This window comes from Hyphobacterium sp. CCMP332 (assembly GCA_014323545.1).
GTDB lineage: Bacteria > Bacteroidota > Bacteroidia > Cytophagales > CCMP332 > CCMP332.
In genome coordinates this window covers 1,799,044-1,856,714 of sequence record CP058647.1, presented here as the reverse complement: position 1 = coordinate 1,856,714, position 57,671 = coordinate 1,799,044, and the positions used below count along the sequence as shown (strand labels likewise).

The following is a 57,671-nucleotide window of genomic DNA, read 5'->3' as shown; positions in this document are numbered from 1 at the left end:
GAAATTCAAATACCGCAAAATTATCATTAATGCCACCTCCAAATTGAAGATTTACTGTAGCAGGGAAAAACCATTCATATGTAGTTCCCGCAACAAAAGGAACGGTGTAAACCAGATTATTATCATTTAAACAAACTGTGGAATCACCGGCTACTCCGGTATTTGTATTTGATGCTGCAAAAATAATAGTAACCTGATCTGAAGAATCGGCACAAGCACCGTTTGAAATAGTCCATTCTAAAGTATATGATCCAACAATATCAACAGTGATTGAATCATCAAAAGTAGTTTGAGTAACATCGTTAAATGTTACATTAGATCCTCCTGGTTGAGCAACCACAGACCAAATACCATTTCCTACCAATGGATTATTCGCATCCAATTTAGTAGTCAATGCGCAAACAGTATCATCCGCTCCGGCATCTGCCGATGAAGGAAATTCATCAAATCTTATGGCAACCGTATCTCTGGTTGTTTGGCAAACGCCATTGCTAATTGCCCATTCAAATGTATAGGTTTCATAAGCAGGAACGGTTACATCTGTATTGAAGTCAGAATCGTCTACAAAAGATACAGGTCCGGTACCGGTAATCCTTCTCCAGGTTCCTTTACCTATTGCATCAAAATTTCCTCCTAAAGTATAAGTCAATGCACAAATTGAATCTGCCGTACCTGCATCAGCAACCGTTGGATTCTTATAAAAGACCACCTGTACATTATCATCTGAAGGTGTACAATTTCCATTGCTAATCCTCCATGTAAGAACTACAATTGAGGAATCTCCTCCAAATGGATTCGCTCTTACAATTGTATTTGGATCAGTATTATTATCAAGTGTCGCGGAACCCGAAGATATTATCCATTGACCGGAACCAATTGCTGGAGAGTTTGCCCCCAATTGAGCTGTGTCAGCACAAATATTGATTGGTGCTCCGGCATTTGAGGTAGTCGGATCATCGTGGAATATTACTCTTACAGTATCTCTTAATGTCACACAATTCCCATTAACCGAAGACCATTCCACGAAGAAGGTATCTGAATCATTTACAAAACCCGGAATATCAATACTGGTTGTTGGCGAAGCCGCTGTGCTAATGTTTAATGGACCCGGGCCACTAACAAAATTCCATTGGCCTGTCCCAATTGTAATAGTATTTCCCGATAGATTTGTAATTGTATTACAAACTTCAAAATCAGATCCTGCAGCCGGTGTCGTGGAAATTTCAAAGAATGTTACTTCCAGCGTATCCTTGGTATCTAAACATACGCCATTTGAAGTGGTCCACTCAAATTCATAAACTTCAAAATCCGAAATTGGCGGAACGCTTACAATTGCGTTTGGATCGTTAGCATTAGGATTATAGCTAACAGGTCCTGTTCCGGTAATCAATTGCCATTGTCCTGTACCTACTGTTGGTGTAACTGCTCCCAATTGGGCAGTATCGGCACAAATTTGAAAATCCGCAATTACACTTGCAGGCGTTGGATTATCAAAAAATGTAATCATTACATCTGATGTTTCATCCGTACAACCAGCATTAGATATTGTCCATCTTAATGTATAGGTTCCAAATACACCATTTGTTAAATCAAATCGCGCATTGGGTTTGTTTGGGTCATCAAAAGTAAATGTTCCTCCTCCCGGTTGGCCAACAACAGACCAGGTTCCGGTTCCGACACTAGGTGTGTTTGCATTTAATGTGTCAAATGAAGCACATACAGAAGTATCATTGCCGGCCACAGAAGGTGTCGGTGATTCTAATATCAATGTTAAGGTGTCGCGTTGTGGAGGAGAACAATTTCCGTTAGTCACCTCCCAAAGGATTTCATAAGTACCTGAAACCGGAGCATCTACTGTAGTATTGTTATTTACCGAATCAGCAATTGTAAGTGTTCCGGGCCCTGTGAGTTGGTACCATTGCCCGAATCCAATAGCAGGAGCTACTGCAGAAATTGGTATGCCGGTTAAATTACAAGTTGAAGTCGGATCTGCCGTGACAATTGATGCAGGTGAAGGAAATTGGAAAACTCTTATAACGACAGTATCATAAAGTGTAACGCATGCAGGAGGCAGGAAAGAAGCCCATACAAATTCATAAGTTCCATCTGATGGAAAAGTGACAGTAGCATTTCTATCAGTGGTATCCGGCGCAAAAATTACCGCAGGTCCACCACTTTGAATCCAACCACCATCGCCATTGGTTATATTATTACCCTGAAGCATGTAAGTCAATACATTACAAATAGAGTCATCCGGCCCAGCCATAGGGGTAGTCGGTGGTGGATCAAACTGCACATCAACAATGGCAAATGTTGGAGCACAATTTCCGTTCTCAATCGTCCATCTAAATCTGTAAAATCCGGATGTAGTTACTGTAACACTTGTTGTCGGGTCATTTTCATCGACAAAACTCGCTGTACCGGGACCAAACTGTCTGGTCCAAGTACCCTCACCAACCAAAGCTGTGTTTCCATTTAGATTGGTTGTGAGGCCACAAAGTGTAAAATTGGGGCCAACGCTCGCAACGGTTGGTGTTTCAAAAACACGAATTCTGACATCATCCGTTTCATCCGGGCAGATTCCCGTTCCGGTAGATATTGTCCAACGCAAAACATAACTCTGACTCCCGGTAGTATACTGAGGAAATGTTGCTGTTGCATTAAAAGTATTTGCATTAGGTGCAAATGTAACAGCCCCTCCGGGACCAGAAACTTTTGTCCAGGTACCTGTACCAACTGCAGGGTTGTTTCCCTGCATGACATAGGTCAAATCATTACATACGGTCGTGTCATCCAATCCTGCGGCAGAGGCAGTCGGCGCTTCTTCAAAGGTTATTTGTACTTGAGATACTTCATCTGGACAGGATCCATTATCTATTCTCCATTCGAGTGTATGTGTTCCAAAATTCCCGGAAAAAGTAGAATTACGACTTAATGTATTTGAAAATGATGTGCCGCCCGGACCTCCTACTACAAACCATTCACCTATTCCTACTGCCGGGTTATTGGCTGCAAGAGTTGTGCTATTTCCACATACATCCTGATCAGGTCCTGCGTTTGAACTAGAAGGTGGTTCAAAAAAGGTTATTTCTACAGTATCACGACCTGATGCACAAGTACCTAATGTAGAACTCCATTCCAAAAGGTAAGTACCATAATTTGAACCCGTTATATTAACACTTGTAGTTGGGTTATTTGCATTAGTAATATTTAATAAGGGACCACCAGAAATTTGATTCCAGGTACCGATTCCATTAACAATAGCATTTCCAGCAAGATTTGTTGAATTTCCACAAACTCCCTGATCAGGGCCTGCCATTGCGGGGGTTGGTCCTATTATTTCAAGTTCGGCTGTTGTCGTTATAGAAGGGAAATCACCATTGACAGGATCAGTTGGCGGCATTCCATCAAATTGCAAGGTATCGTATGGATTACAAATATTCCAGTTTCGTAAAGTCACTTCAAATACATCACCCACGTTTGCCGCTCCAGCTGCCGGGTGACTTATAGGATAGGTCAATTCATTCAAATTAGCCTGTAATACTAAAGGAGGAATTTCAATTATGGGCCCGGCAAAAGGTGCTGCAGCGGTTAGATTGCCGGCTCCATCAGTTAAGACAACAGTTCCGCCTCCTGTGTCGATGGAAACATTTGGAATATGAGGCCCGGGGCCTGATCCATAAATAAACTGCACCCAACGAGTTAATTGATTTGGTCTGTCTGGTTCAACTGAAATATCACAATTAGGAAATGTAGCATCCTGAAATTGAAAGCCAGTAGTGGAATCTTCATAGCAAACTTGTTGCAAAACAGGATTAATTGCTAATATCCCAGTATTCGTATTATCATCTGACCAGGAAGTTAAGGTTTTTTGTACCACCGAAGAACCACAGGCATCCGGTGCAATATTTCCATCGCCATTTAGATCATAGTGTAATGCAACAAAAGGTTCATAGACGCAAACCGCACCGGCAGGATAAGGAAAAGTACCTGTAGCTTCATAAGTTAAAGGACCAGTTTGAGTAGCTAAAAATGTACTCCTATTAGTGCCAGGATCTTGCCAGTTAAATCTAATATATACTTTTGACGGATCCACTGGAGCACTAAAATCATATGCTATTCTCCAAGTTACCGTTGTGGGGCCGCAGGCACCTGATGTGGTGAATGTTTCATCCGTTCCTCCAGACAAAAGACCACACTGGCCAAAAAGAGAACTATTAAAGGATATAAATCCAATGAATAAAAATAGTAAGTAGAGCCTTTTTAACATATATTTCTTAAGTAATGAGATGTTTTATGAAGCCAACACACATCTGCACATTCCATACTTTAATACACCAAATATTCAAAAGGTAATTGTTCTAACTTAAAAATATTGATATTTGAAGTCCAAATATGTTTTTTTTATGCGAGTTTACGTAATAATAATGGCTTTTGTTGCCATTTTTTTTGTTTCAAAGGGGTCAAACAACCCGTCTGGTTATGATTTTGGTAAAGAGATTTCTTCACAAGAACTCAATAACCACCTTAAAGTAATTGCTTCCGATGAATTAAAAGGCAGAAATACAGGGTCCAGAGGACAACAATTAGCCGCGGAGTATATTACAAATCATTTTAGCGATCTGGGCTTGTCAAAAATTGTTGAAAGTCCCATCGGAAAAAGTTACTATCAAAATATTGATCTTCAAAAAGCTCGGTTAAATGATGTTCAAATATCATTTGATGATTTTAAATGCAATTTCATGAATAATTTTTACTGTTATTCTATCTACAGGGATAGCACAATCAATCTGGAAACCGAATTTATTGGATATGGAATCGAGAGTGAGAAAATCGCTGAACATTCAAATAAAAACCTTGATGGCAAGGTAGCAATAGCGCTTTGGGGCGAACCTCAATTTGATGACAGCACTTACTTTCTTTCAGGAAATGAAACTCCAAGCATTTGGAGCGGTAGGTACGGCTGGTTGAAAAAGGCAAGATTGGCAAAAAAGCTTGGTGCCGTTGAAATTATATTTCTATTACCCGATTCTTTATTTGCCGATTATCTTGTGGAAAAAAGAAATTATATATTTTCCGAAAAATTGCTTTTGCCCGAAAACAGAGATCTCAATATGAGTTCAAGATACGGTGGAATATTCATGCCCGAGTCTTTATTTGAGAACATCAGCACTTCAAAAAACGAAGACCTCAACAATTACAAAAACAAAATTTTATCGAATGAAATCCTTACAATTGAAACCGGTAAGCATGTGAAAATAAAGACCCAATATGAATTGGAAGATGTTATCGCTTCAAATGTCCTGGGTTTTTTAAAAGGTTCGGATTCTGCTGCGGGAACCGTGGTTTTAACTGCGCATTATGATCATATCGGCTACGATGAAGAAGGAATATTCAATGGTGCAGACGATGACGGCTCTGGAACTGTTACATTGATGGAAATAGCCGAATCCTTTGCACTTGCAAGAGACAATGGAATTTTGCCAAAAAAGAATGTCCTTTTTATGGCCGTCACAGGAGAGGAAAAAGGACTACTTGGTTCAAAATATTTTACTGACTATGATCCTGTAATTCCTTTAAAAGATATTATTTGCAATGTCAATATTGATATGGTCGGTCGTATTGATGATGACCACAAAGACAATGAGAATTATATTTATACCATTGGTTCGGGTCGATTGTCATCACAATTAAAAAAACTTCATGAGCGTGTTAATAAAAAAACAGAAAAGCTCGACTTGGATTTTGAATACGATAGACTGGATGACCCCAATAATTTCTATAAAAGATCAGATCATTACAATTTTGCTAAAAATAATATCCCAGTTATTTTTTATTTCAATGGCTCACACGATGACTATCATCAAAGAAGCGATACTGTTGAAAAAATTCGATTCGATGTCATGGAAAAACGAGCGCGTTTGATTTATTACACCAGCTGGGAAATCGCAAATATTGATGGGCGTTTTGAGCTGGATCAAAACGAATCAGAGGAAGAAACTGAATGATGTATCAATAAACTTATCGGTATCATTTTCATAGCTTCTTTCGGTGAATTCTATATTCCCAATTTCAGAAATACTAATGATAGTCGAACATCTGGTTCCATAACCTTCCATTTTAATAAAAGGAGAAGATAGTTTTTTCTCCAAATCTATATCGACACCGGTATCCGGTAATTTTTCAGTCGGTGCCTCCTTGGTATCATTTAATATACTAAATATTTTCTCGCTGGAAGTCTCATTGTAATCAGCCTTTACTTCAATTTCAAATCTTTCTTTTGTATTTTCCACTTTAGGCCATGGCGTATTCAAAAAGGCATTGCTTAGGCCGTGAATTCCAAATTTAATTTCAGCTAATTCTGCGCTGACATTCGAAAAGTATAATATTTTGTTTCGCGGGTTACCAAAGATCAAATTGTAACCATTGTAATGTTCTGAATTCTTCTTGAGATTATTTGAAAATGCATCTATAGCATTTGGGTTTTTAAAAAATTCAGTGATCAATTCCCCCCTCGATTTCTCTGCTTCCTTAAAATATTTTGGATGACGATAATTCGTTAAGACGGCAATATTCCCATATTGATCAAGACCTAACCAGGTGCCACCTGCTTTCAGGTCGCGGCCGGCAATTAAACCGGGAATATCATCCCAAAATTCCGCTTTTTTTGTCTCTCTGTTATAAAATTCATCCCTGTTCCCTGCTAAAAGGAATGAACCGTTTTCCCGATATGAAAATACAACCAGACACATAAATATCAGTTCAATTTTAATCCAATATCGTCCGCTTTTTCCAAAATTATTCGTTTTGCATAAGATTTGATGTTCACAACAGAGCCTTCTTTTAAAATATCATTGATAAGTGTTTGGCTTAGTATAAGTTTGGTGCATTGCTCCCCGTATTCTTCTTTAATCTTTTCCCGGATATTTTTTAAAGCTTTTTCCAGTTCAACGTTTTTATACCAGTGCTTATTTTCATTTCGAGGCATGGAATTATGCTTTTGTTCTATTTCAGAAAGATACTCTTTATATGCATTTTTATTTTTGAACTGTGGGTTCATGCCTTTCAAATCGAGCCATTCTTTTGAATCGGAGATTTTCGACTTACTGTATTTCACGAGGAGATCATTCGATAATACCTGAAAGGGCGGTTTATTCATTGATTCTGCCCATTTTTCTCTTAAAAAATAAAAGTTGCGAAGTCTGTTTTTCTGCTCCGAATCCAATTTATTGCTTTCCTTATATCTTAAATAAGGTAGCGGGTTATCCTTTTCTTCCAACGCTTCAAGTATTTTCCCTTCTTCTTTAATCCAGGTTTCCCGTTTCGCTCGTTTTACACTCAATTCCAATTCTTTTTTTAAGGGTAAAAGTAATTTGACATCTTCAAGTGCATATTGCAGTTGCTCAGAACTTAAGGGTCGTTTTCTCCAATTTGTTCTTTGAACTTTTTTATTGAGTTCGACCTGAAAATATTCTATTAATAAATTGCTCAAGCCAGTCTTGGAATGGTTTAATATCATTGCCGCTTTTTCGGTATCCCAGATATTCTTTGGTTTGCAGTCGTTTCTCTTTAAAAGTAAAATGTCTTCGGATGCATTATGAATTACCTTTTGAATATTGGGGTTTTCAAAAACCTGCCATAAAGGACTTAAATCATCAATCTCAAAGGGATCAATTAGTAATACTTCATCCGATGTCGCAATTTGAATTAGACATAATACAAAGCCATAGCCGTATGAATTTCTGTCAAATTCAAGGTCAAGCCCTAACTCGGAAGTTTTTGATAATTTCGGGAGTACATTGATTAATGATTCTTTTGAATCAATATATTGATAAGGCAAATCAAATTTTAATTAAGACTGTTAATTTAGCAAAGAATTGTACAAGCAAAACAAATTATAATATTAGCAAAAATGATTAGCGTTATTTCTCCGGCAAAAACCCTGGATTTTGAAAGCCAGACAAGTACTAAGGAATATACCAAGCCTGATTTCGTAGATGAGTCAGGTAAAATAATGGCCCGATTGAAAAAAACTTCAAAGAAGAAAATCGGACTTTTGATGGACATCAGCAAAAGTCTTGTTGAATTAAACTACGAACGCTATCAGGACTGGGAGCCTGAATTTGACACGGGTACTTCTAAACAAGCTTTAATGGCCTTTAAAGGTGATGTATATCTTGGCTTGGAAGCGGAAACTTTGAATCCCGAAGATTTGAGCTTTGCTCAAAATCATTTGAGAATTTTATCGGGTCTTCACGGATTACTTAAACCACTTGATTTAATCAGACCGTATCGACTGGAAATGGGTACAGATCTGAAAGTTGGTCGTAGAAATAATTTATATGAGTTCTGGAAAGACAAACTTTATAAAAAACTCAATGAGGCCATAGAAAATAGTGGCTCTTTGGAATTGTTAAATATTGCATCCAATGAATATTTTAATGCTGTAGACAGCAAGAAGATAAAGGCAAAAATCGTAAAAGCAGACTTTAAGGATTTTAAAAATGGAGAGTATAAGGTTTTAAGTTTCTTCGCAAAGAAAACCAGAGGCCAAATGGCCAGATATATCATAGATAATAAAATAAATACCATCGAAGATATCAAAAGCTTTGATAGAGATGGTTATTATTATTCTGAAAAAGAAAGCTCTGAAAATAAAATAGTGTTTTTAAGAGATTGATGGCTTGAAAGGCGATTTTCTAATTATTTATCAAGACAAAATCTTTGATCCCACTTTCAATCTGGCTACAGAGGAGTTTTTACTTGAGAATCAAAAAAAAGATTTCAAAAAGAATTTAATCTTTGTTTACAGAAATAAACCTTCGATTGTTTGTGGTAAAAATCAAAGCATTTGGGCTGAAGCCAATCTTAGATTTTGCAGAGAAAATGATATTTCAATAAATAAACGTGTTTCCGGTGGTGGTACTGTCTATCACGATCTCGGCAATATAAACTTCTCATATTTCACTCCACGAAAATCTGAATGGGTTTCAAACTTTGGCGTTTTCAATAAACCAATAATAGAATTTCTCAATGCCCTAAAGATTAAAGCGCACAGCAATGATCGCAACGATATTTTAATCGACAACTTAAAAATTTCCGGTAATGCCCAGCACCTTTCCGGTGATCAAATGATAAGCCACGCTACTTTGCTGTTTAATGCTGATTTACAAAAAGTGAGTGTAGCCTTAAATCACCCTTGGAACAAAGTGAGTTCATCTGCTATTCAATCTAAAAAGGTGCCGGTAACAAATATCAACCAACATGGATTGGATATTTCAGTGGATGAATTTATCCTTTTCTTTTTAGATCATTTGAAGTCGCATTTCAAGGCCCAGATGATCTTTGGTTTTGATAAGAAATCAATTTCAGAAATTAATAAAAAAGTAAAGTCTAAATATGACCAAGAAGATTGGGTCTTTGGAAACTCTCCAAAAACAAGCATAGACCTTTCCATTTCATTTGAAAACAAACCCTTTCTCGTGCATTTTGATTTGGAAAAGGGGAAAGTCAATAAAATCAATGTAGCTCCAGAAAATTCCCAACTTACTGAGATGTTCAATACGCTTTTACTCGACGAATATTTCAAGCACGATTCTCTGTTTCAAAAGATTGAAAAACAAAATAGCCATATAAAGGAAAAACTGCTGGATTTGCTTATGGAGCTTAAGCTCTAATGATAGCTTAAAGCGGATAAAAGCTCATCAAATGAATCCGCTTCTTTATAGTTTCTATCTGAATAGACATTGGCCAAAAGCTTTATATAATCAGGCTTATCGTTAATAAACAAGCATTCCAAATGTATATTTCCAAATTTTTGTTCTAGTGGTAAATCGTAATTACTGAATTTTGGCTTGAGGTAATAGGTAATCTTTGTTTTTAGATTATCGTTTTCCTCGAAGATATCTCTTGAACTGTGGTTTTGATAATAACCCAGCTCTAACAATTGATCCTTTAAAACTTCAAGTACAAACCTGGTGTTTTTGGAATCCAAAAAATTCTCACACAATACATAAAATCCATTGCTTTGCAGTGATTCATAGATCGAGTAGCGTTCATTCTGTTCGCTAAGACCGGCTTTTTTGTGCTTAATTCCGCTGTAAATTTTGTTGATCTGCGCTATTGTGCTTTCCTTTTTTAACCATAATTTGTATTCATTTTGCTCTTGTTCACCAAGGGAATACATTTCCTGAACCAGGAATTTTTTACCGTTGTATTCAGGATTGGTTTTTTTGTTAAATACCTGATTATAAATTTTATTGAAAAAGCTCATACCTTATTAACTGGAAGTATACATCTAAGTTCTGAATTAATTTACAATTGTCATTTTCTTGAATTTGTTTTCATTTTTCTAAATTTCCGCATTAAAAAAAATTAGTATGGCAGCTAGAGGAGGATTTAGTTCAAAAATTGGATTTATTGCAGCGGCTGCAGGATCTGCGGTAGGGCTCGGCAATATATGGAAATTCCCTTACGAAGCGGGTGAAAATGGGGGTGCGGCATTTTTGTTTGTCTACCTGGCCTGTATGCTGGTCATTGGATTTCCAATAATGGTCGGTGAAATAGCAATTGGTCGTGCTGCTCAGAAAGATCCATACGGTAGCTATAGACAACTCGGCAACCGAAAGTGGGGCATTGTTGGCCTGTTCGGAATTATAAGTGGTGTCATGATTCTGTCATTTTACAATGTGGTAGCAGGTTGGGCCTTTGGGTATTTCTATCAAATTATTTTCGGCAACCTCCTTGAAGTTGAAAATTTTGGGTCTTATTTCGGTGCATATGTATCTGATGTAAGCGACAACATGATTTACTCTTTTGTATTTATGATATTTACTGCAATTGTGGTAATACAGGGAGTGCAAAAAGGCATTGAAAAAGCTTCACAGATACTAATGCCCATTCTTTTAATATTGCTGGCCACTTTGATCATATATTCACTCACCTTGCCTGGTGCTTTACAAGGAGCAAAGTTTTATCTGGTTCCCAATTTCTCCGATATTAGTTTGCGAACAATATATACAGCTATGGGGCAATCCTTCTTTTCCCTCTCGCTGGGAATGGGAGCATTAATTACTTATGGATCCTATATCAGTAAAAAGGAAAATATTATCTCTTCAGCCATTACGGTTACCTTGGTAGATGGCTTGGTGGCTTTCATGGCTGGATTGCTCATTTTTCCTTTGGTATTTTCACAGGGCCAGGCTCCGAGTGCGGGTCCAGGTTTGGTATTTGTGGCATTGCCCGGAATTTTTCAGGAAATGGGGCCAATTATGGGAAGATTAATTGGCGGTGGATTTTTTCTTCTTCTATGTTTTGCGGCTTTAACCTCTACCATTTCTCTCTTGGAAGTTCCCGTAGCCTTTATTGTAGATGAAAAAAACTGGCCACGTAAAAAGGTTGTATTTGGATTGGCTTTTTTGATTTTTCTGATTGGAATACCCAGTATGCTTTCTGTTGGCGCAGTAAATGGCCTCACCAATTTTATGCATTACGAGGGTTCAAATAAATCTTTTCTTGATTTGATCGAGGATATTTTTAGCAATATAGGTCTTCCTTTAGGAGGATTTATGCTTTCTCTTTTTGTTGCCTTTAAATGGAAGACGAAAAGTCTTTCTGAAGAAATTGCGCAAGGCAATCCGGGCTATGAAGGATCACTTATTCAGAAATTAGTGAATTTTTCAATTACCGTAATTTGCCCGATAATTTTAGGAACAATTTTTCTGATAACCATGCTTACCAAATTCCTCGGGCTTGATTTAGCTTTTGTTTAAGACAAAACAAGAGCGGTTTTATTTAGAAAATGCGATATACTACACCTAAATTAATAATGAGCTGCTCGAGCGGAGTGTTATATACCATTTGTGCATTTCCCTGAATTTCATCAGTGACGGGAAGATTGGCACCAATTCCAAAATTTAGTCCTACTTCAGAATCAGAACTGGAACTAACCTGATTTACACCAAAAATGCTGACATTGCTTTCCGCTCTTGCACTTGCAATTGATATTCCTGCAATGCCGTAAAACTCTACCGGTGAATCCATGAGATAATATCGCCCGTCAATATTCAAAGTATTCAAACGCAATGAAAAGCGGTTGGGCAATGTTCCTACATTTGACTCAAAGAAGTATGTAAAACTCGGGGATGCAGAAATATTGTCTACAATGAAATATTCGCCACCAATATTAATTCCCAGACCCAGAGCCTTTCCTCCATTGTTATCCAGGCCGGCTTCTGTGCCTATGGCTAATCCAGCACTTACTCGCATTTCTCCTGCGCTTTGTGCTAATACTGCATTGGACATAAAAAAGAAAATTAAAGCTGATAGTAATAGTTTCATGATGAGTATTTGATTATCTAATAAATCAATACTATAATGATAAGTATTTTGTTTTGAGCTTCAAATTATTCAGAATATAATACTCAAGTCATTTATATATACATTAATAATTATATATTTAGGTATTGATCTACTAAAAAAACTATGAAAAGAATTATTCTAATTTCCGTGCTACCTGTTCTTCTATTGTTTTTAACTACCAACAATTCAAAGGCACAGGTAAAAGATAATGTCGTGAAACTTAACTTGTTTGGCTTAATTGTCGGACAGTATCAAATGTCATATGAACGTGCTTTAAATGAAAATTTATCTGTACAACTTGCAGCCGGGCTTATTTCCAGAGAATGGGATTTGAGTTTCGGAACTGCCACTAACACTCAAAAAGATAATGGGTTTATCATTATCCCGGAAGTGAGGTATTATTTTTCCGAAGCACCTAAAGGCGTTTATGGAGGTGCATTTATTCGATACAGATCCGTAACGAATTCTGTAGAATACACAACACTTGACCAAAACTTAAACACTATTAATGCCAAAGCAGAGTTAAGCAGAAATGCAATTGGTGGTGGTCTTTTAATCGGTTATCAGGTTTTAATATCCGATGCGGTTGCAATTGATATTCAACTGGGCCCTCAATATAAATCTGTTTCCACTGATTTCACTCCGGATGCTAATGATCCGAACACATCTATATCTTTTGAAGGGGAAGATTCCGGTGTTGGAGTTCGTTTCGCGGTAAACTTTGGAATAGCTTTCTAGAAAAATACATATCACAAAAAAAGCCTTGTCATAATCTGACAAGGCTTTTTTTATGTCTTTCTAATAAATGACTTAATTAATTTTTAATGAATTTACCTTTTTGAACACCTTCATCAGAGCTCAGTTGATATAAGTAAATTCCCGATTGATAATTTGCTATTTGTATCTGTGAATAGCTATTGTGAAGTTCTTCTATTAATATTTGCTTTCCCTGTGCATCGGTTATTTCCAATACCATATTTGATTTCACAATAGGTGTGTAAATATTGATTAGATCACTTGCCGGATTTGGATAAATTCGAATCTCCGATTTTGCATTTTTATCCGCAATAGAAGAAATAGTTTGTTGACTATAAAAATAAATCGTGGACTCATGCAAATTCCAACCATTATCAAATGAAGAATATGTGTCTCCAACCGGAAGATTTACAATCTCATTTTGAGTCATTTGATAAAATGGACTTTCCAGATTAGGATATAACGCATTGGAAAACAAAGCATTCAAATCGTATGCAAATTCCTCTCTGCTGTCATACACGTAATTAAGACCATCAAAATATGCAAAAATCTGGCGGCTGGGGTTACCATTCTGATCATGCTCAATTTCAATTTTACCATCAAGAATATCGGATCCCCCGAACATGTCTTTGTAATAACCAAGAATAGAATCCACTAAGTTTGTACTTCCATAATGGTATTGATTATAGAAATTGTTAGTCCAGTTCTGCCCGTCGTGAAATTCAAAAATCGTTTTTTCTAAATTCCCATTTAAAGCATAAATATAGCTTGTCCTATAATCCGGTACCCAGATATTGTTCCAGTAAAAATCCGTTTCCTTGTCAATTTGTCCATTACCAGTATAATCAAAAGCGCGTTTTGAATATTTAATCCATGTACTTCCACCTTGATCGGCATATTCATAAATTAAAGAATCCATTGATCCATTTGAATTAAAATAATATAAACTTCTGTCTGTAACCTGATAGGATATTCCATTGTACTCGTACTGGGTTGTGATAATCTCCTGGTCATTGTTTAAATAAGTAAAAGTAAGCCTATAAAAAGCAAATCCAGGTATTAGATTATCATCTGATAATTGAATTTCATCAGGTTTGTGATCAAAACTATAATTGATTCTTGCCAGTAGGCTACCTTCAATATTTCCCACACTATCGTAAATATAAATTCTTGCAGAATCCATACGATGCGCCATGAATGCCATTCTCTTTAAAATTACATTTTTAGATGACACCGGTTTAATTGAAGTCTTTGTCTTAAAACCCGAAATCCTTTCGGTTTTTTGACCTCTTATAAATTGGGAATTTACATTTAATGCAAATGCCAATATAAGGATTAATGAAAGTGTAAATGTTCTCATATTAATAAAATGAAATGCAAAATTATATACAAAAAAATTATTTTTATTAATAGCCACATGGCTATTAAAACAATATTTTTTACGGTTAAAAAAATAATTTAAGCGGTATTTAAAAATTTTAAAATATGACTAACTTGCGTTTTTCGAATCTGAATTTCACACACATTGAATTCTAATTCAAAGCATTTCCAGTTCAAAATAGCTTCCTACTTTGATTTTAGATTGGCTTCAATAAAAACACCATAATTTCAACACCCTTGTATAAAATTTTAAGGTCACCCCTGAGCAGATCAATAAGAGCAAATGTGTTTTAGTTAATTGGACAGTATGAATAGTTTACCCTTAGCAAATTGTAATTGCTCTTTACAAAATAATTGCAGCTTTTCATACAAAATGGCTTGAGATTATTTCATTAACTATTTCTTAGAATTTACATTTACACTTATGGAACAATTGCTCTTTCTCGACATAGAAACGGTTTCTGAATACAAAAACTTTGAAGATTTACCGGAGCGAATAAAACCGCTTTGGAACAAAAAGGCCCAGATATTAAGCAAAGGTGAAATTGCCGGAGAAGATCTCTATGAAGAAAAAGCGGGCATTTATTCTGAATTTGGAAAAATAGTAGTCATAGGACTTGGATTCCTAACCGGTGACTTAAATAAAAATCCAGGATTGCGCGTAAAGGCACTTGCATCGCACAGCGAGGAAGATATTCTAAAACAATTTTCCGACATTCTCGATCGCATGGATTCGAAAAATACAATCCTCGTGGCCCATAATGGAAAAGAATTTGATTTTCCCTATTTAAGCAGAAGAATGCTCGTTAAAAATATCCCACTGCCGGAAGCGTTGAACATTTCAGGTAAAAAACCTTGGGAAATTCAACATCTGGACACCATGGAAATGTGGAAATTTGGAGACTGGAAAAGCTATACTTCTTTGGATTTATTGGCAGCTATTTTTGATATCCCTTCGAGTAAATCAGATATTGATGGAAGCATGGTATCCGGTATTTATTACGGAGAAAAAGATCTGGAAAAAATTTCCAAATATTGTATCAAAGACGTTGTGGTGTGTGCACAGGTCTTTATGAAATTGCGAGGTTTAAATTTGATAGAAGAAAATAATATCCAGGTTGTAGATTAAAATGCATCCTTAAAATGCTCTATTTTTTGGGAGCTTCCCTTGTCTATAATTGAAATAATATCAAAGCGAATAGGCTTATCCAAAGGTTTACCATCCAAATATTCTTCTGCGGCCAAATGAATCATTTCCGCTTTTTTTGAATCTACAAACGCTTCAGGATAGCCATAATATTTACTTTTTCTTGTTTTTACCTCAACAAATACTATAAATTCTTCTTTTTCTGCGATAATATCTATTTCACTTCTTTTAAATCTATATTTTTGCTCCAAAATTTTGTATCCTCCGGCATTTAAATACTGAACTGCTAAATCCTCGCCCCTGTCACCAATTTTTTTTGTAGTAGTCATTAGATTACAAATGCTTAAATAAAAAATTCAAAATTGAATATTTATGCTCAACAACATTAATCCTGTAAAAACCAAAGCATGGGAGAAATTACAAACTCATTTTGAGACAGTTAAATCTCAACATATGCGACAAATGTTCGAAAATGATCCTCAAAGGTTTTCAAAGTTTTCTATTTTAAATGACGATATCCTTCTGGATTATTCCAAGAACAGAATAAATGAGCAAAGCGTTGAGCTTCTCATTGAATTCGCAAGGGAATGCAAACTCGATTCGGCGATTGAGGCAATGTTTACGGGGGAGAAAATTAATGAAACTGAAGGACGTGCTGTTTTGCATACCGCTTTGAGGAATTTTACCGATAAGGAATTAATACATGATGGTGTAAACATTTTAAATCTTATTCGAAAAGAGCAGGACAAAATGAAGTCCTTCACACAAAAATTGCATTCGGGTGAATGGAAAGGTCATAGTGGAAAGAAAATTACCCAAATTGTCAATATCGGGATAGGGGGCTCCGATCTGGGTCCGGTGATGGTTACTGAAGCTTTAAAACCTTATTGGATTGAAGGTATTGAAACTTATTATGTCAGCAATGTTGATGGTGCTCATATTTTTGAAACACTCAAAAAACTGGATCATGAGCGCTGTTTGTTTATGATCGCCTCTAAAACTTTTACTACTCAAGAAACCATGACCAACGCCGATACGGCTAAAAAATGGTTGATTGAAAAATACAAGGGTGTAGACTCTGTAGTTAAAAGTCATTTTGTGGCCTTATCAACCAATACAGAAGCGGTAAGGAGTTATGGTATAGACCCAAAAAATATGTTTGAATTTTGGGATTGGGTAGGCGGACGATTTTCGTTGTGGTCATCCATTGGCCTTTCAATAGCCTGTACCATTGGTTATGACAACTACGAATCTTTGCTCCGTGGCGCTGAAAAGATGGATAAACATTTCCGCAATTCTGATTTTAAGAATAACATGCCCGTATTGCTTGCATTATTGGGAATTTGGTATAATAATTTCTTCAAGTGTGAAACGCATTCGATTCTTTGCTACGATCAATATTTGCATCGTTTTGCAGCTTATCTTCAGCAGGGAGATATGGAAAGCAATGGAAAAAGCGTTGATCGAAATGGCAAAAGCATTGATTACCAAACCGGCTCCATTATTTGGGGTGAACCCGGAACTAACGGTCAACATGCTTTTTATCAATTAATTCATCAGGGAACAAAACTCATACCATCAGATTTTATCGCAGCATCAATTCCACATCATCATCTACAAGATCATCACAATAAACTATTGGCTAATTTTTTTGCGCAAACTGAAGCTTTGATGAAGGGAAAATCAGAGAATGAAGTCTTTGAGGAAATTAAAGATCTGGCTCCTGAAAAAAGAGATAAAATTTTACCCTATAAGGTGTTTCAAGGAAATATTCCAAGCAATTCAATTCTTATCAAAAAGTTAAGTCCTGAGATTATGGGAAGCCTAGTGGCACTTTATGAGCATAAAATATTTGTGCAAGGAATTTTATTTAACGTTTACTCATTTGATCAATGGGGCGTACAACTGGGTAAGCAGGTCGCTCAGGGTATATTACCGGAATTGGAAAATGATTTGCCAATTAATAGTCACTTATCTTCCACAAACGGACTGATAAATACCTTTAAGAAATTTCGAAATGGCTAAACTATATCCTTTAAAATTTTACCCTCAATTTGTCGAAAAAATTTGGGGCGGCCGAATGATGCAAAAATATTTAGGGAAACCCCTTCCCGAAAATGGAAGCTTCGGTGAATCCTGGGAGATTTCTGAGGTAGAAGGGTTTATTTCTGTTGTAAGCAATGGAGAACTCAAAAATAAAACTCTTTCAGAATGCATCGATATATTTAAAGAAGAGCTTCTCGGAACTGTAGTGGTTTCTAAATACCATTATAAATTTCCTCTCTTGATAAAATTTTTAGATGCACAAAAAGATCTTTCCATTCAAGTGCATCCCAACGATAAGCTTGCCGTGCAAAAAGGCCTCAAAAATGGCAAAAATGAAATGTGGTATATATTGAATGCCCGAAAAAATGCCACTTTGTATAAGGGTTTTATAAATGATACCGACAAACAGACATTTCTCGAATCTGTTGAGAAAACTTCGATCACAAATCTTTTAAAAACTGTTGAAGTTGAAAAAGACGACGTGCTTCATGTGCCTGCAGGTATTATTCACAATATAGGTAAAGGAATTTTGCTCGCAGAGATTCAACAAAATTCTGATGCTACATATCGGATATATGACTTTGACAGAAAAGGTCCGGATGGGGAAAAAAGAGATTTACATATTGAAGACGCCTGCGAAGCCTTAACCTTCCGGGCAGTTGAGCGAACGAAGAAAAATATCATTAAAGAAATAAATAAGGAAGTTATACTTGTTGAATCAGAACACTTTAAAACAAGCAGGTTTACGATCAAGGGAGAACAAAAATTTTCATACGCTGATAAAAACAGTTTTAAAGTTCTTATTTGCATTGAAGGCAAAGGTAAAATTAAGGGTGAATTTGAATCTGTTGATGTTAAAATAGGTGATACATTTTTGATTCCTGCCTCATTAGAAAACTTTGTCCTGGAAACCGACTCCGGAGTTGAACTGTTGCTAAGTCAAATCCCATAATTTGAACAATCAAGTAGATCTCATAGATTTAGGCAAAATGCCTTTTAAAGAAGCCTGGGATATTCAGGAAAATCTTTTAGCCAGGAACATTGAAATAAAAATTTCTAATAAGAGAAACTCACTAAGTCAAACCACAAAAAATTACCTTTTAATTGTTGAACACCCTCATGTTTATACACTTGGTAAAAGCGGTGATCCAAAAAATCTTTTGCTTAGTGAAAGTGAGTTAAAACAAAAGAAGATCGATTACTTTCCCATAAACAGGGGCGGTGACATAACCTACCACGGGCCGGGGCAGATAGTGATATATCCTATTTTTGACCTTGAAAATTTTGAACCCGATTTGGGTAAATATTTAAGAACCCTTGAAGAAGCGGTAATACTTACATTAAAAGAGTATAACATAGATTCAGGTCGAATTCCAGGGCTAACTGGCGTTTGGCTGGATTACAAAAACAACAGTCCAAATCCCAGAAAAATTTGTGCCATCGGCATTAAAAGCAGCAGATGGGTAACCATGCACGGTTTAGCCTTTAATATCAATACAGATTTAAATTACTTTGACAATATTATTCCTTGCGGAATTGATGACAAAGCAGTAACGAGTCTGGCCAATGAGCTTGAAGAGGATTTAAATATTGATGAAGTAAGAAAGAAATTGGTATTACAATTAAAAGACCTGTTTCAATTTGAATATAATTTTGCAGAAATACCTGTTCTTTAGCTTCATTTTATGCATAGTAAAGACAGCCTTTTATCTGTTAAAAACCTAAGTGTCAGATACCATCCTGATACACTTGCTGTTAACAATATAAGCTTCAGCATCAAAAAATCTGAGATTTTAGCCTTAACCGGAGAGTCGGGTAGTGGAAAAAGCAGCCTGGCGTTTGCAATTCCACGTTTGCTTGCAGATTCTAATATTGAAGGAGAAGTATTATTTGATTCTAACATTTACAATAAAATTGATCTGCTTACCTGTGATTCGAATAAATTAAGTCAAATTCTGGGAAATGAAATTTCAATGGTTTTTCAGGATTCCCTTTCCTCATTAAACCCCGTTAGAAAATGCGGTATTCAGATTCAGGAAACTTTAGAAAAGCATCAAAAAATAACGTCATCTGAGTCAAAGAAATTGGTCCTGAATACTTTAAGTTTATGTCAATTGAACAATGTTGAAAAAGTTTATAATTCATATCCCCATGAATTATCAGGTGGGCAAATTCAAAGAGTAGCCATTGCCATCGCAATTATCAATAAACCAAGTTTATTGATAGCAGATGAAATTACAAGCAATTTAGATTCCCCTACACGCGATGAAATTTTGAATTTGCTATTAAAGATAAAATCAGAATTGTCACTTTCTATTCTTTTTGTATCACATGATATCAAAATACTGCAAGATTTCTCTGACGAAATAATAGTATTAAATAAAGGAAATCAGGTTGAAAAAGGACCCGCAACAAATATATTGTCTGAGCCTGAAGAAAAATATACCAAGTCCTTACTTTCAAATTCCGTTTTTAATAAAGCGATACAAAAAACAAACACTAATTCATCCATTCTTAGCGTAAGTGGACTTGAAATCATTTATAATCAGGGTCAATCCTTTTTTTTTAACAGACAAAAATCATTTACTGCTGTTGATCGAATATCTTTTAAATTAAAAAAGGGAGAAATTCTTGGTTTGGTTGGCAAAAGTGGAAGCGGAAAGACCAGTATTGGAAAAGCTATTGTAAAATTAATTAAGTCGAAGAGCGGTTCTATAAAATTTTATGATACCCCTATTTCCGACTTGGATGGAAAAAATCTGCGTAATTTGCGAAAATCAATCCAGATAATATTTCAAAATCCATCCGCTTCCCTTGACCCGCGAATTAATATTGGTTATTGTCTTAAAGAACCATTTTTAAGTCATGACTTATTAGAAAAAGGTGAATCAGTTGATGATAAGATAAAAGAGCTATTATTATTGGTTGGTTTGGACCAAAGCTTTGCTAAGCGACTACCGGATGAGCTTTCAGGAGGGGAAAAACAAAGGGTTTGCATTGCGAGAGCCCTTTCATTGCGCCCTGAGATATTAATTTGTGATGAAGCTTTATCCTCCCTTGATGCCAATATTAAAAGAGGAATTCTGGATTTATTGGGTTCACTTAGAGAAAAGAAAGGTTTAAGTATTTTGTTTATAAGCCATGACAATGATATCGTAGAATATTTCTGCGATAGGATACTTCGATTGGAAAATGGTAAAATTATCTCAGAACAATAAAGAGCATATTTCATTATATATTTTGCTTTAAAAGAATTGGCTTAGCTTTGCATCAAACATGAACAAAAGAAAAAAACAGTCCAAAAAAGGCAATTCTGAATCCAATCAGAATAAATTTTCAGCCTCACAATACGCCAATCAAATAATGCACCTTTTGGATTTACATCCGGGCAGGGCATATACGCTTAAGCAGGTTCAGCAGCATTTATATGCAAGAAATAAGAGAGATAAAAACAATGTAGAAGCCACATTGCACCAACTTGTTCAGCAGGGCAAAATAGAGCAATTCAGAAAGCATTTTCAAAGCAAATCAGCGTCTGTAAATATGACCGGTAGAGTCGATCATGTAAGCCCACATTTTGCCTTTGTCATTCCCCTGGAGGGAGATGAAAATGATGTAATGATCCGAACACCGGATTTGAACGGCGCAATTGATGGGGACATCGTAAAAATCTCAATATTTCCCGGTGCGAAAGGAAGAGATGGAAGGAAAGCTGGAGAGGTTAAAGAAATAATAGAGAGAAAACATACCGAAATTGTCGGAAGTCTGGAATTATCCGAAATGTACGGATTTGTAATACCAAACAGCAGGAAAATTTATGAGGATATATTTATCCCGGGCAATAAACTGGGAGATGCCAAAGAAGATGACCTAGTCATTGCCGAAATTACCAGGTGGCCAGAAAAAGCAAATAAAAATCCTGAAGGCAGGATAAAGAAGATTCTTGGGAAAGTAGGTGAAAACGATGCTGAGATGCATGCTATCATGCTGGAGTTTGGCCTGCCTTATGAATTTAGCAAGGAAATATTAAATATCGCTGAGCAAATTCCTGAAAGCATTCCTGAATCTGAAATAAAAAAACGCAGGGATTTTAGGCCAATTACCACTTTTACAATTGACCCCGCAGATGCCAAGGATTTTGATGATGCGCTTTCCATAAGAACACTAGAAAATGGAAATTTTGAAATCGGTGTGCATATTGCCGATGTTACTTATTTTCTCAAAGAAGGCAGTATTCTTGATAAGGAGGCTTATAAGAGAGCCACTTCTGTGTATTTGGTGGATCGCACCGTTCCAATGTTGCCGGAAAAACTTTCCAACAATTTGTGTTCATTAAAACCGAAGGTTGACCGGCTTTGCTATTCTGCTGTATTTGAGATGGACAAAAACGCGAAAGTTTATAATAAGTGGTTTGGAAGAGCAATCATTCATTCTGACCGGCGATTTTCATATGAAGAAGCCCAGGAATTAATTGAGGGGAAAAAGGGCGATTATTTTGAAGAGATAAATACACTAAATAATCTTGCTCTAAAACTTAGAAAAAAACGTTTTGATGAAGGCTCAATTGCTTTTGAATCCACTGAAATTAAGTTTGACCTTGACGAAAATGGAAAACCCATTGGACTGATTCCCAAAGTTCGAAAGGAAGCCCACAAAATGATTGAGGATTTTATGTTGCTCGCAAACAAAAGTGTGGCAGAATATATACATAATTTCAAAGGCACCAATGGTCAATATACCTTTGTCTACAGAACGCACGATTATCCCGATCATGAAAAACTTATGAATTTTGCCGCTTTTGCAAAGAATTTTGGCCATAATATCAACATCGAAGAGCAGGGCTTATCCAAAACTCTGAATAAGCTTTCGCAAGAGGTAGAAGGCAAGCCGGAACAAAATATATTGCAAAGTCTGGCCATTCGCGCCATGGCCAAAGCCGTTTATACGACAGCGCCTAATGGGCATTTTGGACTGGGTTTTCAGCACTACACGCATTTCACATCGCCCATCAGAAGATATCCCGATGCCATGGTTCATCGTCTCCTGGACAATTATCTCAACAATGGAAAAAATCCAAATCGAGCCGAATTGGAAAAGAAATGTGAGCATTCCTCCGCGATGGAAAAATTGGCATCCGACGCCGAAAGAGCATCCACCAAATACAAACAAATAGAATGGATGCAGGAAATGGTTGGTGAAGAATTTGACGGGATTATTTCAGGAATGAATGATTTTGGAATTTATGTTGAATTGGTTGAAACCAAGTGCGAAGGCATGATAAGAATGCGTGACATAGAAAGTGATTACTTTGAATTACAGCCCGAAAAATTCAGAATTGTAGGACAGAAGAGCGGTAAAATCATAAAATTCGGTGATAAAATAAGAGTGAAAGTGAAAAGTACCGATATCAATCGAAGAACCATGGATTTACTAATAGCTGATGATGGAAATTAATGCGCTTCAGAATCAGATTAATGATGCTTTATCGAAAAGAAATTTTGGTGAAAAGCCAAATGAGCTATATGAACCTATACGCTATTTTACCGGACTCGGAGGCAAACGGCTAAGGCCTATTCTAACGATTCTCAGTCATTATCTTTTCAGCGAAGAATACCTCGAGTCTTTTGAGCCTTCTTTGGGTGTGGAGCTTTTTCACAATTTCACGCTACTACACGATGATATAATGGACGAAGCGCCCTTGCGCAGAGGAAAAGCCACAGTTCATGAAAAATGGAATAAGCATATCGCCATTTTATCAGGCGATGCCATGCTTGTTAAAGCCTATCAATCCATTTCTGCGGTAAACAAAGACATATTGCCCGCTGTATTAAATGCTTTTAATAAAACCGGTCTGGAAGTTTGCGAAGGCCAGCAATACGACATGAATTTCGAGTCGAGAAATGATATCAGCGTTGATGATTATCTCGAAATGATTCGGTTAAAAACAGCAGTGCTACTTGGATTTAGCCTGGAACTTGGAGGGATAATTGCTAAAACCGATCAGGAAAGAATCGAGCAGTTGAGGAGTATTGGCATCAATGCCGGAATGGGATTTCAGCTCAAGGATGATCTTCTGGATGTATTTGGGGACCAGGAAAAAGTAGGAAAACAAGTTGGTGGCGATATTATCTCAAATAAAAAAACCTTTTTGCTATTGAAAGCACTTGAATTGGCCAATAGTTCTCAAAGAAAAGAATTGGATAATTGGTTGTCATTGGAATCATTTAATGAAACTGAAAAAGTTGAATCTGTAAAAAGAATATTTACCGAAATACAAATCGATAAAATCACGCAGGAATTGGTCAATAATTATTTTGACAGATCCATTAACTTATTAAAATCGTTTACGGTATCTGAATCGCGTAAACAACCCTTATTGAGCTTCCTTCAATCCTTAATGAAAAGGGATTCCTAAATGGTGACATACATTTTAATTGGAATTATAGGCATTGTTAGCTATGTCGCTTTTCAAAACCGCGAGTTTCTATCCAAACTTGTTTTTAATCCTTATTTGGTAACTGAGCGGAATGAGTATTACCGCTTTCTGACATCCGGATTTGTTCACGGTGGCTGGACTCATCTAATATTCAACCTCTTGACATTTTTGTTCTTTGGAAGAAACGTTGAGTTTGTATATGTCTCAAAATTTGGCCTGGTAGTCGGAAGTATAATTTTTGTCCTTCTTTTTTTAGCAGGGGTCATAATCTCAGAAATTCCTACTTTTCTTAAACACAAAAATTTTCCGGGCTATAACAGTTTGGGTGCTTCCGGAGGTGTCAGTTCAATATTGTTCATAAGCATATTATATTTTCCATTGGAGAGTATTTGTCTTTACGGAATCCTTTGTCTCCCAGGTTTTATTTTGGGTATACTTTATTTAATCTATTCCGCCTATGCCGACAAACAGGCAGCTGATAATATTAATCACAGTGCGCATTTTACTGGTGCAGCTTTTGGGATCATTATTGCGGTTTTAATTGAACCTAAAACACTGCTGTCATTTGTAAATCAAATTATGGAATTCAGAATATTCTGACGCCTTTTTAAATTCCATAAAGCATGCTAAGTTTGCATTCCTCAAAGATCAACCACATGCAAGACAAGCTAATATTTGACCTGATTCACAAAGAAAAAGAAAGACAAACGAGTGGCATTGAATTGATTGCTTCCGAAAACTTCGCAAGCGAAGAAGTGATGAAAGCAATGGGTTCGGTTCTTACAAACAAATATGCAGAAGGCCTTCCCGGAAAGCGCTACTATGGGGGTTGCGAAGTCGTCGACGAAGTTGAAAATATTGCGAGAGATCGTGCAAAAGAATTGTTTGGCGCGGAATGGGTCAATGTACAGCCTCATTCAGGAGCACAGGCCAATGCTGCTGTAATGCTAGCCTGTTTAAATCCCGGGGATTCCATACTTGGATTTGATCTCAGCCATGGAGGCCATCTAACGCATGGATCACCTGTTAATTTCTCAGGGAAATTGTACAAACCAAATTTTTACGGTGTAGAAAAAGAGACCGGGTTAATAGATTGGAATAAAGTTATCGACAAGGCCAGAGAGGTAAAACCTAAAATGATAATTTGTGGTGCCTCTGCCTATTCCAGAGATTGGGACTACGAAGCTTTGAGAAAAGCAGCCGATGAAAATGGTGCATTGTTATTGGCAGATATTTCACATCCCTCAGGTCTTATTGCAAGGGGACTTCTGAATGATCCGTTAAAGCACTGTCATATTATTACCACAACGACTCATAAAACCTTAAGAGGTCCAAGAGGTGGAATGATCATGATGGGCAGTGATTTTGAAAACCCCTTTGGATTAAAAAGTCCAAAAGGAAATTTAAGGATGATGTCATCCTTATTGGATTCCGGAGTATTTCCGGGCACACAAGGAGGCCCTTTGGAACATGTCATTGCCGCCAAGGCTGTTGCCTATGGTGAGGCTTTGAGCGATTCCTACCTAAGCTATATCAAGCAAGTGCAAAAAAATTCACAAGCTATGGCAAAAGCTCTTGTAAATAAGGATTATCAAATAATTTCAGGAGGTTCTGATAATCATCTAATGTTAATAGATCTTCGGAATAAAGACATTACCGGCAAGGAAGCAGAAAATTCACTCATTGAAGCTGATATCACCATCAATAAAAACATGGTTCCTTTTGATGACAAATCACCTTTTGTTACTTCAGGAATGAGGTTGGGAACTGCAGCTGTTACAACGCGCGGTCTGATGGAAAATGATATGGAAAAAATCGTTAAATATATTGACAGGGTTCTTGTATCAAGAAATAATCCATCCGAGTTAAAGTCAATCAAAAAAGAAATCAACGATTGGATGAACAGTTTCCCACTTTTTAAAGCTTAAATGAGCAAAACATTAGATCAGGAAAAGGAACTTTCATTTGTTGAGCATTTGGAAGTACTACGTTGGCATTTGATCAGAGGTGTCGCGTCCATTGGTGTTTTTGCTATTGTTGCTTTTTTATCGAAAAGTATAATTTTTCATCATATTGTTCTGGCGCCCTCAAGAATAGATTTCCCCACCTACAAGCTTTTATGTAAAATGGGATATTGGTTACAGAAGCCAGAAGTCTTATGCATCGAGGAGCTTCCATTTATTTTGCAGAACAGGGTAATGACCGGCCAGTTTACCATGCACATACTCGCCTCGGTAGTGATCGGATTAATCCTTGCTTTCCCGTATTTCTTTTGGGAAGTTTGGCGATTTATCAAACCGGGATTACACAAAAAAGAACAAAGTGCCTCCAGAGGGGCGGTATTTTCTGTTTCCTTTTTATTCATTTCAGGTATCCTTTTTGGTTACTATATTATTTCCCCGCTATCAATAAACTTTCTTTCTAATTATTCCATTGACCCAAGCATACAAAACGAAATAGATATAACTTCCTTTGTCTCAACAATCGCCATGATTGTACTGGCCTGCGGCATAATGTTTCAGTTGCCGGTAGTCATGTATTTTTTGACCAAAGCGGGCCTTGCCGGACCCTCGAGTTTGAGAAGTTTTAGAAAAATGGCCATTGTAATTATTTTAATTGTATCCGCCATTCTTACACCTCCTGATGTTGTTAGTCAAATTTTAATTGCAATGCCTCTGTTCCTTCTTTACGAATTGGGTATATTTATTTCATGGATGGTAGTGCGAAAAGAACGTAAAAGAGAATTGAAAAAAGATGGAAATTAAACTTGGAATCGGTAGTGACCATGCCGGTTACGAATACAAAAAGGCAATTAAGGCCATGCTTGAAAAAAAAGGCTATGAAATAATTGATTATGGTACCCATTCCGAAGAGTCAGTGGATTATCCCGATTATATTCATCCAATGGCCAGCGATGTAGAGAAAAATAAAATTTCTTATGGCATAGCCATATGCGGAAGCGGTAACGGAGTCGCAATGACTGCAAATAAACATCAGGACGTACGTGCAGCCCTCTGTTGGAATCCCGAATTAGCCGGTCTGGCCCGCCAACACAATGATGCAAATATGATTTGTTTGCCCTCTCGATTTATCAATGTGGAAATGGCCAAATCCTGTGTTCTTTCTTTTTTAAGTGCTGATTTTGAAGGGGGCCGACATCAAAGACGCGTGGATAAAATATCCTGCTAATCTGCTGTTCTTATAAACTCCGAAGGACTTATTTTCCTGTAAGTTCTAAATACCTTTAAATCAAAATCGCGGTATTTCTCAAAATAATCATGCGGGTCTATAACATGAGAAGGGGCTTCCTTCATAAAATAATCGTGCAGTGATGAAATTTTCTGATTGCTTAATTCTTTCTTAAAATATCTTTGAGTATATGGGTGAAACAAAAATGGGCCTGAATATTCATTTTCATACCAATAACCGAACTCATTGTTCAATACAGCTATCTTTTTCTCTTTATGCTCTGTTTTGACTTTTACAGCTAATCGATCAATGTTAATGGCATTTGGATTAAAAAACGCTTTATAGGTAAATCCAAAATTGATGACAACAAGCAAAATTAGTAAAGCGTTAAAAATCAATTCATTGATTCCCCTTCTCCTGAATGACAAATAAAGATGTGAAACATACAATGTCAAAATGGGCAACAGAATATAAAAACTTTTTATACTCAGCTCTTTTGAAAAGAAAATTACAGGGATAGAAAGGGGGATAAGCCAAAGAAAAAAAGCATTGAAACTCACCTGATAATTTAAGAATCGCAGTCGGATCAGGCTTTGGAAAAAACTTATAATAAAAAGCAATACCGGTATACTTAAAATTATAATGTACTGGGTCAGGCTTAAATAATTATTATAAAATGGAACAAACAGTTCTGATAAATAGTAAATCCAAAATTCAGAAAATGCCCCCCTGAGGTAAAAGTACAAAGCAGTGGAAATCAGTGGAAAAACCACTCCAATTATAAAAAGTGAAAAGCGCTTTCCATTCATGACAAATACGAATGGGAAATACAAAAGCAGGAAAAAAAGTATCCATATCATTGCCCCGTTGAGGAGTAAGGTAATGGAAAATACAAATCCTATTGTAAAAAACTTTTCGTCCTCAGCGCCAAATCGAATCTGCTCTAAAATTAAACTGAACATAAAAAGAAGCGGGAACATGGCCAATAATTCAGGTCCAAGAGCGAATTGTTCGACCAGAAGGGATCCATAAAATATATAGAATACAGCAGGAATATAGCTGCGTTCTTTCAGCGCATCCAATCGATTCAAAATGGAATTAAAATAAATAGCCTGTAAAAACAGGAGGACAAAACCAAAAATTTGAAAAGCAATAAAACTGCGGCCAAACAATTCTCCTATTAACTGAAGAATTAATGCACTCAATGGGGAAGTAAAGTGCCAGACTTCAGCATAAATCAATCTCCCCTCCGATAATGCTTCAGACAGCAAGCGGAACTCAAAAACCGTTTCCAATACCGGTATTCCCTTAATCCAAAAGGGAAGACGAATCAATGCCAGGAATATACCTAAAATAATGACCCTCGAAATATCGTTGATCCTGAAAAAAGAGAGCATAGCGCGAAATACCTTTATTTTCGTGAATAAATCCTAATTTGCATCGGGAATATTAAAAAAGGAAGCAGAAGGCATGGACAGCAGGCGTCAAAATAAAGTCAATCGTTTATTACAAAAAGAGATTTCAGAGTTTTTCCAAAGAAACGCTCACTATGGAAATGGGGCTTTAATAACAGTTACTGAAGTAAAAATTACATCCGACTTGAGTATTGCAAGAGTTTATTTAAGCCTAATTGGTACAAAAAACCCACAACAAGTAATAGATAAGGTGGTTGAAAAAACAAGCAGCATTCGCGGAGAAATCGGCACTTTAATACGAAATCAATTGCGTAAAATTCCCGAATTCCATTTTTTTCTTGATGAAACGGCGCAGTATGCCCAAAACATAAGTAAAATCATCGATAACCTGGATATACCTCCGGAAGACAATGAATCATGAAAGCAGCCTGGTTTATTGCAAGACGCTACTTTCTAAGTAGAAAAAAGCAAAATTTTATAAACATTTTGTCTTTTATAGCCCTTTTTGGAGTTGCATTGGGCACCATGGCTCTGGTTGTAGTATTATCAGTTTTTAATGGATTAGAGGGTCTGCTTCGATCTCTCTTTGGCAGTTTTGATCCCGACCTTCAAATTGTTGCGGCTGAAGGTAAAACATTTGACTATGATTCTGACGTAATTTCCGAGATAGAGAATACCAAAGGAGTTGCATTTGTTGTACGAGTAGTTGAAGACAATGCTTTGATTAAATTTCGAGATAATCAGAGTGTTGTTCGAATAAAAGGTGTTTCCTCCAACATTATCGAAAGAGAAGATCTCAAAAAAAATATTGTGGAAGGTGCTTTTCTTCTCGAAGTCAACAGCAACCCAAAAGCTATATTGGGAAGAGGCATACAGTATAAACTCGGGGCACCACTAGGCGATGGTTTTTTACCATTACAGGTCATTTACCCCAGAAACCTAAAGCGATTATCCCTTAATCCTGAAACGGCCTTAACTTCAAAAAACATTTCTGCGGTGGGTGTATTTGCTTTAGAGGAATATTACGATAATAATTATGTATTCGTCCCTCTCACATTCGCTGAAGATTTATTTGGTTTTGAAAGCAAGTTGACTTCCATGGAAGTCCTTCTCGAAGAAAATGCATCACTTTCGGAAATTCAAAATCAAATTCGAAGCATTGTAGGTAATAAATTTTTAGTTAAAAATTCAGATGAGCAGCACGAAGCCCTTTATAAAGCCATTAAGGTGGAGAAATTATTTGTCAACCTGGCTTTTATATTTATTCTGATCATAATTTCCTTTAATATCTTTTTTGCCTTATCCATGCTGGCGCTCGAAAAGAAAAAAGACATCTCCATGCTCTTTGCCATGGGAGCTTCAAGAAAAACAGTTTCCAACATTTTTCTCATAGAAGGCATGATTATCGGTTTAAGTGGAATGTTATTGGGATTGGTAATCGGTTATATTTTATGCTATGGGCAGGAAAACTATGGATGGGTATCCATGGGACTTGAAATGGCTGTTGCCGATGCCTACCCTCTGGAAATACATTGGATGGACTTTTTCAGCACGGCATGTGTTATTAGCTTCATTACATTTCTATCAAGTCTGAACCCCGCCATTCTCGCCAGGAAAAGTCAAAGTTTAAAAGCACTTTACACTTAAAATAAAAATTACAATTTTCGAATTGGGCGTTTTTAAAAAATACATAGTTTTGTTGTTTGCCCATGAAAATTTCGCCCCAAAATTCTTTTAAAGTCATCTATTCACTATACCAGCATGAATTCCTTGGGCATTTATTTGAATCTTATATTGTAGAACTCGATCAGGAGGGCCGCTTAAGTTTAAAACACCAAAATATTTCGAGTCAAAATGCGGAAGAATTCAGACATGGGCTGGATGAGATAGATTATGAGCTAATCGAGCTCATGGATGTGATGAATCAGGAGACCATTGTTCGAAAGTTTTATCACAAACGTGTAGCTCCGGCGGAGTTTTTTCTCAAAGTTTTTAATAAGGAAAAGGGAGACAAGCCTTTGCAGCAGGCCATTGCAGAATTTTTAGATGAGCGCAGGGCTAAAATATTAAAACTGCTAAAAGATAAACTGGTCTTTGAAATGGGCAATGACGGTGAGCCTACGGCCAATCCTTTGGCGGTTATGAAGGAAAAAGCAACGGTGCTATTTCATTTTAGAAGAAACGAAGACAATACGCATTATTTCCCAACCATAAAGCATATGGGTGAAAAATTGGAGTTTCAGTACAAAGGAGCCCAAATTCTTTGCAAAAAACCGGCATGGATGCTTTTGGAAAATAACATTTACAATTTTGAAAAAAATGTCGACGGGAAAAAACTGATCCCCTTTCTCAATAAAAAATTTATAGTCATCCCTAAAAATCTGGAGGACGACTATTATAAAAAATTCGTGGCACCGCTGGTCGCCAGTTATGATGTATATGCCAAGGGATTTGAAATAAAAGTGGAAAGAGACCAACCCCGAGCTGTACTTTCTATTGCGGAATTTGAAGATTCATCGCCGAGTATGGATCTTTTTCAGAATTCAAATGGCAAAGAAAATTATAACAGTAAATTTTTGCTTCAACTGAAATTTCGCTACAATGACTACGAAATAAATGGAGATGAAAAGCAAAGTAAGAGCGTTAAGCTGAGCAAAGAAGGGGAGCAGTTTACCTTTCATAAAATCATGAGGAAGTTCGACTGGGAAAAAGAACGTCTGGAACGATTACTTCGACTCAATTTGCCGCTTAAAAACTACAAATGTCTGATGCCAAAGAGCCAGTTTCTGGCTTGGTTAAATCAGAATAAAGAATTGCTAATGGATATTGGCTTTATCATACAGCAGACTAAGAAAGATGAAAAGCGATTCTTCTTTGGTAACTCGAGTCTGGATATAGACATTTCTGAAAACAACGACTGGTTTGACATACGTGCCAAAGTGCAATTCGGTGACTTTGAGATTCCTTTTATTGAGCTAAGGGAACATATCATGAGTAAACGCCGGGAGTTTCGTTTGCCAAACGGAGAATATGCAGTAATTCCGGAAGAATGGTTTTCCAATTATTCCGAGCTTTTTACCTTCATTGATAAAGAAAATGGTTCCGGCATTACACTTAAAAAGCATCACTTATCGCTGGTTAATGAAATGCAATCCGGAAACCTCGCCAAGGTTTCCATGAGCAAAAAACTTCAACAACTTCGCAGTTTTGAGACCATTGAAGAATACGAATTGCCCGAAGGATTTAAAGGAAAACTCCGCCCTTATCAAAAAGCTGGATACAATTGGTTGCGTTTCCTAAATAAGTTCAGATTTGGTGGGTGTCTGGCTGATGATATGGGCTTGGGAAAGACCATTCAGACATTGGCTCTACTGCAATCTTTAAAAGAAAATGAAGGCGGAACATCCATTTTGATTTTACCAACATCCCTAGTTTATAACTGGATGCTCGAGGCCAAAAAATTTACGCCAAAACTAAAGATTCACCCTTATGTGGGAACCAATAGAAATAAAGACATCAGTCGTTTTGGAGATTATGATCTCATTTTGACTTCGTACGGGATAACACGAATTGATAAGGACATCTTGAAAGAATTTTACTTTAATTATATTATTCTCGATGAATCCCAGGCCATTAAAAACCCTAGTTCCAATATCTTTCAATCGGTGACGGACTTAAAGTCTTCCTTTAAGCTGACGCTTACAGGTACACCCCTGGAGAACAGCTCCTTGGATATCTGGTCGCAGATGACCTTTATAAATCCGGGACTACTTGGAGAGCAAAAGTTTTTCAAAAATGAATTCTTAATTCCCATTGAAAAAAATCAGGATGAATTAAAATCGCATCGCCTCTATACCATTATTAAGCCATTTATTTTAAGACGACATAAATCGCAGGTGGCCAAAGAGCTGCCACCCAAAACTGAAAACGTAAAATATTGCGATATGACGGCCGAGCAAGAGAAGAAATACGAAGAGGCCAAATCCTATTACAGAAATCAAATTTTAAGTCATTTTGAAACACATGGAAATGGAAAATCACAAATCGTGTTATTGCAGGGTTTATCTAAATTGAGGCAACTGGCCAATCACCCTTCTATGGTCGATGACATGTATTCCGAAGATTCGGGTAAGATGGAAACTCTACGGCACATGATTGAATCCGCCGTCCTTGAAGGGCATAAAATTTTAATTTTTAGTCAATTTGTAAAACACTTGTCGATTGTAAGGAAACACCTTGATAAATATGCCATTTCTTACGCCTACCTGGACGGTACCACCAAAGACCGCCAAGGCCAGGTAGATCTTTTTCAGCAAAATGAAGATATTAAAGTATTCCTCATTTCCTTAAAAGCAGGAGGAACAGGCTTAAATCTCACCGCAGCAGATTATGTATTTTTATTGGATCCCTGGTGGAATCCGGCCGTAGAATCTCAGGCCATTGACAGAGCTCATCGCATTGGACAGACACAAAATGTAATGATCTACCGGTTTATAACAAGAAATACCGTAGAAGAGAAAATTCTTAAACTTCAGAAAAAGAAGAAAAAATTAGCCGAAGAACTAATTACTACAGAAGAAGGTATGATGAAATCTCTTAGTAAAGATGATATAGAATCCCTTTTAACCTAAGGATTTTAATAGGCCCCAAAGAATTTGCCCATTTCTTCGTTCCAAAAAATAACTTTTTGATCATCCGGTTTTAAATCAAGTAATTCTATGACTTCGCTGTATCCGGTGTAGTCCACATCGATGATTATCAGCTCGGCTTTTCGAAGTTCAATTTCCCTGGCCTTGTTCTGAAACTTTTGCAAACTCAATTCAAGTTTTAGACTCTTATTTCCTACAATATGATAAGATTTAAATCCAGATTTGCCAGAAGGCTTTTTCTCTGGTATTTGTCCTTTTAAATAGCCCAGGAACATTAAACCCCAAATTGCCGGAAAGAGAAGCGCATTGATTATTTGATGGTGGAAATTTCTGAAATGCTTTTTCCTAAAAATCCACATGGTTTTATAAAACCAATAATAATACCACCATGCTTTTTTATTGGTGCTTTCCCCTTTAAAATGCACCATCGTTTCTTCGCCAAGATATCTGACCGAATAGCCCGCTTTTTTGATTCGATATGAAATATCGATGTCTTCGCCATACATGAAATAGTCAGTATCAAATTGCTGTAGCTCTTTTTCCTTTACATTTAAAAACATGCAAGCTCCCGAAAGGACCTCTACTTCTGCACTTGCTTTTTCCGGAATATTTCCCATTCTGTAAGATGCGAAAAGCCTGCTTTTTGGAAATAAACTGCTTAATCCCAAAACCCTCGAAAATGAGGACCAAAGTCCCGGTACCGATCGCTTTGATTCGGGTAAAAAAAGACCCATCCCATTGATCATTCTCAATCCAATTGCTCCTATTTTTGCATCGCGATCAAATAATTCCAGCGATGAATCAATATTCCTTTTAGAAACAATAGTGTCGGGATTTAAGAATAAAATTCTTTTGGACTTCGCTTCCTTTAAGCCACGGTTATTGGCCTTGCCAAATCCGAGGTTTCGTTCGGAAGCAATTAATACAACTTCGGAAAAATGTTCGCGTACCCAATTTACAACGGGTTCTGTACTAGCATTATCAACAAGAATAATCTCAGATTGTATATGATCAGTAGCTTCGATGAGCGATCTGAGTGTCAGGTCGAGATATAACAGGGCATTGTGAGAAACAATGATAACTGAAAGCTGTTTTTCAGCCATATCAGTCGGTTCTGTAAGTCATTCTTTGAGAAATACTTCTGGCGAGCGTAATTTCATCGGCGTATTCTAATTCCCCACCGATTGGTATCCCTCTGGCGATGGAACTCATTTTGACATCATTATCTTTCAATTTCTTTGAAATATAAAAAGCTGTGGTATCAGCTTCCATTGTACTGCTGAGTGCAAATATAATTTCTTTTATAGCCTCTTCTTTCACTCTTTTAAGCAAAGAATCTATATTCAATTCATTAGGGCTTATGCCTTCAATAGGAGAAATAATTCCTCCCAAAACATGATATAAACCGCGATATTGGCCGGTATTTTCAATGGCCATGACATCCCTTACGTCCTGTACTACACAAAGTATTTCTGTATCTCTTCCAGGATTGGCACAGATTTCACAAACATTTTTATCTGAAATATTGCAGCATTTCTCACAATAGCGAATTTTTTCACGCAATTCCTGTATGGATTCTGATAGCGCCTGAGATTGTGACTTGTCCTTTTTTAAAAGATGTAAAACCAATCGAAGGGCAGTTTTACTTCCAATTCCCGGAAGCCTTGAAAATTCTTCTACGGCTTTTTCAATTAGACGGGATGGGTATTGCATACTAGATTACCTCCGCAGATATTCCTCTGTCGCAAATTGCATTTCGCATAGGAATAAGTTTTTGCTCATTCCCTTTTTTAACACTGCATTTACCATTGTAATGAATGATCCAGGTGCATTGTTCGGCCTGTTCTGCGCTGTGTCTACAGATTTTTATAAGCGTTTCAATCACATGGTCAAAAGTGTTAAAATCGTCGTTGAATACAATCAGATCACGGTCAAGGTCTGTACCGACTTCTTCCAGAAGTTCAATTTCTTCTTCCTTATGATTATGCATAGAAGTTGAATTGATTAATTTCACGCAAAATTATAAAAAAATCCCCGCAATTATCATTTTGAGCAAATGTCACCAGGATTAGTTTTTTTCATAATCGCTTCGTATTTCCTCCTATTGATCATTTTGGCTCGTTTAACTGCCGGAAAGGGAGATTCTGATTCTTTTTTTACTGCCAATAAAAACTCCCCCTGGTATTTGGTGGCTTTTGGAATGATTGGTGCTTCGCTCTCTGGAGTGACGTTTATTTCAGTACCCGGTTGGGTGGGATCGTCCAATTTTAGCTATATGCAGATTGTCTTGGGCTATTTGGTGGGTTATTTTGTAATTGCCAACGTTCTTTTATCCATTTATTATAAGCTTAATCTTACCTCTATTTATACTTACCTGGAATCCCGATTTGGTTTTTTTAGTTATAAAAGCGGTGCTGCATTTTTCCTTTTGTCCAGGACCATTGGTGCGGCTTTTCGTCTTTACCTTGTTGCAATGGTCTTGCAAATATCTCTTTTTGATGCCTGGGAGGTTCCTTTTATGGCAACTGTGGCCATTACCATCCTTCTCATTTGGGTGTATACTTATCGCGGAGGAATAAAAACAATCGTATGGACGGATACCTTGCAAACCCTGTTCATGTTAATTGCTGTTTTTGTAAGCATTTATGTGATTTCAAACGATCTTAATATTGATTTAACCTCACTACCTGGATTTATTGCGGATCAGGAAATGTCCAGAATTTTTGAGTGGGACTGGAATAGCTCTCAAAATTTCTTTAAACAGTTTTTTGCGGGCACATTCATTGCCATTGCCATGACCGGGCTCGATCAGGACATGATGCAGAAAAATCTCACCTGCCGCAATTTAAAAGATGCCAAGAAAAACATGTATTGGTTCAGTTCGAGTTTGGTATTTGTAAATCTACTCTTTCTAATACTCGGGCTTTTACTTTACAATTACACTGATTTTCATAGCATTTCCCTTCCGGAAAGAAGCGATGACCTATTCCCGTTTCTGGCTGTTCATCATTTTCCAACTTATGCCGGAATTATCTTCCTGTTGGGAATGACGGCCGCAGCCTATTCCAGTGCCGATTCAGCCCTAACCTCCCTTACTACATCATTTTGTGTTGATTTTTTAAACTTCAAAAAAATTGATGACGAAAAGCAAAAACGCAAAATCAGGCTTAAAACTCACCTGGGTTTCTCTGTATTGCTTTTTATGGTAATAGTCGTCTTCAGAATTTTAAACGATGACACCGTTATTAGTGCCATTTTCAAAGTGGCCGGTTATACCTATGGCCCAATTTTGGGTTTATTCACTTTCGGCATTTTTACGCGTTATTCAATCAAGGATAAATACGTACCAATAGTGGTTTTAATAAGTCCGGCTATATCATACTTTTTGGATCACATGTTGCCCATTTGGTTTGAAGGTTTTAGCCTCGGTTTTACGGTTTTGATAATTAATGGGGCCTTTACATTTTTAGGGTTACTTTTGCTTAAAAATCGAAGGCCTTGAGATTAATTATTTTACTCCTTTTTGTTTCAAATATTTCCATCGGACAATCCATCGACACAGCCCGGGTGATGCAATACAATATTCTTTTTTACGGAAGTAATTCAGGGGGATGTTCCAATTCCAGCGCTGCCATGGCTATTCAGGATGCCGCATTTAAAAAGATAGCCCATAGCACAAAACCCGATATTCTCGGCATCAATGAAATGGCCAATAATTCGCTTTATGCGGATAGGATTTTGCAAAATGTTTTGAACACCAATGGAGTCAATTACTATCAAAGAGGACAATACAGCAATACCGCCGGGTCAGAAATTGTGAACATGTTTTTTTACAATTCACAAAAATTTGGCATTGCCTCGGAAGAAATCATTAATGGCGTTTTGAGGGATATTAATCTGGCCCGCTTTTATTATAAAGACCCGCTTTTGGCTCAGGGAGCAGACACGGTTTTTCTTACGATAATCAATGCACATTTAAAAGCGGGCTCAACGGGTTCAGATCAGAATACGAGAGATCAACAAACTCAAAACATAATCAATACGCTTGTATCAAAAGGAGTGCGGGATAATTATTTGGTGATGGGTGATTTCAATTCACGTTCGAGCAATGAAGCAGGTATTCAAAATTTATTGAACCCTTCCGATCCAAAAGTAAAATTCATTGACCCCATCAATAGTCTTGGATTCTGGAACAACAATTCAAGCTTTGCCCCCATTCACACGCAATCTACCTATACCAGCAGTGGCTGTGGTGCAGGTGGCGGAATGGATGATCGTTTTGATGTGATCTTTGCCTCGGAATACATCATGGGAGATTCTGCGAACATAGAATATATCCCGGGCACTTACACTGCTTATGGCCAGGACGGAAATCGATTTAACAGCTCCATCAATGCAGGAACGAATTCAGCTGTTCCGGATTCCATTGCCGATGCCTTATTTGACCTCTCCGATCATTTGCCTGTTTATCTTGATCTGGAAATTGAAAGTACGGGTATGGTGGCCCTTTCAAAAAGTACAATTAAGGATGAGGTAAAACTGAGTTCAAACCCCATTGACAATGAAATTAAATTGAGTTTTTTAAGTCGAAAAAATTACAGCATTCAGATCAACACTATTCAGGGAAAAATAATTGGTGACTATCGAATAAATGATGCTCAGACCTTAGCATTACCCTTTAATGAAGAAAGTGGAATTTATATTTTAAGCTGGATAAGTGAAGATGGAAATTGTGGAAAAATTAAAATTCTGAAAAAATAACTTTTTCATAATAAAGGAAATAGATTCCCTGCTTACTTTTGTAGTCCAAAGCACATGCGATCATTCTCACTTTTTATATTGACTTTCATGTCCGTAACATGCTATTCTCAGTCTTTCGAGGAAAGAGTAACGGAAGTATGCAATGTAGGTCTAACAATCAATAATCTTGGAATGATTGGAAATGCCTTTAAGGGCGATTTCAATTTGATCGGCTCTCCTTCTGCTGAATTTCCGCTTAATTCAGGTGTAGAACATGCATTTCAAGGTGGTATTTGGATTGGGGCATTGCTTAACGGAAATCAGGTCGCTGTATCCACCGCTTATTCCGATGCACCCAATGGCTACACAACAGGGGCGCCTAATTTTGAAATGACTGCGGAGGTCGGTTCCGGTATTACCGAAAGATCCAACGAAGTCAATAGTCCATTTTATTCACCAAATGCCGTTTCACAACAGGATTTTGTTAGTTATTTTACTGATAAAAATATAACGGTTCCCGGAACGGACAATACCCAAATTAGTGGTCACGATAATCCAATGGGATTGGAGGTTAAATACGAGGTATATAATTGGAATTTCCCTTTTGCTGATTTTTTTGTGATTCTTGATTTTCAAATTATTAATAACGGAAATAATACTTTGGATTCGATGTATGTTGGGATCCTTGTAAATGGTGTAGTCCGCAATGTAAACCTTACTCCACCGGGTGGAAGCGTTTTCTATTCTCAAGGTGGAAATGGTTATCTTGACTCATTATACATGAGTTATGATTTTGATGCAGCCGGAGATGTGGGTTTTTCTGATTCTTATCAGGGTGAAAAGTTTTTAGGTGCTTCTGACAAGGAAGGCTTTAAACACCCTTTAATAGATCCTAATTTTAAATTGCATTATTCTTCCTGGTTTTTTAGAAATACAAACAGTCTGTTTTATTCTTTTCCGGATACAGAGCAAAAACGCTATCAAAAAATGACACAGGGATTAAATCAATTACCCTGTTTTTACGATGTAAATGATCCCGATTGTCAGGCCAATGGCGGAACGAGCTCGGGGAAATCGTATTGGGAAGAGTTAAGAGAACCCGGAAACAGGTCAAATCTGATTTCAGTTGGTCCATTTGCTCAAACTTTACCGGGTGATACTGTTAATGTAGCCTTTGCCATGGTGTATGCGCCAATGGTAAAAACAATAAATAGCTCTGAAACGCAAAACCTTGATTTGCCCGAAGAAAGAGTGCAATTTGTTACGAATGCAGGATGGGCTCAGACGGCATTTAATGGAGAAGATGCCAATTTTAATGGAGTTTTGGATGAAGGAGAAGACCTTGATCAAAACGGAAAAATCACAAGGTACATCTTGCCCACTCCTCCCGATATTCCAAATACTAAAATCGAGTCAGGAGATAATTTTATAGACATCTACTGGACTGCTAATTCTGAAACGTCGATTGATCCAATTTCTCAGGAGATGGATTTTGAAGGTTACAAAATTTACTTATCTAAATTGGGATTTGATGTAGAGAACCAAAGCAATGTTCAGCAATCTTTAGTGTTGTTTAAGCAATATGATATTAAAGACAATCAAATATTTTTTGACAATGGTTTTGATAGTATAAGGCTTGATTCTCCGATTCAGTTTGAAGGAGATACCAATCAGTATTTCTACAGATTAAGAATTGATAATATTCTCAATGGCTGGCAATACGCAGTCAGTGTAACCGCTTTTGACAGAGGGGATAAGGAAAACGGTATAAGCTCTTTGGAATCAAGTGCATTAGGAGCTCTAAAGCGTGTTTATCCGGGTACGCGTGAAAATCCTGATATAGAAAAAAAAGATCCCTTTGTTTACCCTAATCCCTATTATGCCGGCGCATCCTGGGAAGGGCCAAGTATTTTTGAAGAAGATAGAAAATTAAACTTTGCCAACCTTCCGGCAAAATGTGTGGTGCGAATATTTTCCAATGCAGGTGATTTGGTCGATGAGTTCAGACATGACGGCGCCTATGATGGCAGTGATATCAGATGGTACGATACTTATTCTGCCAGCAATCAAACTGAATTTTCCGGGGGTGAACATTCCTGGGATTTATTGAGCAAAGACAATCAGATAATTTCAAGAGGACTCTACCTTTTTTCAGTAGAAGACCTTGAAACAGGAAAAACTTTTAACGGACAATTTGTAATTATTAAATAATCAATCTTATGAAGCGATTTTATCTACTATTATCAATTTTGACATTCAGTGTTTTGAGTGCCTTCTCACAGCCCTTTCCTTTACTTACTATTCAGCAGGTTCAGCAGGTTCCAAATGATAGTCTTGGGACTACCACTACTGGTGATTTATCACCATATAATGGAGATACAGTAACAATTCGTGGTGTTGTAGTTACACCTCCGGGCGTTGGAGTTTCAAGTTCAACACAAGGAAGATGGATTTGGATACAGGATGGAAACGGCCCTTGGTCCGGAATTAATGTCCGTTATTCAAATTCACAAAGCGTTGGGGCTACTACTCCGGATGATATGCTCAATGTAGTACCTGGAGATTCTGTTGAAATTACCGGAGTCATTAGTGAATTCTTAAATGAAACTCAGATTGACCCGCTTCCAAGTGGAGGGTTTGCCATTTTGACCGGTGTTAGTGGTTTAAGACCTGTTCTTACAAATAAATACTCCGATCTAAGTGTATTTCAATTAAGTAATCCTGCTATACCAAGCTCGGTATCCGGAGAGCCGCTTGAAGCTTCGTTTGCAGAATTTATTGGCGTTGAAGTAACCAATGTTGTAGCAACTTCTACAGATATTCGCTTTACGGTAAAGGATGCTAACAATAATGAGGTAGAAGTTTATGATACATATACGGTACAACAACCATCTGTAGTATCCGGAAATAATCAAATTCCATATCCTCCATTTAATCCGCCGGTAATTGGAGATATTTTTGACACGCTAAAAGGAATTATTGATGGTAGAAATTTTGGAAACTCACCACCATATGCCATTGCTCCTTTTGATACAACTCATTATGTATATGGGCCTTCTGCACCCAAAATCACTAATGTATTTAGGAATATTCAGGTGCCTACCGATGCAGATCAGGTAACAGTAACGGCAACAATAGCGGATAATGGTGGTTCAATTGTTGGCGTTCCTCAGTTGTTTTATGCTTTTGGAGAAGCCAATACAAACTTTACGCCGGTAAGTATGACCTTTACCGGATCAAACAATTTGTATACTGCAATTATACCGGCAGCATCTGATGGCCAAATGGTAAAATACTACTTACAAGCAACTGACAACGATAACAATACTACATCTGTTCCAAGCGCTGGGGCTAATGATAAAAAGTTTTTTTACTTTGTTCGTAACACTGGTCTGTTAACTGTAAGGGATTTACAATATACCATTTACAATGATGGGGAATCCGGTTATTTAGGCGAAACCGTAACTGTTCAGGGAGTTGTTTCTGCTTCTATCGCCGATGGTGATTTTGAAAGTTTTAACTGGATTCAAGATGTCAATGTAACGGAATGGGGTGGAATTAGAGTTGCTTTTGGTGGTGGAAACCCTCAAAACTTTTCAAATACACCCAAAGGTGAATTAGTTCAGGTAACCGGAATAGTTCAGGAAAGCTTTGGTTTTACTCAAATTGAAGTTCAGGATGATGCTGATTTTACAACAGTTACAACGGTTGGTGCGCCAGCACCTATCGAAAAAGATCCGGGAGATTTTACTTCTTATAGTTTAGCAAATGAAAAATATGAAGGTTTGTTGCTGAAGTTTGTTGGTACAAATCCAGGCGACAGTGTTTACATAGTTGAAGATAATGCAGATGCTCCAAGTGATTTTGGAGAATTTAGAGTTGGCTTGGATAAGTTTAATCCAAATAATGGTTCAAGAGTATTGGTCGGACGTGGCGGAGGATCAATAAATGTTTCCTTTACAACGCCTAATGTACAGCTCGATCCAAATTACTCCATTACTCAAATCCCGGTTGAAGTTGGTGATAGGATGACGGGTTTAACGGGAGTCATGTATTACTCATTTGGAAACTTCAAATTGCTACCCAGAAGTAATAGTGACTTTGAAAACAATAGTATTACAAGAATTGATAGAAATGAAGTTGCTGATAGAACCTTAAAAATCTATCCAAACCCAAGTTCAGATGAATTGAGCCTGGTTTCTGCTTTTGATAATAAATCATATCAGGTTGAAATCTACAATACACTTGGACAAAAAGTTTGGGAGAATCAAGCTAATGGAAAACTGAGCAAATTCAATCTTAGAATGATGCAAAATGGCCAGTACATTATGAAGGTAATGGAAGAAGGTAATTTTATTGAGTCCTTCCAATTGATTATAAATAGATAATTTAATTTCCCCTTTCCATTAAATCATTGGGAAGGGGTTTTAATTAAGCTTGTTGAGAAAGCAATTTCACAAATATTTTCCTTGGTTGATTGTTCTGGCGTTGTCCTCATGCGATGAGGGTAGTCCCCTTCCAAAAACACCACCGGATACTTCCATCTTTATTAATAAGATAGATCTTGTTGGTCAGGATCGATTAACCAGTGTCGTGAGTTTAAATTGGCTCGGAACGGATAAAGACGGTTTTGTCAAGGAATATGAAATCTCTTTTGATGAAATCATTTGGTCGAGAACAACAAGCACAGATAGCACCTTTAATTTCACCATATCGGAAGGGTCCGATACAGCAAACATTGACTTCTTTGTGAGGGCAATCGACAATGACGGGCTCATTGACCCAAGTCCGGCCTACTTACAAATTCCAATCCGTAACACGGCTCCTGAAATACAATTTGATGAGGACTTTTTCCCTGTTGATACGAGCAATACGGTGTTTTCATTGATTTGGAATACGCTTGATCTCGACGGGGAAGAAACCATCGATTCGACTTTCATAAAAATAAACGAGGGGCCATGGTTTCCTATAGATGGACAAAAAAATGCCGCCCGTTTTATACCTGTAGATCCAACGGCTACCGGCGAGGTTGAAACCAGAATATTATTAAGCAGTACTATTTCACCTTCTTTTGTAATCAATTCTGAAAGCGAATTGAATACCACCATTTCCGGATTAAAATTAAATGATATCAACACAGTATACATACAAACAAGAGATAATGCCGGTTCTCTGAGTGATGTGGATACCACTAGCACTTTTTATTTGAAATCTAAAACATCTGACTTATTAATAATAGCTGCGCATTTTGATAAGTCTTTAAGGTCAACATACAATTCAATCATTAATGCATCCGGTAATCCGGCGGACTTTATTGATATATTAGATAATGAGGCCGGTTCAAATATTAGATTCTGGAATTTTAATTTTCCACTGCTTATAGATCTCTACCCTTCTCTTTTTTGGTATTCATCTGATGAAAACTTTTCTTCCGGTTCACCATTATTAGAAGTTGCCATTTCCGGGCTTCAGCCTTATTTAGACGATGGCGGCAAATTGATTATTTCGGCTTTTTTAACTGGTGATGCGGATCAAAGCTCACCCATATTTAATTTTGCACCGATCGATAGTATATCACCAAAAAATGGTGTGTCACAGGCAAGATATGTGAATGGATCTGTAGCAAGACCTCAATTGCCTGCTTATGACAGTTTGATATGCACAGCGAATATTGCCAATGCGGCCCCTTTTCACAATTCTTTAGGTAGCACGGCATTATTTTTATCCGAACCATTAAAATTGAATGGTTGGGATGGACCGGAAGTCATTGGTGCCAAAGTGGAAAACGGTTCAGGACAAACCAATTTTATTTTCTTTTCTATCGAATTGCACAAATTTAACGGCAACCCGCAGGGACTTCAAACCTTTTTTGAGACTGCATTAAATGAAGAATTTGACTGGTAGATTTTATATATCAATCCTACTCCTAATTATGAGCGTCTCTGCTTTTTCTCAGGGGAAATTGAAAGGCAAGATCATTGATTCCGGCAGCGGCGAAGCACTTATTGGCGCCAATGTCTTTGTGGTTGGAACTTACCAAGGGGCCGCAGCTGATTTCAACGGGGAATACACCATTGATCAGCTCAAACCCGGTGATTATACCATACGTGTAACTTATTTGGGTTACAATGAGAAGCAGTTCAACGGAATAAGAATCAAAAAAGGGCAAACGACTACACTCAATGTAAAACTGGAAGAGTTGGGTACAACTTTAGAAACGGTAGTTGTAGTGGGTGACAAAAATTTGGTTGATCTGGAGTCCGGAAAATCGCAAGTGAAGATTTCTGCCACGGAGATTCAGGAAATGAACGTCAGAAATGTTCAGGATGTAGTTGCCATGCAGGCGGGTGTTACCGAAACTCCCGATGGTATTCAGATTCGCGGGGGCAGAGTCTATGAAACGTCATACGTTGTCGAGGGTATATCTGCATCGGATCCTCTTTCGGGTACTGGTTTTGGAGTGGAAGTGGCCAGTTCCTCGATTAAGGACGTAGAATTGATAACCGGTGGAGGAAATGCAGAATTTGGAGGCTCTACTTCAGGAGTGATCTTGACCAGAATTCGAGAAGGGGGCAAAAAATATTCTGTGACCGGATCCTGGCAAAGGGATAATCTGGGTTTTAATGATACCACACAATGGAACACCGATATCGTGGATTTGGGGCTTAGCGGGCCAATTCCATTCACTTCAGGAAAAGCTACATTTTTTACCAGCGCCAATATGTTTATTACTGATAATTATTTTGGCCCTACAGCCGATCAATTGAACAGCTCGCTCTTTCAGAATAACAGTAGTGGCTTGGTTGAGGGCTCCAATAGATTATTTAATCGATCTGCTACAAATCAAACATTTTGGGCACCGCGACAGGCGAACAAATGGTCGCATACTTTAAAACTAAGTTACAAAATACAGAACAACACAAAACTCACCATTACAAATCAACACAGCATTAATGTCAATCAAAGTACCAGGTCCTTACAAATAGTGGGAAATGATGCCATCATCACACCGGGGTTTCAGTATTTCTTCAGTCGAGATTTAGACAATGCAAATACCTATACACACCGATCGAATTTAACAGCGCTTAACTTCTCTCATGTTTTTAAGGAACGATTGAGGGTAGAAACTTCTGTTGGACGATTATTTGTCAATCTTAGAGCCGATGCCAATGGAAGGCCATTCAGGGAAGAAACAGTCTCAGGAATTCTGGATGCTGAAAGCATTGTTTCAGACCCTATTAATCTCTTCAACCCGGCCGATAGTATTGTATTTGTACTTCCTGGTCCGGGATTAGCCAATAACAATGGAATTGCCAGCCTCTGGCACGATCATTATGTTCAGGAATACACCTTTAAAACCAAATTCAAATACATCTCCAAAAACAATACTCATTTTTACACTTTTGGCATCGAACATAAATTACAGGAATACCAGTGGATTGATGTTGAAGACCCTTGGGTAGGAGCCCCAATAAAAGTCAATGACACACTTACTACACCACTAATTTCTATAGGTTCTACAAGTGATGTTTGGGCAGTAAAACCACAGGAAGGTGGGATTTTTGCGGAGGATCAGATTAAATACAAAGGCCTGATTGCCACCTTTGGGGTACTATTTAAATATTGGGCACCGGGCAAATTTGTCGATGATGTAGTGGATGACCCGGAATCCCCTGTACTGGATCAAATCAGGCAGGACTATAAAGACAAAACAGTTCAGGTGGCCGGATTAAGGTGGAAAGCGCGTTTGTTGCCAAAACTCAATGTCTCCTTCCCTATTACAGAAAACAATGTACTTTATTTCAATTATGGGCATTCCATGCGTTTGGCGCATCCTCGGTTTATATATCAGGGACTGGATAAAGTATATCAAAATAGAAGTTTTCTTTCCAATCTCGGAAACCCCGATATCGATCCCGAGGTATCGGTGTCTTATGAACTGGGTTTAAAAACACAAATTACAAGGGATTTAGCCTTCACCGTAACGGCATTTTACAATGATCGATTTGACTATATTGTGTCAAGAAGAATTCAGGTTCGGGATCAAACCGGTCAATTTGTGGAAAAGCAATTCTATATAAATCAGGACTATGCCCGAATCAGAGGTGTAGAACTGGGCTATAATCAACGAATTGGAAAATGGTTCAGGACCAATGCTTCATTTGCTTATCAAATTGCTACAGGGAAATCCAATACAGCGGCAGAATCAGAGTTACAAATCAATACTCAGGGTTTTGTCAATGCAACGGAAGAAAACTATCTCGCCTGGGACAGACCCTTTGAGTTTAAAGCGGGAATTCTTTTCAAACCCGATACCACCTTTAGAATCGGCAAAGTCAATTTTAACAATTTCAAAGTTTATTTAAGCGCCAACTGGAAATCAGGTCTTCGCTACACCCCTTATGTACAAACCGGTGTAGCACCAAATGGAAGGCCTCAATACGAGAGAGTAGTTGATGCTCCATTTGAAGAAGTAGGTGAAAATTGGTTTTGGCTCGATTTGAGAATTTCAAGAGATTTTCCAATTTCTGCCAGGAGTTCAGTCTCGCTTAGTTTTGAAGTAAAGAATCTATTAAATAACCTTAACTCTCAAATTATCAACCCGGTAACAGGAAGGGCCTATGAATTTGGAGATCCGCTTCCAATAAGTGACAGAGATCCATTATATCCGGATCCTGAAAACAATTCACAACCGCCATTTAATCCGGCCAGGTGGAGACAACCAAGACAGATACTTGCAGGTTTAAGCTTTAATTTTTAATGAGAAAGTTATTCATCATATCGCTTATATCAATTGTCGCTGTTGCTGAGTTACAAGCGCAGCTTATTCCTAATTTGGGTGGCCAAAGAACGGGCATATCTTCACTCACATTTTTGAAAAATAACATGAGTCCCCGCTCTATAGCCATGGGAGGTTTTCATGTTGGCATTGAAGGGGATGCTTACTCGCTCTATACCAATCCGGCTTCAATGACTGATGTTAAAAATCTTAGCCTTGCAAGCTCCAATCAATTTATCATACAAGGTTTAAATCAAAGTTATTTCAGTGCAATTCTACCAACCGAAAACGGCGGTGCCTGGGGAATGCAAGTGACCGCACAGACTTCCGAAAAAATGGAAAGAAGAACCGAGTTTCAACCCGGTGGTACGGGAGAGTATTTTTACGCAAGCAGTATTGCTGCAGGTGCGGCATATGGAAAAACGTTGTCCGATAAATTCAGTTTTGGAATTCAAATAAAATACATTCAGGAAAGGCTTGCAGAATACATAGATCACAGCGCAGCCATAGATCTGGGTTTTCTCTATCGCACAGATTTTAAAGCCCTGCAGTTTGCCATTTTACTACAAAATTTCGGAACAAACAGCAGTTTATCCGGTGATTTTCTTGAGTTGGATTTTAACAGAAGCAATTATGACCTCAGCAGTAATTCTCCGGCAACGGTGTTTAAACTGGGAATGAGCATGCGGCCCTTAGAAAAGGGAGATCATGTTCTTATTACCGGAATACAACTTAACCACCCCAATGATAATGCAGAAAATATTCGTCTGGGGCTGGAATACATGTACAGGGAGTTTTTGTTTTTGCGAGGTGGTTATAAACTTAATGTATTGGGCCAAACTTTACCGAGTTTCGGAGCAGGCCTTAAAACAAGAATAGGAAAACACCCCTTGCGAATCGATTATGCAATAAATCCTACAAATTTTCTTGGTATACAACACTCCGCAGGAATAAGCTTTACTTTAAATAATACCGGAAGAGATGAAGAATAACTGGATCAATATTATCTTACTATTGACCATTGGACTGGGGATTAGCGCATGCCAGGACTTTTTTGGTAAAAAGACAGGTCTCGATTTTCTCGGGGAGCCCGATTTTCAAATCCGCCCCGTGGCCTATGTGCCCATCTTGCCGACTATTGAAGGATTTGGCAATCCAACCGATATTATTGCAGGCTTTGATCAACTTATTTACGTGGTGGATTCTTCGAGTTCAGAAGTCATTGCCTATGATTTCAGTTTGGTTGAAGTTGGAAGAAGAGTGATTCCGGGCGCCAAAGCCATAGCTCAGGGTAGGGATTTAACACTATTTGTTTTGGGTATTAAGGATACCACTGTGTCCGATGTTGATTACAGGCTTGACGCTATATATAAGCTAAATACCAATCCCAATCAGGACGTGTCTTATGAAGGCTTAGAGGACGCAGTTATAGAAAAAGTGATCGTACACCCTTTTTATTTGACTTCAAGTCTTGGAAAAGGCAAAGACCTCCTGGAGCAGGTTAAATTTAACGATATCACCATAATGGCCAATGGGGAGTATTATGTCACAAGAAATGGCCCAATTAACGATTTAAATCAATTCGGTGGTCCTGATGATGCCGTTCTAATATTCAATCGCGATGATCGTTTTGTTTCCGGAATCAATGTATCGACCACGGTTTCTGGTAATCGATCGGATTTTTTCAAAAAACCTTTCGGAATAACCAATTCTAATCAACCCCCTCAAAGAATTCAAGAGGTGCAGAATTATGATTTTATTTTTAGCTCCAATGATCCGAATACCGTTCTTAAAACTCAGATTATTGATTTTATAGCCACTGAAAACGAGTTGGGATACATAGGCTTAAATTTACCGGTTGGAGATACCAGCAGGGCTGATGGTTTTTTATACACTCCTGACCGTTTTGCAAATCCAAAACGCCCTGTAATAACCGGCGACGGCACCAATTATCTTATCATTCCGGATGCCATTAAGGACTCTGTATATCTTTTTACCCTGACCGGTCTTGAAGGAGTACAGGCTCCGCCGGGATCATCTTCAAATAAAAACATAAATGTTTCTTTTGGCGGCTCCGGTTCGGGTTTATCAGAATTTAACCGACCCACGGCTGTCGCTTATATTGATAAAATTCTCTTTGTGGCAGATGCCGGTAACGGGAGAATTCTGCGATTCAAATTGACAACCGATTTTGATTAAAATGCTTTTTGTAATTTAAACCGCTAAACAGGGTTTAATGGAAAAGTTATACAATTATATTGGTGGAAAATTAGTAGCGCCCAAAAGCCAAAACTACCTCGACAATGTTGACCCGGCTACTGGGACCGTTTATGCTCAAATTCCCGATTCTGACTCAGAAGATGTAGAGCTTGCCTATCAGGCGGCAGAAAAAGCGTTTCCCAAATGGAGCCAAACATCCATTAAAGATCGTTCAGAAATACTACTTAATATTTCAAGGCTAATCGATGAAAACCTGGAAGGTCTTGCCGTGGCAGAATCCATTGATAATGGCAAGCCAATAAATCTTGCAAAAAGAGTTGATATACCAAGAGCCAGCAGCAATTTTCATTTTTTTGCCACGGCCATTTTGCACGATTCTTCCTTATCTCATTATATGGAAGAGCAGCCTGCAGTCAATTATACCCTCAGAAGACCCCTGGGTGTAGTTGCCTGTATTTCTCCATGGAATTTGCCGCTCTATCTATTTACATGGAAAATAGCACCTGCATTGGCAAGTGGTAATTGTGTTATCGCCAAACCTTCAGAAATCACACCGATGACGGCCTTTTTGCTTTCTGATATTTGTATAAAAGCAGGGCTTCCTCCCGGAGTGTTAAATATAATTTACGGTCTGGGCCCAAAAGTAGGACAGGCCCTGTCAGAGCATAAGGGTATAAAAGCCATTTCATTTACAGGAGGCACAAAAACCGGTGAGCAAATAGCAAAAACGGCTGCGCCGATGTTTAAAAAATTATCGCTTGAATTAGGAGGTAAAAATCCAAATATCATATTTGAGGATTGTGACTTTGACAAAGCTCTTTCTACAAGCATGCTTTCTTCATTTGCCAATCAGGGACAAATTTGCCTTTGCGGATCAAGGGTATTTATTCAGAAGGGCATTTACGAGAAATTCAAAACAGAATTGATCAAAAAAACAAAAGCTTTGCGAATTGGAGATCCCCAGGAAGAGGATGTGCAAATCGGCGCAATCGTTTCAAAAGGTCATATGGAGAAAATTCTTTCATATATAGATTTGGCACAAAAAGAGGGTGGAAAAATTCTTTGTGGTGGTAAACAAATAAAACTCCCAGGTCGATGTGAAAATGGTTATTTTATTGAACCAACCATTATTGAGAACCTTCCGGTTGCATGCCGCACCAATCTGGAAGAAATATTCGGACCGGTAATTACAATTACTCCATTTGAAAGCGAAGATGAAGTAATTTCATATGCCAATATCACAGAATACGGCCTCGCAGCCAGTATTTGGACAAGCAATCTGGATAAAGCACACAGGGTGGCCCATGCTGTACAAAGTGGTGTAATCTGGATTAATACCTGGCTTTTGAGGGACTTGAGAACCCCTTTTGGTGGAATGAAAAATTCTGGTGTTGGACGTGAAGGTGGCTTTGAAGCACTTCGGTTTTTTACCGAGGCTAAGAATATTTGTATTAAGTTATAAAAAAAGGCCTCTTTCGAGGCCCTTGATATTATTGGCTGCTGTCTTCCGACATCTTCGTTCTCGATTTTGTATGTGTCGGATGAATGCGATGAGCTCTTTTTCCTTTATGGCCGCAGTAAGAGCAGCTGTAATATTTGTATGCTTTTCCTTCTCTTGAAGCCGTTGGCTTTTTAACCAATTCTTCTTTTACTAGCTGATAAGTTTGGTAGCCACAACTCGGGCATTTTTCCGAATGAAGATAACCGTCGTATTTTTCAATTTTCACCTCACCAGATGCTTTGCTGATCCAAACGTCGTAGTCTACTGAAAATGCATTCTCTTCAGCCTGCATACCTTCGTCGAGATAATCATCTTCTTCATCTTCTGAAAGTAATGTCATTTCATGTCCGTTGCTGTCATAGCGAGGTTGATATCTCAGTTTTTTTAGTCTCTTTTCCACCATAGTAGGGTAGTAAAACTGGAAGGTAAACTTTAGGGCGAAGATCAACATCCCTGAGAAGATCACTGCAACACCTACCTGCGCTGTGTAATAAACCCAGATAAATTTACCGCCTAATACAGTAGCGGTCATATAAACACAAAAGGCCAGAACTATTAAATCTGCTGTCCACATGTACAACCTCTTTTGTGAATTATTGATATAGTCATATTTTTCTTTGGGTTCGCTTTTTATAACTTTTTCTACTATAGTGAATAGAAATAAAGCAGCCGCTATGGCCAGAATTCCCAGGGCAACATATTTGCCATTATCCAACCACGAGTCAAGCATTTCATTTCCTGAACGGTTTGTCAGAATTCTTGATGCTTGTCCGTATACTAAATTCGAAGAGAGACCCATAACCAGAGTCATCAGAATTAGATTTTTAATCTTAGCCATCATACCGTAGTAATTAATAAGTAGTTCGTTTCAATTTTCCTTTAAAGCCATTTACAGAATTCAGGTATCTGCACTCTAGCACACAATATAAACATAATCAAATCAAAGTCAAAGTAAGTCATTTTCTTATTTAAATATGACTATTTGAAGAATAAATAGTCAGAATTTACTTTTCTAAGTGTTTTTACTGATTCTCCCTTAGAAATTTCAAGCTCAATCGGCCATTTTTTACTTAGTACATCATCGCAAGGAAACCAGGGCCGGTCTAAAGGAACTGTAATAAAAAGACATTTTTCATGCCCTATTGCCGCAAATTTTTCCATGTCTCCCCAATACAAATTAAAACTGAGTTCGTCTTTTAATTTGCTGTACATTTTTGAAATATTTTCCGTTGCAATGCCTATCTCGCTAATTTCTAATATACTTTGTGCATCAAATTTTTCTTTGCTTTGGTTTTTAAGGTTGTGCCTTGCAATAAATTCGAGTATGTTTCCCGACGGATCTTTAAAATAGACCGAATGGGCATTCCAATTTGGGAAATCAACGATTTCTTTTTCTTCAAATGCAATTATATCCACATACCTTCTGATCCAATTGGCCGAATCCAATACCTGGTTTTCAGGAATATTGAAAGCAAAGTGATAATTACAGTTCTCATTCCAATCTTCAAATATTAAATGGCTCTTACCGCATTTTATCTCAAATCTTTCAGGATTTTTGGAAATACATTCGAATCCCAACTGTTCTGCATAAAAATGATATTGCTCAGACAAATGAGCCGTTTTTAATGTTATAGTTTTGAAAGTGTAATTTTGTCCATTTTGCATTAGAGCTAAATTATGAGATTTTTTAAGACCTTATTATTATTTCTTTTTCTTATTCATCATTCTTGCGCCCAGGTAAAAGATGAATCTTTTAATATAATGCTGAATACATTGCTTTCAAATTCAGTTGAGCAAATTGATGTTGAAGTGCTGAGCAAGAAAATAGACAAGGAGGATCTGATTATTCTCGACGCCCGCGAAAAAAATGAATTTGAAGTCAGCCACATTCAAGGTGCAAAATACGTTGGTTATGATAATTTCAGAAAGAGCGCCATTATGGACATGGATAAGGACAAAGAAGTGATCGTTTATTGTTCTGTGGGCTATAGGAGTGAAAAAATTGGTGAAAAACTGGAAAAGATGGGTTTCCAAAATGTAAAAAACCTCAGAGGTGGGATTTTCGAATGGAAAAACAAAGGCTTCCCTGTTGTCAATAATCAAGGCGACAGCACTAATAAGGTTCATGCTTTTAACAAAAACTGGGGTATTTGGTTACAAAACGGAGAAAAAATTTATGACTGATTCCGCATTAATTGTTTTTCTCCGAAAACCGGAAATATCTAAAGTAAAAACCAGGCTCGCCCGGAAAATTGGCGATGAAAAAGCAATGGCCATTTATAATATACTTGTTGAAAAAACATATCAGGAAAGTAAAAACCTTAATGTAGATGTATTGCCATTTTACACTCCGGAAATTCCAGATTCAATTCCCTGGATTAATGCAAATTCGCAAATTCAAAAAGGCGATGACTTGGGTGAATGCATGCGAAATGCCTTTGAATATGTTTTTGCACAAGGTTATAAAAAAGCTGTAATTATCGGCAGCGATTGCTTTTCCTTAAGACATGATATTCTTGAAAAAGCTTTTGAAGAATTAAATGAAAATGATTTTATCATTGGTCCATCTGAAGATGGTGGCTATTATCTTCTGGGAATGAAAGAAAACAATCCCGATATTTTTGAAAACATAGCATGGAGCAGGGAGGATGTATACGCGAAAACCATTGAAAAAATAAAAGGTCAGAAAGTTAAAATCCTTGACAAACTAAATGATATCGATACTTTTGAAGACCTTCAGAAAGAACCTGCGCTCCTTAATCGGGTTATATAGTAATGAGAGTATTCTACTTAATTGCTACGATTGTTCTTCTTACTTCATGCAATCCTGATAAGAACAGAATCGTAAATAGAAATGAACCAAAGTTCAAAACCACAGATGCCAGTCGCTTATTTTTTAAAAATGTCCGATTGCTATATTATGATCTGGAAGAAAAAAATGAGGGGAAAATACAGGTATTAAAACTGGGACGGCGCATTGAAGATAGTACTGAGGCAATAATCAATGTTTATATCATCAATAACTGGTTTCAGGATCGCGCTTACCCAATGATATCACTTTCTCCGTATTTTAATGATATCGATACACTTAATATAGAAATGCTTAAAGAAGATGGAAGTACAGAATTGCTAGAATTTAACAAGACCAGCAGCATGAATGAGCAGTTTTACTTTGCCTCTGCTATTTATGAAGGCTTGTTAAGAAAATACAGTTTCAAACTTTTGAACGAGGACAAAGCATTATTTACTAACTCTGATCAAAGAGAAGCCTTCAGAATTACAATGGTTGATTTCTACAGACTCGTCGGTATTTATTGAGTGACCGGTGCGTAAATTTCCGCCAGTTTTTCAACCGCATAATCCACCTCTTCCACTGTATTGAATTTAGAGAAAGAAAACCGGACCGCCCCACGGTTGGGATTGGCACCTATGGCGGTTAATACATGCGAGCCCAAATTTGAACCGCTGGTACAGGCGCTGCCTGCAGAACAGGATATTCCCGCAAGATCCAGATTAAAAAGCAACATATCGTTATCATCCGATTCGGGCAGACATACATTCAATACGGTATACAAACTGTTCCTCTCATCCTCCGGATTGCCATTAAATTCAATTTCCGGAATGTTCTCTTTTAGTTTTTTCATCATCCTCGACTTCAATCCCTGTACATGTGCCTGATGTCTTTCGATATCGGCGCATGCCAATTCCAGGGCCTTAATCATTCCCATGATTCCTGCAATGTTTTCTGTCCCCCCACGCATGTTTCTTTCCTGGGAGCCTCCCTGAATAAATGGTGAAATTTTTAAATCCTTATTGACGTATAAAAATCCCACTCCTTTTGGGCCATGAAATTTATGGGCAGAACCAACCATGAAATCCATGCCTATTTTATGGACATCTTTTAAATAATGCCCCATTGTTTGAACCGTATCCGTATGAAAATAACAATTATGTTCTTTAGACAATTGCGCAATGGCTTCAATTGGATTTAAATTTCCAATTTCGTTATTGGCGTGCATCAGCGATATCAATGAACCCGGATTTTGCGCGACAAGATTTGTCAAATGCTCAAAGTCAATGTTGCCATTTCGGTCCACATTTACTTTTGATAACTTAACATTTCCAAGCTTTTCTTCATTTTCCAGCGTATGCAAAACGGCATGATGTTCTATCGGAGAGGTGATTGCGTGTTTGATGTTTTTAGAGCGTATGGTACAACAGATGGCCGTATTATCGGCTTCGGTTCCACCTGAAGTAAAAAAGACTTCAGAAGGCGAGGCATTGATAAGATTAGCTAAACGCTTTCTTCCCTTTTCAAGGGCTGACTTTGCCATTCTTCCATGTGCATGGGTTGAAGATGGGTTTCCGTAAATCTCCCTTAAATAGGGCATCATCGCTTCTATGACTTGCGGGTCGATTGGAGTGGTTGCGGCATTGTCTAAATATACTTTCATCTTATAAAGATTTACTCAATTCTCTTATCTCCTTCATAATACTCTCGGCGAGTTTTTCGGCCTTTTCAATCGTATTTGATTCTGCATAAATTCGAATAATCGGTTCTGTATTTGACTTTCTCAAATGGATCCATTCATTTTCGAAATCTATTTTGACACCATCAATAGTACTGACTTTTTGATCCGAATACTTATTTTTTACGGCCTTCAGAATTTCATCAACATTTAAATCCGCTGTGAGTTCAATTTTATTTTTTGATATCACATAATTCGGATAAGATGCTCTCAATGCACTTACCGGCTTATCAAATTTAGCCAAATGTGTTAAAAAAAGAGCAATACCTACCAAGGCATCCCTGCCGTAATGCAGTTCGGGATAGATAATCCCGCCATTTCCTTCACCACCGATTATAGCCTTTGTTTCTTTCATCATTTCAACCACATTTACCTCTCCTACGGCTGAAGCAGCATAAGATTGCCCATGTTTTTCAGTAATATCGCGCAAGGCACGAGTTGACGACATGTTGGAAACCGTATTTCCCGGCGTATTCTGCAAAATATAATCCGAAACTGCCACCAGGGTGTATTCTTCTCCAAAAGGAGAGCCATCTTCGCAAATAAGTGCCAGTCTATCCACATCAGGGTCAACAACAATTCCCAAATCGTAATTGCCTTTTTGCATTGTTTCTGAAATCTCTTTTAGGTTTTCAGGCAATGGCTCAGGATTGTGCGCAAAAAACCCAGTCGGTTGACAATTAATTTCTTTTATCACTTCAAGGCCTAATGCATTTAATAATCTTGGAATCGCAATTCCCCCGGAAGAGTTAACGGAATCTACGACAATCTTGAAATTCCTTGAAGCAATGAGTGCTTTATCGACCAAAGGTAAATCAAGGATTTGCGCAATGTGTTTATCAACATAATCAGGCAGATATGTGAAAGAACCAAGCTCCATTACATCGGCATAATCAAAATCTGCTCTTTCTGCTATTTGCAAAACCTTTTCCCCAAGCTGGCCTGAAATGAACTCCCCTTTCCCATTTAATAGTTTGAGCGCATTCCATTGCACAGGGTTATGGCTTGCTGTAATAATTATCCCTCCGTCGGCTTTTTCATTGGCGACCGCCATTTCCACAGTTGGCGTAGTGGAAATCCCAAGATCGATCACATTTAAGCCCAAACCGGTCAAAGTAGAAGCCACTATGCTGGATACCATATCGCCGGAAGGACGTGCATCTCTGCCAATAATGATGGTTTTTGCGTTTTCTTCTCTTTTTAAGATTGTGCCAAATGCAGAAGTAAAAAGTACAATATCGATTGGAGTCAGGTTTTCGGATGGTTTACCGCCAATGGTTCCGCGTATTCCTGAAATGGATTTTATAAGTGCCAAATGTCAAATTTTTGGCAAAAATATAAATTTAGAAGATCATCGCTAAGCTATCGCTGAATTAAGAATTTTCCTCTTTGGTTTTGGCATTGATAGAAATACAGCCCATCCTTCAACCCTGCGGTATTAACTGTATTCTGCTCCGTGCTTATTAATTTTGATCTAACTTTTCTACCCTGAATGTCAACTATTTCAAAAGCGGTATTCTCTGATAATACAGAAATGGTTAAGACATCATTTGCAGGATTTGGATACACTTCAATTGTGGTCTTGTAGTGATCCTCAATTGAATTTGGATAGACAAAATTCAAGGTTAAATAAGCCGTATCGGGTGGATAATTGGGTTGTTGATCAATATAAGCAACGCGATAAGTAATATCCGAATTGATGCTACTGGCATCGAAAATTCCGTTGCTAATAAGTCCTGAATTGTCTAAATCAAGCCAGGTACCCCCGGGATTAGGACTTCCTCCCAGGTAGCTGTATAAAGCTAAATTACCCAATGTAGGTGTGATTGGAATGCTCACGTTGCCGCCGCTTCCTGCATTGGAATAGCTGTTAAAGCGGATGTAAAAATCCAATGTGTCAAAAGCCGATTCATAGCATTTATTATCCATGGCAACTAAAACAACTTTGCTGGGGTAGCTTAAAAAACTATCGGGCTGAAAACACAAAGCTGTAATAAATGTGTCTTGTCCTTGAAGTATCGCACTGCTCTGTACAAAATTGTAATCGCTTTCATCATAGTCGCTTTGCCTAACAATCAAACTGATATCAGCAATGTCATCCTGGTCGGTAACTTCCACCTGAACACATACCGGTGATCCGCTAAATTCCAGAGTATCTCCATTCCATGAGGCCAAACTTTGTGTTTGTACACTTAAATCGGGCGGGTTATTGGGAGTAAGTACTGAATCTGAAACGAAATAGACAAAATCTCTGAAAGTACTTCCGATCAATTGCCCGTTTCTAAATTCCTGACTCCAAATTCCTACGATCACATATCCGGGTGAGTTTTCATCGGCATATAAATTTGCCATTCCGCTTAGGGGGTCAATTTGAAATCGGTTAGAGGATGGATTGGTTCCCATTCCGTGTATTTGATCGTCTATGGAATAACCAATTGCCCAATTTACCGGAGCAACCTGTGTACTTGGATCGGGATAGGGCGAAGAAATGGGGTTGACTGTACCAGCACTTACCGTATTTCCA

47 protein-coding genes (2 of these 47 only partly in view) are annotated in these 57,671 nt (G+C 37.7%); 31 read left to right on the top strand and 16 right to left on the bottom strand.

The features are described 5' to 3' along the window. Positions 1 to 4,270 carry the 5' portion of a hypothetical protein gene (locus HZR84_08175; protein ID QNL21914.1) on the bottom strand. It extends 3,743 nt beyond the left edge of the window, so only the first 4,270 of its 8,013 coding nucleotides appear in the window; it begins with the start codon at positions 4,268 to 4,270; the stop codon falls past the left edge of the window. Positions 4,271 to 4,742: 472 nt separating this feature from the next. Here HZR84_08175 and HZR84_08170 point away from each other — a divergent pair, with 472 nt between their 5' ends. After that, the gene (locus tag HZR84_08170) at positions 4,743 to 6,008 is read left to right on the top strand and encodes a M28 family peptidase (GenBank protein ID QNL23220.1); all 1,266 of its coding nucleotides are present in this window, start codon (positions 4,743 to 4,745) and stop codon (positions 6,006 to 6,008) included. On the opposite strand, the gene HZR84_08165 is transcribed toward HZR84_08170, so the two are convergent. Both HZR84_08165 and HZR84_08160 read right to left on the bottom strand, forming a co-directional pair. Beyond that, positions 5,988 to 6,752 (bottom strand): NRDE family protein, encoded by a 765-nt coding sequence (locus tag HZR84_08165; GenBank protein ID QNL21913.1) that lies wholly within the window; start codon positions 6,750 to 6,752, stop codon positions 5,988 to 5,990. The two genes, HZR84_08170 and HZR84_08165, sit on opposite strands and share 21 nt — an antisense overlap. A gap of 5 nt (positions 6,753 to 6,757) precedes the next feature. After that, complete coding sequence (locus HZR84_08160) at positions 6,758 to 7,840, bottom strand: ribonuclease D (GenBank protein ID QNL21912.1); 1,083 nt, start codon at positions 7,838 to 7,840, stop codon at positions 6,758 to 6,760. Positions 7,841 to 7,912: 72 nt separating this feature from the next. Between HZR84_08160 and yaaA the strand changes: the two genes are divergently transcribed. Together yaaA and HZR84_08150 are read left to right on the top strand one after the other, a co-directional pair. After that, the gene (gene yaaA, locus HZR84_08155; protein ID QNL21911.1) at positions 7,913 to 8,680 is read left to right on the top strand and encodes a peroxide stress protein YaaA; all 768 of its coding nucleotides are present in this window, start codon (positions 7,913 to 7,915) and stop codon (positions 8,678 to 8,680) included. A gap of 4 nt (positions 8,681 to 8,684) precedes the next feature. Next, the gene (locus HZR84_08150) at positions 8,685 to 9,677 is read left to right on the top strand and encodes a lipoate--protein ligase (GenBank protein QNL21910.1); all 993 of its coding nucleotides are present in this window, start codon (positions 8,685 to 8,687) and stop codon (positions 9,675 to 9,677) included. Here HZR84_08150 and HZR84_08145 read toward each other — a convergent pair. Then, positions 9,674 to 10,273, bottom strand: a complete 600-nt coding sequence (locus HZR84_08145; protein QNL21909.1) for a hypothetical protein — start codon at positions 10,271 to 10,273, stop codon at positions 9,674 to 9,676. The genes HZR84_08150 and HZR84_08145 overlap by 4 nt on opposite strands. 106 nt (positions 10,274 to 10,379) lie before the next feature. On the opposite strand from HZR84_08145, the gene HZR84_08140 reads away from it, so the two are divergent. Then, positions 10,380 to 11,771 (top strand): sodium-dependent transporter, encoded by a 1,392-nt coding sequence (locus HZR84_08140; GenBank protein QNL21908.1) that lies wholly within the window; start codon positions 10,380 to 10,382, stop codon positions 11,769 to 11,771. Between the two features lie 22 nt (positions 11,772 to 11,793). Here HZR84_08140 and HZR84_08135 read toward each other — a convergent pair whose 3' ends face one another. Next, positions 11,794 to 12,339: an outer membrane beta-barrel protein gene (locus tag HZR84_08135; GenBank protein QNL21907.1), complete on the bottom strand. Its 546-nt coding sequence runs from the start codon at positions 12,337 to 12,339 to the stop codon at positions 11,794 to 11,796. A gap of 144 nt (positions 12,340 to 12,483) precedes the next feature. On the opposite strand from HZR84_08135, the gene HZR84_08130 reads away from it, so the two are divergent. After that, positions 12,484 to 13,098 carry a DUF3575 domain-containing protein gene (locus HZR84_08130; GenBank protein ID QNL21906.1) on the top strand — a complete coding sequence of 205 codons (615 nt, stop codon included), beginning with the start codon at positions 12,484 to 12,486 and terminating at the stop codon, positions 13,096 to 13,098. Between the two features lie 76 nt (positions 13,099 to 13,174). Here the strand turns inward: HZR84_08130 and HZR84_08125 are convergent, their stop codons facing one another. Next, on the bottom strand, positions 13,175 to 14,476 hold the full coding sequence (locus HZR84_08125; protein QNL21905.1) for a T9SS type A sorting domain-containing protein: 1,302 nt from the start codon (positions 14,474 to 14,476) through the stop codon (positions 13,175 to 13,177). Positions 14,477 to 14,920: 444 nt separating this feature from the next. On the opposite strand from HZR84_08125, the gene HZR84_08120 reads away from it, so the two are divergent. Then, positions 14,921 to 15,625 (top strand): 3'-5' exonuclease, encoded by a 705-nt coding sequence (locus HZR84_08120; GenBank protein QNL21904.1) that lies wholly within the window; start codon positions 14,921 to 14,923, stop codon positions 15,623 to 15,625. Here the strand turns inward: HZR84_08120 and HZR84_08115 are convergent. Next, positions 15,622 to 15,972 carry a YraN family protein gene (locus HZR84_08115; protein QNL21903.1) on the bottom strand — a complete coding sequence of 117 codons (351 nt, stop codon included), beginning with the start codon at positions 15,970 to 15,972 and terminating at the stop codon, positions 15,622 to 15,624. The two genes, HZR84_08120 and HZR84_08115, sit on opposite strands and share 4 nt — an antisense overlap. Before the next feature lie 43 nt (positions 15,973 to 16,015). Here HZR84_08115 and pgi point away from each other — a divergent pair, with 43 nt between their 5' ends. From pgi to rpiB, 10 genes are read left to right on the top strand one after another with little or no spacing between them, the layout of a single operon-like run. After that, positions 16,016 to 17,668, top strand: a complete 1,653-nt coding sequence (gene pgi / locus HZR84_08110) for a glucose-6-phosphate isomerase (GenBank protein QNL21902.1) — start codon at positions 16,016 to 16,018, stop codon at positions 17,666 to 17,668. Next, positions 17,661 to 18,641, top strand: a complete 981-nt coding sequence (locus HZR84_08105; protein ID QNL21901.1) for a class I mannose-6-phosphate isomerase — start codon at positions 17,661 to 17,663, stop codon at positions 18,639 to 18,641. The genes pgi and HZR84_08105 overlap by 8 nt, the downstream gene beginning before the upstream one ends. A gap of 1 nt (position 18,642) precedes the next feature. After that, entirely contained in the window at positions 18,643 to 19,365 is a 723-nt protein-coding gene (gene lipB / locus HZR84_08100; protein ID QNL21900.1) for a lipoyl(octanoyl) transferase LipB, read from the top strand. Positions 19,366 to 19,374: 9 nt separating this feature from the next. Beyond that, complete coding sequence (locus tag HZR84_08095; GenBank protein QNL21899.1) at positions 19,375 to 20,907, top strand: ABC transporter ATP-binding protein; 1,533 nt, start codon at positions 19,375 to 19,377, stop codon at positions 20,905 to 20,907. A gap of 58 nt (positions 20,908 to 20,965) precedes the next feature. After that, positions 20,966 to 23,143, top strand: a complete 2,178-nt coding sequence (gene rnr, locus HZR84_08090) for a ribonuclease R (protein ID QNL21898.1) — start codon at positions 20,966 to 20,968, stop codon at positions 23,141 to 23,143. Next, on the top strand, positions 23,133 to 24,104 hold the full coding sequence (locus HZR84_08085; GenBank protein ID QNL23219.1) for a polyprenyl synthetase family protein: 972 nt from the start codon (positions 23,133 to 23,135) through the stop codon (positions 24,102 to 24,104). The genes rnr and HZR84_08085 overlap by 11 nt, the downstream gene beginning before the upstream one ends. Then, positions 24,105 to 24,725, top strand: coding sequence for a rhomboid family intramembrane serine protease (locus HZR84_08080; protein ID QNL21897.1), 621 nt, complete (start codon positions 24,105 to 24,107; stop codon positions 24,723 to 24,725). Between the two features lie 56 nt (positions 24,726 to 24,781). Beyond that, positions 24,782 to 26,053 carry a serine hydroxymethyltransferase gene (locus HZR84_08075; protein ID QNL21896.1) on the top strand — a complete coding sequence of 424 codons (1,272 nt, stop codon included), beginning with the start codon at positions 24,782 to 24,784 and terminating at the stop codon, positions 26,051 to 26,053. Then, on the top strand, positions 26,054 to 26,890 hold the full coding sequence (gene tatC / locus HZR84_08070; protein ID QNL21895.1) for a twin-arginine translocase subunit TatC: 837 nt from the start codon (positions 26,054 to 26,056) through the stop codon (positions 26,888 to 26,890). It begins immediately after the preceding gene. After that, a complete protein-coding gene (gene rpiB, locus HZR84_08065) occupies positions 26,880 to 27,314 on the top strand; it encodes a ribose 5-phosphate isomerase B (protein ID QNL21894.1) in 435 nt (144 codons plus the stop codon). The genes tatC and rpiB overlap by 11 nt, the downstream gene beginning before the upstream one ends. Here rpiB and HZR84_08060 read toward each other — a convergent pair. Beyond that, entirely contained in the window at positions 27,311 to 28,711 is a 1,401-nt protein-coding gene (locus HZR84_08060; GenBank protein ID QNL21893.1) for a hypothetical protein, read from the bottom strand. The genes rpiB and HZR84_08060 overlap by 4 nt on opposite strands. A 73-nt stretch (positions 28,712 to 28,784) precedes the next feature. Here HZR84_08060 and rbfA point away from each other — a divergent pair, with 73 nt between their 5' ends. The 3 genes from rbfA (at position 28,785) to HZR84_08045 (ending at position 33,360) form a co-directional block, all read left to right on the top strand. Beyond that, the gene (gene rbfA, locus HZR84_08055; protein ID QNL21892.1) at positions 28,785 to 29,150 is read left to right on the top strand and encodes a 30S ribosome-binding factor RbfA; all 366 of its coding nucleotides are present in this window, start codon (positions 28,785 to 28,787) and stop codon (positions 29,148 to 29,150) included. Continuing rightward, positions 29,147 to 30,376, top strand: coding sequence for an ABC transporter permease (locus HZR84_08050; protein ID QNL21891.1), 1,230 nt, complete (start codon positions 29,147 to 29,149; stop codon positions 30,374 to 30,376). Before rbfA ends, HZR84_08050 begins: the two co-directional genes overlap by 4 nt. Positions 30,377 to 30,438: 62 nt before the next feature. Further along, the gene (locus HZR84_08045) at positions 30,439 to 33,360 is read left to right on the top strand and encodes a DEAD/DEAH box helicase (GenBank protein QNL21890.1); all 2,922 of its coding nucleotides are present in this window, start codon (positions 30,439 to 30,441) and stop codon (positions 33,358 to 33,360) included. Between the two features lie 5 nt (positions 33,361 to 33,365). On the opposite strand, the gene HZR84_08040 is transcribed toward HZR84_08045, so the two are convergent. Genes HZR84_08040 through HZR84_08030 form a run of 3 tightly spaced genes read right to left on the bottom strand, consistent with a single transcriptional unit; the run spans position 33,366 to position 35,368 of the window. Then, on the bottom strand, positions 33,366 to 34,481 hold the full coding sequence (locus HZR84_08040) for a glycosyltransferase family 2 protein (GenBank protein ID QNL21889.1): 1,116 nt from the start codon (positions 34,479 to 34,481) through the stop codon (positions 33,366 to 33,368). 1 nt (position 34,482) lies between these two features. Then, entirely contained in the window at positions 34,483 to 35,091 is a 609-nt protein-coding gene (gene recR / locus HZR84_08035) for a recombination protein RecR (GenBank protein ID QNL21888.1), read from the bottom strand. 1 nt (position 35,092) lies between these two features. Next, entirely contained in the window at positions 35,093 to 35,368 is a 276-nt protein-coding gene (locus tag HZR84_08030; GenBank protein ID QNL21887.1) for an ATP-dependent Clp protease adaptor ClpS, read from the bottom strand. A gap of 66 nt (positions 35,369 to 35,434) precedes the next feature. Between HZR84_08030 and HZR84_08025 the strand changes: the two genes are divergently transcribed. The 9 genes from HZR84_08025 (at position 35,435) to HZR84_07985 (ending at position 50,579) form a co-directional block, all read left to right on the top strand. Next, entirely contained in the window at positions 35,435 to 36,880 is a 1,446-nt protein-coding gene (locus HZR84_08025) for a sodium:solute symporter (GenBank protein QNL21886.1), read from the top strand. Then, positions 36,877 to 38,139, top strand: a complete 1,263-nt coding sequence (locus tag HZR84_08020) for an endonuclease/exonuclease/phosphatase family protein (GenBank protein ID QNL21885.1) — start codon at positions 36,877 to 36,879, stop codon at positions 38,137 to 38,139. The genes HZR84_08025 and HZR84_08020 overlap by 4 nt, the downstream gene beginning before the upstream one ends. Positions 38,140 to 38,226: 87 nt before the next feature. Continuing rightward, entirely contained in the window at positions 38,227 to 40,329 is a 2,103-nt protein-coding gene (locus tag HZR84_08015; protein QNL21884.1) for a hypothetical protein, read from the top strand. Positions 40,330 to 40,337: 8 nt separating this feature from the next. Then, complete coding sequence (locus HZR84_08010; GenBank protein ID QNL21883.1) at positions 40,338 to 42,506, top strand: T9SS type A sorting domain-containing protein; 2,169 nt, start codon at positions 40,338 to 40,340, stop codon at positions 42,504 to 42,506. Between the two features lie 52 nt (positions 42,507 to 42,558). Next, complete coding sequence (locus HZR84_08005) at positions 42,559 to 44,022, top strand: hypothetical protein (GenBank protein ID QNL21882.1); 1,464 nt, start codon at positions 42,559 to 42,561, stop codon at positions 44,020 to 44,022. A 28-nt stretch (positions 44,023 to 44,050) separates the two neighbouring features. Beyond that, positions 44,051 to 46,879 carry a TonB-dependent receptor gene (locus tag HZR84_08000; protein ID QNL21881.1) on the top strand — a complete coding sequence of 943 codons (2,829 nt, stop codon included), beginning with the start codon at positions 44,051 to 44,053 and terminating at the stop codon, positions 46,877 to 46,879. Beyond that, positions 46,879 to 47,889 (top strand): PorV/PorQ family protein, encoded by a 1,011-nt coding sequence (locus tag HZR84_07995; GenBank protein ID QNL21880.1) that lies wholly within the window; start codon positions 46,879 to 46,881, stop codon positions 47,887 to 47,889. Before HZR84_08000 ends, HZR84_07995 begins: the two co-directional genes overlap by 1 nt. Next, positions 47,879 to 49,096 carry a hypothetical protein gene (locus HZR84_07990; GenBank protein ID QNL21879.1) on the top strand — a complete coding sequence of 406 codons (1,218 nt, stop codon included), beginning with the start codon at positions 47,879 to 47,881 and terminating at the stop codon, positions 49,094 to 49,096. Before HZR84_07995 ends, HZR84_07990 begins: the two co-directional genes overlap by 11 nt. A gap of 37 nt (positions 49,097 to 49,133) precedes the next feature. Continuing rightward, positions 49,134 to 50,579: an aldehyde dehydrogenase gene (locus tag HZR84_07985; protein ID QNL21878.1), complete on the top strand. Its 1,446-nt coding sequence runs from the start codon at positions 49,134 to 49,136 to the stop codon at positions 50,577 to 50,579. Between the two features lie 28 nt (positions 50,580 to 50,607). On the opposite strand, the gene HZR84_07980 is transcribed toward HZR84_07985, so the two are convergent. After that, on the bottom strand, positions 50,608 to 51,459 hold the full coding sequence (locus HZR84_07980) for a hypothetical protein (protein ID QNL21877.1): 852 nt from the start codon (positions 51,457 to 51,459) through the stop codon (positions 50,608 to 50,610). Between the two features lie 137 nt (positions 51,460 to 51,596). Then, positions 51,597 to 52,283: a hypothetical protein gene (locus tag HZR84_07975; GenBank protein QNL21876.1), complete on the bottom strand. Its 687-nt coding sequence runs from the start codon at positions 52,281 to 52,283 to the stop codon at positions 51,597 to 51,599. 96 nt (positions 52,284 to 52,379) lie between these two features. On the opposite strand from HZR84_07975, the gene HZR84_07970 reads away from it, so the two are divergent. The 3 genes from HZR84_07970 to HZR84_07960 are packed head-to-tail and all read left to right on the top strand — an operon-like array spanning position 52,380 to position 53,936. Next, positions 52,380 to 52,802, top strand: a complete 423-nt coding sequence (locus HZR84_07970) for a rhodanese-like domain-containing protein (protein ID QNL23218.1) — start codon at positions 52,380 to 52,382, stop codon at positions 52,800 to 52,802. Continuing rightward, positions 52,795 to 53,391, top strand: coding sequence for a TIGR04282 family arsenosugar biosynthesis glycosyltransferase (locus tag HZR84_07965; GenBank protein QNL21875.1), 597 nt, complete (start codon positions 52,795 to 52,797; stop codon positions 53,389 to 53,391). The genes HZR84_07970 and HZR84_07965 overlap by 8 nt, the downstream gene beginning before the upstream one ends. Positions 53,392 to 53,393: 2 nt before the next feature. Further along, a complete protein-coding gene (locus tag HZR84_07960) occupies positions 53,394 to 53,936 on the top strand; it encodes a hypothetical protein (GenBank protein QNL21874.1) in 543 nt (180 codons plus the stop codon). Here the strand turns inward: HZR84_07960 and HZR84_07955 are convergent. The 3 genes in view from HZR84_07955 to HZR84_07945 are tightly spaced (at most 47 nt apart) and all read right to left on the bottom strand, a layout consistent with a single transcriptional unit that may run on beyond the window. Continuing rightward, the gene (locus HZR84_07955) at positions 53,930 to 55,072 is read right to left on the bottom strand and encodes a cysteine desulfurase (protein ID QNL21873.1); all 1,143 of its coding nucleotides are present in this window, start codon (positions 55,070 to 55,072) and stop codon (positions 53,930 to 53,932) included. The genes HZR84_07960 and HZR84_07955 overlap by 7 nt on opposite strands. A 1-nt stretch (position 55,073) precedes the next feature. Beyond that, positions 55,074 to 56,462 carry a phosphoglucosamine mutase gene (gene glmM, locus HZR84_07950; protein QNL21872.1) on the bottom strand — a complete coding sequence of 463 codons (1,389 nt, stop codon included), beginning with the start codon at positions 56,460 to 56,462 and terminating at the stop codon, positions 55,074 to 55,076. 47 nt (positions 56,463 to 56,509) lie between these two features. After that, on the bottom strand, positions 56,510 to 57,671 hold the 3' portion of the coding sequence (locus HZR84_07945; GenBank protein QNL21871.1) for a T9SS type A sorting domain-containing protein. 608 nt of this gene lie beyond the right edge of the window; only the last 1,162 of its 1,770 coding nucleotides appear in the window; its start codon lies off the right edge, out of view — the gene reads right to left on this strand; its stop codon occupies positions 56,510 to 56,512.

Bases quoted from the DNA above. Each gene is read 5' to 3' on its own strand.
- HZR84_08015 (QNL21884.1), top strand. From the start codon at position 38,227: ATGTCCGTAACATGCTATTCTCAGTCTTTCGAGGAAAGAGTAACGGAA.
- HZR84_08075 (QNL21896.1), top strand. From the start codon at position 24,782: ATGCAAGACAAGCTAATATTTGACCTGATTCACAAAGAAAAAGAAAGA.
- HZR84_08170 (QNL23220.1), top strand. From the start codon at position 4,743: ATGAATAATTTTTACTGTTATTCTATCTACAGGGATAGCACAATCAAT.
- rnr (QNL21898.1), top strand. From the start codon at position 20,966: ATGAACAAAAGAAAAAAACAGTCCAAAAAAGGCAATTCTGAATCCAAT.
- HZR84_08050 (QNL21891.1), top strand. From the start codon at position 29,147: ATGAAAGCAGCCTGGTTTATTGCAAGACGCTACTTTCTAAGTAGAAAA.
- HZR84_08030 (QNL21887.1), bottom strand. From the start codon at position 35,368: ATGCATAATCATAAGGAAGAAGAAATTGAACTTCTGGAAGAAGTCGGT.
- HZR84_07960 (QNL21874.1), top strand. From the start codon at position 53,394: ATGAGAGTATTCTACTTAATTGCTACGATTGTTCTTCTTACTTCATGC.
- rpiB (QNL21894.1), top strand. From the start codon at position 26,880: ATGGAAATTAAACTTGGAATCGGTAGTGACCATGCCGGTTACGAATAC.
- HZR84_08080 (QNL21897.1), top strand. From the start codon at position 24,105: ATGGTGACATACATTTTAATTGGAATTATAGGCATTGTTAGCTATGTC.
- HZR84_08145 (QNL21909.1), bottom strand. From the start codon at position 10,273: ATGAGCTTTTTCAATAAAATTTATAATCAGGTATTTAACAAAAAAACC.
- HZR84_07985 (QNL21878.1), top strand. From the start codon at position 49,134: ATGGAAAAGTTATACAATTATATTGGTGGAAAATTAGTAGCGCCCAAA.
- HZR84_07980 (QNL21877.1), bottom strand. From the start codon at position 51,459: ATGATGGCTAAGATTAAAAATCTAATTCTGATGACTCTGGTTATGGGT.
- HZR84_07995 (QNL21880.1), top strand. From the start codon at position 46,879: ATGAGAAAGTTATTCATCATATCGCTTATATCAATTGTCGCTGTTGCT.
- recR (QNL21888.1), bottom strand. From the start codon at position 35,091: ATGCAATACCCATCCCGTCTAATTGAAAAAGCCGTAGAAGAATTTTCA.
- HZR84_07990 (QNL21879.1), top strand. From the start codon at position 47,879: ATGAAGAATAACTGGATCAATATTATCTTACTATTGACCATTGGACTG.
- HZR84_08010 (QNL21883.1), top strand. From the start codon at position 40,338: ATGAAGCGATTTTATCTACTATTATCAATTTTGACATTCAGTGTTTTG.
- HZR84_08135 (QNL21907.1), bottom strand. From the start codon at position 12,339: ATGAAACTATTACTATCAGCTTTAATTTTCTTTTTTATGTCCAATGCA.
- rbfA (QNL21892.1), top strand. From the start codon at position 28,785: ATGGACAGCAGGCGTCAAAATAAAGTCAATCGTTTATTACAAAAAGAG.
- HZR84_08095 (QNL21899.1), top strand. From the start codon at position 19,375: ATGCATAGTAAAGACAGCCTTTTATCTGTTAAAAACCTAAGTGTCAGA.
- HZR84_08140 (QNL21908.1), top strand. From the start codon at position 10,380: ATGGCAGCTAGAGGAGGATTTAGTTCAAAAATTGGATTTATTGCAGCG.
- HZR84_08040 (QNL21889.1), bottom strand. From the start codon at position 34,481: ATGGCTGAAAAACAGCTTTCAGTTATCATTGTTTCTCACAATGCCCTG.
- HZR84_08045 (QNL21890.1), top strand. From the start codon at position 30,439: ATGAAAATTTCGCCCCAAAATTCTTTTAAAGTCATCTATTCACTATAC.
- tatC (QNL21895.1), top strand. From the start codon at position 26,054: ATGAGCAAAACATTAGATCAGGAAAAGGAACTTTCATTTGTTGAGCAT.
- HZR84_08025 (QNL21886.1), top strand. From the start codon at position 35,435: ATGTCACCAGGATTAGTTTTTTTCATAATCGCTTCGTATTTCCTCCTA.
- HZR84_07955 (QNL21873.1), bottom strand. From the start codon at position 55,072: ATGAAAGTATATTTAGACAATGCCGCAACCACTCCAATCGACCCGCAA.
- HZR84_07975 (QNL21876.1), bottom strand. From the start codon at position 52,283: ATGCAAAATGGACAAAATTACACTTTCAAAACTATAACATTAAAAACG.
- HZR84_08115 (QNL21903.1), bottom strand. From the start codon at position 15,972: ATGACTACTACAAAAAAAATTGGTGACAGGGGCGAGGATTTAGCAGTT.
- pgi (QNL21902.1), top strand. From the start codon at position 16,016: ATGCTCAACAACATTAATCCTGTAAAAACCAAAGCATGGGAGAAATTA.
- HZR84_08000 (QNL21881.1), top strand. From the start codon at position 44,051: ATGAGCGTCTCTGCTTTTTCTCAGGGGAAATTGAAAGGCAAGATCATT.
- HZR84_08060 (QNL21893.1), bottom strand. From the start codon at position 28,711: ATGCTCTCTTTTTTCAGGATCAACGATATTTCGAGGGTCATTATTTTA.
- yaaA (QNL21911.1), top strand. From the start codon at position 7,913: ATGATTAGCGTTATTTCTCCGGCAAAAACCCTGGATTTTGAAAGCCAG.
- HZR84_08085 (QNL23219.1), top strand. From the start codon at position 23,133: ATGGAAATTAATGCGCTTCAGAATCAGATTAATGATGCTTTATCGAAA.
- HZR84_08165 (QNL21913.1), bottom strand. From the start codon at position 6,752: ATGTGTCTGGTTGTATTTTCATATCGGGAAAACGGTTCATTCCTTTTA.
- HZR84_08130 (QNL21906.1), top strand. From the start codon at position 12,484: ATGAAAAGAATTATTCTAATTTCCGTGCTACCTGTTCTTCTATTGTTT.
- HZR84_08125 (QNL21905.1), bottom strand. From the start codon at position 14,476: ATGAGAACATTTACACTTTCATTAATCCTTATATTGGCATTTGCATTA.
- HZR84_07965 (QNL21875.1), top strand. From the start codon at position 52,795: ATGACTGATTCCGCATTAATTGTTTTTCTCCGAAAACCGGAAATATCT.
- HZR84_07970 (QNL23218.1), top strand. From the start codon at position 52,380: ATGCTGAATACATTGCTTTCAAATTCAGTTGAGCAAATTGATGTTGAA.
- HZR84_08105 (QNL21901.1), top strand. From the start codon at position 17,661: ATGGCTAAACTATATCCTTTAAAATTTTACCCTCAATTTGTCGAAAAA.
- HZR84_08120 (QNL21904.1), top strand. From the start codon at position 14,921: ATGGAACAATTGCTCTTTCTCGACATAGAAACGGTTTCTGAATACAAA.